Origin of the sequence: Amycolatopsis sp. NPDC058340 (assembly GCF_042723975.1) — a bacterium.
In the GTDB taxonomy this organism is placed as follows: Bacteria; Actinomycetota; Actinomycetes; order Mycobacteriales; family Pseudonocardiaceae; genus Amycolatopsis.
Genome location: NZ_JBHXIB010000001.1, coordinates 384,341 through 440,744, shown reverse-complemented (window position 1 = coordinate 440,744; position 56,404 = coordinate 384,341). Strand labels below are relative to the sequence as shown.

General features: G+C 68.3%; 53 protein-coding genes and 1 tRNA gene (2 of these 54 cut by a window edge). 21 read left to right on the top strand and 33 right to left on the bottom strand.

Annotation, left to right across the window (positions count from 1 at the left end):
• Nucleotides 1–1,251: the 5' portion of a UDP-glucose dehydrogenase family protein gene (locus ACFWIW_RS02130; protein ID WP_378366695.1), read on the bottom strand. The gene continues 60 nt to the left of window position 1, outside the view; the window shows 1,251 of its 1,311 coding nt (coding positions 1–1,251); its start codon is at nt 1,249–1,251; its stop codon lies off the left edge, out of view.
• Nucleotides 1,252–1,409: 158 nt separating this feature from the next.
• Here ACFWIW_RS02130 and ACFWIW_RS02125 point away from each other — a divergent pair, with 158 nt between their 5' ends.
• Nucleotides 1,410–2,168, top strand: a complete 759-nt coding sequence (locus ACFWIW_RS02125) for an SDR family NAD(P)-dependent oxidoreductase (RefSeq protein WP_037333780.1) — start codon at nt 1,410–1,412, stop codon at nt 2,166–2,168.
• A 54-nt stretch (nt 2,169–2,222) separates the two neighbouring features.
• Here ACFWIW_RS02125 and ACFWIW_RS02120 read toward each other — a convergent pair whose 3' ends face one another.
• The 3 genes from ACFWIW_RS02120 to ACFWIW_RS02110 form a co-directional block, all read right to left on the bottom strand.
• On the bottom strand, nt 2,223–2,897 hold the full coding sequence (locus ACFWIW_RS02120; protein WP_378366694.1) for a class I SAM-dependent methyltransferase: 675 nt from the start codon (nt 2,895–2,897) through the stop codon (nt 2,223–2,225).
• A 117-nt stretch (nt 2,898–3,014) separates the two neighbouring features.
• Entirely contained in the window at nt 3,015–3,623 is a 609-nt protein-coding gene (locus tag ACFWIW_RS02115) for a PadR family transcriptional regulator (RefSeq protein WP_378366693.1), read from the bottom strand.
• A 79-nt stretch (nt 3,624–3,702) separates the two neighbouring features.
• Entirely contained in the window at nt 3,703–5,349 is a 1,647-nt protein-coding gene (locus tag ACFWIW_RS02110) for a TM0106 family RecB-like putative nuclease (RefSeq protein ID WP_378366692.1), read from the bottom strand.
• Between the two features lie 90 nt (nt 5,350–5,439).
• Between ACFWIW_RS02110 and ACFWIW_RS02105 the strand changes: the two genes are divergently transcribed.
• Nucleotides 5,440–5,904, top strand: a complete 465-nt coding sequence (locus ACFWIW_RS02105) for a DUF6474 family protein (protein ID WP_378366691.1) — start codon at nt 5,440–5,442, stop codon at nt 5,902–5,904.
• Nucleotides 5,905–5,957: 53 nt separating this feature from the next.
• Here ACFWIW_RS02105 and ACFWIW_RS02100 read toward each other — a convergent pair whose 3' ends face one another.
• From ACFWIW_RS02100 to ACFWIW_RS02085, 4 genes are read right to left on the bottom strand one after another with little or no spacing between them, the layout of a single operon-like run.
• On the bottom strand, nt 5,958–6,917 hold the full coding sequence (locus ACFWIW_RS02100) for a glycine betaine ABC transporter substrate-binding protein (protein ID WP_378366690.1): 960 nt from the start codon (nt 6,915–6,917) through the stop codon (nt 5,958–5,960).
• A gap of 1 nt (nt 6,918) precedes the next feature.
• Nucleotides 6,919–7,698: an ABC transporter permease gene (locus tag ACFWIW_RS02095; protein WP_378366689.1), complete on the bottom strand. Its 780-nt coding sequence runs from the start codon at nt 7,696–7,698 to the stop codon at nt 6,919–6,921.
• Nucleotides 7,695–8,870, bottom strand: coding sequence for an ABC transporter ATP-binding protein (locus ACFWIW_RS02090; protein ID WP_378366688.1), 1,176 nt, complete (start codon nt 8,868–8,870; stop codon nt 7,695–7,697). The genes ACFWIW_RS02095 and ACFWIW_RS02090 overlap by 4 nt, the downstream gene beginning before the upstream one ends.
• Nucleotides 8,863–9,510 carry an ABC transporter permease gene (locus ACFWIW_RS02085; RefSeq protein ID WP_007030477.1) on the bottom strand — a complete coding sequence of 216 codons (648 nt, stop codon included), beginning with the start codon at nt 9,508–9,510 and terminating at the stop codon, nt 8,863–8,865. Before ACFWIW_RS02085 ends, ACFWIW_RS02090 begins: the two co-directional genes overlap by 8 nt.
• 291 nt (nt 9,511–9,801) lie before the next feature.
• On the opposite strand from ACFWIW_RS02085, the gene ACFWIW_RS02080 reads away from it, so the two are divergent.
• From ACFWIW_RS02080 to ACFWIW_RS02060, 5 genes are all read left to right on the top strand, one after another.
• Entirely contained in the window at nt 9,802–10,290 is a 489-nt protein-coding gene (locus tag ACFWIW_RS02080; RefSeq protein ID WP_378366687.1) for a hypothetical protein, read from the top strand.
• Nucleotides 10,291–10,359: 69 nt separating this feature from the next.
• Nucleotides 10,360–11,133: a YcnI family protein gene (locus ACFWIW_RS02075; RefSeq protein ID WP_378366686.1), complete on the top strand. Its 774-nt coding sequence runs from the start codon at nt 10,360–10,362 to the stop codon at nt 11,131–11,133.
• The gene (locus tag ACFWIW_RS02070) at nt 11,134–11,697 is read left to right on the top strand and encodes a copper resistance protein CopC (RefSeq protein WP_378366685.1); all 564 of its coding nucleotides are present in this window, start codon (nt 11,134–11,136) and stop codon (nt 11,695–11,697) included.
• Nucleotides 11,694–12,725: a copper resistance D family protein gene (locus tag ACFWIW_RS02065; protein WP_378366684.1), complete on the top strand. Its 1,032-nt coding sequence runs from the start codon at nt 11,694–11,696 to the stop codon at nt 12,723–12,725. The genes ACFWIW_RS02070 and ACFWIW_RS02065 overlap by 4 nt, the downstream gene beginning before the upstream one ends.
• A gap of 81 nt (nt 12,726–12,806) precedes the next feature.
• Entirely contained in the window at nt 12,807–13,385 is a 579-nt protein-coding gene (locus ACFWIW_RS02060) for a hypothetical protein (protein ID WP_378366683.1), read from the top strand.
• 229 nt (nt 13,386–13,614) lie between these two features.
• Here ACFWIW_RS02060 and ACFWIW_RS02055 read toward each other — a convergent pair whose 3' ends face one another.
• Nucleotides 13,615–14,325: a class I SAM-dependent methyltransferase gene (locus ACFWIW_RS02055; protein ID WP_378366682.1), complete on the bottom strand. Its 711-nt coding sequence runs from the start codon at nt 14,323–14,325 to the stop codon at nt 13,615–13,617.
• 263 nt (nt 14,326–14,588) lie between these two features.
• On the opposite strand from ACFWIW_RS02055, the gene ACFWIW_RS02050 reads away from it, so the two are divergent.
• Nucleotides 14,589–16,580, top strand: a complete 1,992-nt coding sequence (locus ACFWIW_RS02050; RefSeq protein ID WP_378366681.1) for a tetratricopeptide repeat protein — start codon at nt 14,589–14,591, stop codon at nt 16,578–16,580.
• Nucleotides 16,581–16,791: 211 nt separating this feature from the next.
• Here the strand turns inward: ACFWIW_RS02050 and ACFWIW_RS02045 are convergent, their stop codons facing one another.
• Both ACFWIW_RS02045 and ACFWIW_RS02040 read right to left on the bottom strand, forming a co-directional pair.
• Entirely contained in the window at nt 16,792–17,730 is a 939-nt protein-coding gene (locus ACFWIW_RS02045) for a phosphotransferase family protein (RefSeq protein WP_378366680.1), read from the bottom strand.
• A complete protein-coding gene (locus tag ACFWIW_RS02040) occupies nt 17,690–18,997 on the bottom strand; it encodes a tetratricopeptide repeat protein (protein WP_378366909.1) in 1,308 nt (435 codons plus the stop codon). Before ACFWIW_RS02040 ends, ACFWIW_RS02045 begins: the two co-directional genes overlap by 41 nt.
• A gap of 423 nt (nt 18,998–19,420) precedes the next feature.
• On the opposite strand from ACFWIW_RS02040, the gene ACFWIW_RS02035 reads away from it, so the two are divergent.
• The gene (locus tag ACFWIW_RS02035) at nt 19,421–19,795 is read left to right on the top strand and encodes a hypothetical protein (protein WP_378366679.1); all 375 of its coding nucleotides are present in this window, start codon (nt 19,421–19,423) and stop codon (nt 19,793–19,795) included.
• A gap of 13 nt (nt 19,796–19,808) precedes the next feature.
• Nucleotides 19,809–20,234 carry a hypothetical protein gene (locus ACFWIW_RS02030; protein WP_037333828.1) on the top strand — a complete coding sequence of 142 codons (426 nt, stop codon included), beginning with the start codon at nt 19,809–19,811 and terminating at the stop codon, nt 20,232–20,234.
• A gap of 309 nt (nt 20,235–20,543) precedes the next feature.
• Here ACFWIW_RS02030 and ACFWIW_RS02025 read toward each other — a convergent pair whose 3' ends face one another.
• Nucleotides 20,544–21,800 carry an MFS transporter gene (locus tag ACFWIW_RS02025; RefSeq protein ID WP_378366678.1) on the bottom strand — a complete coding sequence of 419 codons (1,257 nt, stop codon included), beginning with the start codon at nt 21,798–21,800 and terminating at the stop codon, nt 20,544–20,546.
• Nucleotides 21,793–23,115 carry a GH1 family beta-glucosidase gene (locus ACFWIW_RS02020; RefSeq protein WP_378366677.1) on the bottom strand — a complete coding sequence of 441 codons (1,323 nt, stop codon included), beginning with the start codon at nt 23,113–23,115 and terminating at the stop codon, nt 21,793–21,795. Before ACFWIW_RS02020 ends, ACFWIW_RS02025 begins: the two co-directional genes overlap by 8 nt.
• 126 nt (nt 23,116–23,241) lie before the next feature.
• Between ACFWIW_RS02020 and ACFWIW_RS02015 the strand changes: the two genes are divergently transcribed.
• On the top strand, nt 23,242–23,886 hold the full coding sequence (locus ACFWIW_RS02015) for a TetR/AcrR family transcriptional regulator (RefSeq protein WP_240596311.1): 645 nt from the start codon (nt 23,242–23,244) through the stop codon (nt 23,884–23,886).
• 508 nt (nt 23,887–24,394) lie between these two features.
• Here ACFWIW_RS02015 and ACFWIW_RS02010 read toward each other — a convergent pair.
• On the bottom strand, nt 24,395–25,579 hold the full coding sequence (locus ACFWIW_RS02010) for an amino acid deaminase/aldolase (protein ID WP_378366676.1): 1,185 nt from the start codon (nt 25,577–25,579) through the stop codon (nt 24,395–24,397).
• A 102-nt stretch (nt 25,580–25,681) separates the two neighbouring features.
• Here ACFWIW_RS02010 and ACFWIW_RS02005 point away from each other — a divergent pair, with 102 nt between their 5' ends.
• Entirely contained in the window at nt 25,682–26,986 is a 1,305-nt protein-coding gene (locus ACFWIW_RS02005) for a D-arabinono-1,4-lactone oxidase (protein WP_378366675.1), read from the top strand.
• Here ACFWIW_RS02005 and ACFWIW_RS02000 read toward each other — a convergent pair.
• The 5 genes from ACFWIW_RS02000 to ACFWIW_RS01980 all read right to left on the bottom strand — a co-directional run bounded on the left by ACFWIW_RS02000 (nt 26,983) and on the right by ACFWIW_RS01980 (nt 34,082).
• Nucleotides 26,983–27,930 carry a ribose-phosphate pyrophosphokinase gene (locus tag ACFWIW_RS02000; RefSeq protein ID WP_240596314.1) on the bottom strand — a complete coding sequence of 316 codons (948 nt, stop codon included), beginning with the start codon at nt 27,928–27,930 and terminating at the stop codon, nt 26,983–26,985. The two genes, ACFWIW_RS02005 and ACFWIW_RS02000, sit on opposite strands and share 4 nt — an antisense overlap.
• 50 nt (nt 27,931–27,980) lie before the next feature.
• Entirely contained in the window at nt 27,981–28,631 is a 651-nt protein-coding gene (locus ACFWIW_RS01995; protein ID WP_378366674.1) for an NAD(P)H-binding protein, read from the bottom strand.
• A gap of 19 nt (nt 28,632–28,650) precedes the next feature.
• Entirely contained in the window at nt 28,651–29,301 is a 651-nt protein-coding gene (locus ACFWIW_RS01990) for a hypothetical protein (RefSeq protein WP_240596315.1), read from the bottom strand.
• A 318-nt stretch (nt 29,302–29,619) separates the two neighbouring features.
• On the bottom strand, nt 29,620–31,887 hold the full coding sequence (locus tag ACFWIW_RS01985) for a serine/threonine-protein kinase (RefSeq protein WP_378366673.1): 2,268 nt from the start codon (nt 31,885–31,887) through the stop codon (nt 29,620–29,622).
• Nucleotides 31,878–34,082, bottom strand: coding sequence for a serine/threonine-protein kinase (locus tag ACFWIW_RS01980; protein ID WP_378366672.1), 2,205 nt, complete (start codon nt 34,080–34,082; stop codon nt 31,878–31,880). Before ACFWIW_RS01980 ends, ACFWIW_RS01985 begins: the two co-directional genes overlap by 10 nt.
• Nucleotides 34,083–34,200: 118 nt before the next feature.
• Between ACFWIW_RS01980 and ACFWIW_RS01975 the strand changes: the two genes are divergently transcribed.
• The 4 genes from ACFWIW_RS01975 to ACFWIW_RS01960 all read left to right on the top strand — a co-directional run bounded on the left by ACFWIW_RS01975 (nt 34,201) and on the right by ACFWIW_RS01960 (nt 38,119).
• Nucleotides 34,201–35,271, top strand: coding sequence for a CoA ester lyase (locus ACFWIW_RS01975; protein WP_037333861.1), 1,071 nt, complete (start codon nt 34,201–34,203; stop codon nt 35,269–35,271).
• A complete protein-coding gene (locus ACFWIW_RS01970; protein ID WP_378366671.1) occupies nt 35,268–36,122 on the top strand; it encodes an HpcH/HpaI aldolase/citrate lyase family protein in 855 nt (284 codons plus the stop codon). The genes ACFWIW_RS01975 and ACFWIW_RS01970 overlap by 4 nt, the downstream gene beginning before the upstream one ends.
• 204 nt (nt 36,123–36,326) lie before the next feature.
• On the top strand, nt 36,327–37,448 hold the full coding sequence (locus tag ACFWIW_RS01965; RefSeq protein ID WP_378366670.1) for an AAA family ATPase: 1,122 nt from the start codon (nt 36,327–36,329) through the stop codon (nt 37,446–37,448).
• Nucleotides 37,445–38,119, top strand: a complete 675-nt coding sequence (locus tag ACFWIW_RS01960) for a DUF4276 family protein (RefSeq protein ID WP_378366669.1) — start codon at nt 37,445–37,447, stop codon at nt 38,117–38,119. Before ACFWIW_RS01965 ends, ACFWIW_RS01960 begins: the two co-directional genes overlap by 4 nt.
• Here ACFWIW_RS01960 and ACFWIW_RS01955 read toward each other — a convergent pair.
• Genes ACFWIW_RS01955 through ACFWIW_RS01920 form a run of 8 tightly spaced genes read right to left on the bottom strand, consistent with a single transcriptional unit; the run spans nt 38,116 to nt 46,420 of the window.
• Complete coding sequence (locus ACFWIW_RS01955; RefSeq protein ID WP_378366668.1) at nt 38,116–39,495, bottom strand: amidase; 1,380 nt, start codon at nt 39,493–39,495, stop codon at nt 38,116–38,118. The two genes, ACFWIW_RS01960 and ACFWIW_RS01955, sit on opposite strands and share 4 nt — an antisense overlap.
• Before the next feature lie 11 nt (nt 39,496–39,506).
• Entirely contained in the window at nt 39,507–40,265 is a 759-nt protein-coding gene (locus ACFWIW_RS01950) for an SDR family NAD(P)-dependent oxidoreductase (RefSeq protein WP_378366667.1), read from the bottom strand.
• Nucleotides 40,262–41,683 carry an aldehyde dehydrogenase family protein gene (locus ACFWIW_RS01945; RefSeq protein ID WP_378366666.1) on the bottom strand — a complete coding sequence of 474 codons (1,422 nt, stop codon included), beginning with the start codon at nt 41,681–41,683 and terminating at the stop codon, nt 40,262–40,264. Before ACFWIW_RS01945 ends, ACFWIW_RS01950 begins: the two co-directional genes overlap by 4 nt.
• Nucleotides 41,676–42,446: an ABC transporter ATP-binding protein gene (locus ACFWIW_RS01940; protein ID WP_083649885.1), complete on the bottom strand. Its 771-nt coding sequence runs from the start codon at nt 42,444–42,446 to the stop codon at nt 41,676–41,678. The genes ACFWIW_RS01945 and ACFWIW_RS01940 overlap by 8 nt, the downstream gene beginning before the upstream one ends.
• The gene (locus ACFWIW_RS01935) at nt 42,443–43,180 is read right to left on the bottom strand and encodes an ATP-binding cassette domain-containing protein (RefSeq protein WP_378366665.1); all 738 of its coding nucleotides are present in this window, start codon (nt 43,178–43,180) and stop codon (nt 42,443–42,445) included. Before ACFWIW_RS01935 ends, ACFWIW_RS01940 begins: the two co-directional genes overlap by 4 nt.
• Nucleotides 43,177–43,989: an ABC transporter permease gene (locus ACFWIW_RS01930; protein WP_378366664.1), complete on the bottom strand. Its 813-nt coding sequence runs from the start codon at nt 43,987–43,989 to the stop codon at nt 43,177–43,179. Before ACFWIW_RS01930 ends, ACFWIW_RS01935 begins: the two co-directional genes overlap by 4 nt.
• Nucleotides 43,989–44,933: an ABC transporter permease gene (locus ACFWIW_RS01925; RefSeq protein ID WP_378366663.1), complete on the bottom strand. Its 945-nt coding sequence runs from the start codon at nt 44,931–44,933 to the stop codon at nt 43,989–43,991. Before ACFWIW_RS01925 ends, ACFWIW_RS01930 begins: the two co-directional genes overlap by 1 nt.
• Nucleotides 44,930–46,420, bottom strand: a complete 1,491-nt coding sequence (locus tag ACFWIW_RS01920; protein WP_378366662.1) for an ABC transporter substrate-binding protein — start codon at nt 46,418–46,420, stop codon at nt 44,930–44,932. The genes ACFWIW_RS01925 and ACFWIW_RS01920 overlap by 4 nt, the downstream gene beginning before the upstream one ends.
• A gap of 60 nt (nt 46,421–46,480) precedes the next feature.
• Between ACFWIW_RS01920 and ACFWIW_RS01915 the strand changes: the two genes are divergently transcribed.
• Entirely contained in the window at nt 46,481–47,224 is a 744-nt protein-coding gene (locus tag ACFWIW_RS01915; protein WP_378366661.1) for a FadR/GntR family transcriptional regulator, read from the top strand.
• A 21-nt stretch (nt 47,225–47,245) separates the two neighbouring features.
• Nucleotides 47,246–48,301 (top strand): patatin-like phospholipase family protein, encoded by a 1,056-nt coding sequence (locus tag ACFWIW_RS01910; RefSeq protein WP_378366660.1) that lies wholly within the window; start codon nt 47,246–47,248, stop codon nt 48,299–48,301.
• A 44-nt stretch (nt 48,302–48,345) separates the two neighbouring features.
• Here ACFWIW_RS01910 and ACFWIW_RS01905 read toward each other — a convergent pair whose 3' ends face one another.
• The 5 genes from ACFWIW_RS01905 to ACFWIW_RS01885 all read right to left on the bottom strand — a co-directional run bounded on the left by ACFWIW_RS01905 (nt 48,346) and on the right by ACFWIW_RS01885 (nt 54,554).
• Entirely contained in the window at nt 48,346–48,942 is a 597-nt protein-coding gene (locus ACFWIW_RS01905; RefSeq protein ID WP_378366659.1) for a class F sortase, read from the bottom strand.
• 4 nt (nt 48,943–48,946) lie between these two features.
• A complete protein-coding gene (locus tag ACFWIW_RS01900) occupies nt 48,947–49,618 on the bottom strand; it encodes a hypothetical protein (RefSeq protein WP_378366658.1) in 672 nt (223 codons plus the stop codon).
• Between the two features lie 291 nt (nt 49,619–49,909).
• Nucleotides 49,910–50,242, bottom strand: a complete 333-nt coding sequence (locus tag ACFWIW_RS01895; protein WP_378366657.1) for a hypothetical protein — start codon at nt 50,240–50,242, stop codon at nt 49,910–49,912.
• Between the two features lie 9 nt (nt 50,243–50,251).
• Complete coding sequence (locus ACFWIW_RS01890) at nt 50,252–51,292, bottom strand: trans-sulfuration enzyme family protein (RefSeq protein ID WP_378366656.1); 1,041 nt, start codon at nt 51,290–51,292, stop codon at nt 50,252–50,254.
• Between the two features lie 25 nt (nt 51,293–51,317).
• Entirely contained in the window at nt 51,318–54,554 is a 3,237-nt protein-coding gene (locus tag ACFWIW_RS01885) for a penicillin acylase family protein (protein ID WP_378366655.1), read from the bottom strand.
• A 141-nt stretch (nt 54,555–54,695) separates the two neighbouring features.
• On the opposite strand from ACFWIW_RS01885, the gene ACFWIW_RS01880 reads away from it, so the two are divergent.
• Complete coding sequence (locus ACFWIW_RS01880; RefSeq protein ID WP_378366654.1) at nt 54,696–55,070, top strand: FKBP-type peptidyl-prolyl cis-trans isomerase; 375 nt, start codon at nt 54,696–54,698, stop codon at nt 55,068–55,070.
• Nucleotides 55,071–55,132: 62 nt separating this feature from the next.
• Nucleotides 55,133–55,570 (top strand): SRPBCC family protein, encoded by a 438-nt coding sequence (locus ACFWIW_RS01875; protein ID WP_378366653.1) that lies wholly within the window; start codon nt 55,133–55,135, stop codon nt 55,568–55,570.
• Between the two features lie 165 nt (nt 55,571–55,735).
• On the opposite strand, the gene ACFWIW_RS01870 is transcribed toward ACFWIW_RS01875, so the two are convergent.
• Nucleotides 55,736–55,818, bottom strand: a tRNA-Leu gene (locus ACFWIW_RS01870).
• Between the two features lie 130 nt (nt 55,819–55,948).
• Here ACFWIW_RS01870 and ACFWIW_RS01865 point away from each other — a divergent pair.
• A protein-coding gene (locus ACFWIW_RS01865) for a DUF3662 and FHA domain-containing protein (protein WP_378366652.1) crosses the window boundary here: on the top strand, nt 55,949–56,404 show its 5' portion. 798 nt of this gene lie beyond the right edge of the window; 456 of the gene's 1,254 nt are visible here — the first part of the coding sequence; it begins with the start codon at nt 55,949–55,951; the stop codon falls past the right edge of the window.

The window sequence follows — 56,404 nt, the reverse complement described above, 5'->3', positions numbered from 1 at the left end:
CAGGCCGGCGTCCAGGATCTGGTGCGGGTCGAGGAGATTGCGCGTGTCGACGACCGCGTCGCCGTCCATCTGCTCGGCCATGTAGGTCCAGTCGAGCCTTTTGAACTCGTCCCATTCCGTCAGCACGACGACGGCGTCGGCTGCCTTCGCGACCTGGTACGGGTCGTCGACCACGGTCATGCCGTCGATATGCCCGCCGACGGCGGGGTCGTAGGCGGTCAGTTCCGCGCCGAGCGCGCACAGCACGGACGCGACCGCGAGGGCTGGCGAATCGCGCAGATCGTTCGTCCCGGCTTTGAACGCCAGCCCGAGGACGCCGATCCGCGAACCGGCCAGTGTGCCGCCGACGGCGCCGGCGATCTTCGCGACGACACGGTCCCGCTGCGCGATGTTCTCTTCGATCGCCGAGGTGAGCAGCGTGAAGTCGTACTGCACCGACTCGGCGACCTTCACCAGCGCGCTGGTGTCCTTCGGCAGGCACGAGCCGCCCCAGCCGGGCCCGGGTTTGAGGAACGAGCGGCCGATGCGCCGGTCGTAGCCCATGCCTTCGGTGACCAGGTCGATGTCGGCGCCGAGGCGTTCGCACAGTTCGGCGATCGAGTTCACATAGGACAGTTTCATCGCGAGGAAGCAGTTCGCCGCGTACTTCACCAGTTCCGCGCTGGCCGCGTCGGCGACGACGACCGGGGCGGCGAGGTCGGCGTAGAGATCGCCGACCCAGCGGGCGGCCGCGACGTCGTCCGAACCGACGACGATCCGGTCGGGGCCGAGGAAGTCCTCGACCGCGGTGCCCTCACGCAGGAATTCCGGATTCGACACCACCGGCACGTCCGTGCGGCCGAGCATCGCCTGGATGCGCTTCGACGTCCCCACCGGAACGGTCGATTTGGTGACGAGCGCGCAGCCCGGCGGGATGACGTCGCCGATCTCGGCGGTCACGGCTTCGACGGCCCGCAGGTCCGCCGAGCCGCCCGCGCCCATCGGCGTTGGCACACAAAGGAAAACGGCCTCCGCGTCGCGAACGGCGTCACGCGCGCCGACCACGAACTCGAGTCTTCCGCTGGTCAGCCCCCTCGACACCAGCTCGGACAATCCCGGCTCCAGGATGTCCACCCGTCCGGCGGAAAGCCTTGCGACCTTCGCCTGGTCGACATCGACGCAAGTGACTCGATGCCCCAGGCCGGCCAGGCAGGCCCCCGTGGTCAATCCGACGTAACCGGTCCCCACCACCACGATCCGAGCAGCGCTCATGCTGCTGAAGGTGACAGCCGGAGTTGACCTCCGAGCGAACGGAATGCTTCAGGCCCGAATACTCCTCACGACATGCTCCGCACCGGAGTGAGCCATCCCACCTGGGCCCGATGCGAACGAGCGTTAACCTATGAACGGTTGCCGACGAAAGGGAGAACATGCAGATCACCGATACCGCGGCGCTGGTCACGGGTGGCGCGTCCGGGCTCGGCGGCGCGACCGCGAAGGCGCTCGCCGCGAAGGGCGCGCGGGTCTTCGCGCTGGACCTCGCCGGTGCCATCGCCAACGCCGAGCAGATCGAGGGCATCACCTACGTCGAGGCGGACGTGACCGACCCGGAGCAGGTACGCGCCGCCGTCGCGACCGCGGCCGAGTCCGGGGTGCCGCTGCGGACCGTGGTGAACTGCGCCGGGATCGGGCCGTCCGCGCGGATCCTGTCGAAGAAGGGCCCGCACGACCTCGCCCTGTACGCGAAGGTCGTCCAGATCAACCTGATCGGCTCCTTCAACGTGCTGACGCTGGCCTCCGAGGCCATCGCCAAGACCGAGCCGCTGGCCGACAACGCGCGCGGCGTCATCATCAACACCGCGTCGGTCGCCGCCTTCGACGGCCAGATCGGGCAGGTCGCGTACTCGTCGTCCAAGGGCGGCATCGTCGGGATGACCCTGCCTGCCGCGCGCGACCTCGCGTCGCACGGGATCCGCGTGCTGACCATCGCGCCGGGCATCGTCGACACCCCGATGCTGGCGACGGTGAGCGAGGAGTTCCGCGCTTCGCTGGCCGAGGGCGTGCCGTTCCCGAAGCGGCTCGCGCGGCCGGACGAGTACGCGCAGCTCGCGCTGTCGCTGATCGACCACGACTACCTGAACGGCGAAGTCATCCGGATGGACGGCTCGCTGCGCATGGCCCCTCGCTGAGCCGAAGGGGACTTTCCTCGCATGAGACGCGGGGAAAGTCCCCTTCAGCTCATTTCAGCCGCGCTTCAGCCGGACGTCCAGGCTGATGCCCGAAGTCGAGATCTCACCCGTCCGGAACGCGGTTTCGGCGACCAGCCCGCCGAAGTCGACCGGCGTGTAAGCGCGCCGCCGCAGCCCGGTCAGCGCCTGCCGCACTCCGAGCGCCGCCAGCTTCCCGAGCTTCATGCTTTCGACCTCGCGCACGATGTCGCCATCGGTCGAGTCCCGGTTCATGTCCTGCACCACGGCCGTACCGCCCGGGCGCAGCACGCGGTACATCTCGTCGAGTGCCTTCACCGGCCACACGAAGTTCTTGAACGCCGCCTGGCAGACGACGAAGTCGAACGTCTCGTCGTCGAACGGCATGGCCGCGACATCGCCCTCGCGGAACGAAACCTCGACACCTTGCGCCCGCGCGTACTCGCTCGCGATCTCGACGAACGTCGGCGCGACGTCGAGACCGGTGACGGAGAACCCGAGCCGCGCGAGTTCGACGGCGAAGTACCCGGGGCCGAAGGCGACCTCGAGGATCTTCGCGCCTTCCGGCAGGTCCGCGGTGAGTTCGCGGGCCTGCTTCCGCCAGTGTTCGATCTGCGGTCCGGTGCCGCGCTGCCGGGCGTAGTTCCGCGCCAGCGCGCCGCCCATCTCCGGCAAGATCTTGAACCGTTTCCTGTCCTTGATGTTCGACATGTCTCTCCAGGTTGTTCGCCCGGAGCCCGGTTATCCTCGAAGTGCCGTCTCGTGGCCGGGTTCCGGTTGCGGGATCGTCGCCCCGGCGGGGTGCTGCAACACCTCGCCGGGGCTCTTTCAACTGCGGGTACTCCCCCTTTCCGCCACCAGGGCCCGCCACTGCGCGAGCCCCGGCATCGAGCCGGAAGTCAGTTCCCCGAGGATCGAGCGGATCCACTCGGCCTCGGCGGCCCGCATCGCCAGGTGGTACTCGGTTTCGAGCAGCACCAGCCGCGGGATCTCCTCGATCAGCCGGGCCAGCTCCGCTCGCGTCGAGGCGATGTCCTCCTCCAGCGCCGCCAGCCGGGTGCGGAACAGGGCGATCACCTCGTCCGGTCCGAGCCACCCCATCACCGACAGCCCGGCGACGAACTTCGGCTCCTCGGGCGCCAGTTCGGCCAGCAGTTCACGCAGCCAGTCGAGCATTTCGTCACGGCCGGCGTCGGTGATCCGGTACACCGTGCGCTCGGGGCGCGCGCCGTCGCGACCGCTCTCGGCCGCCTCGATGAGGCCGTGTTTCCGCAGGTTGCCGACGACCGTGTAGAAGGAACCCCATTTGATCCCCATGTCGCGGTCCTTGCCGCGGCTCTTCAGGACCGAGGCCATTTCGTACGGATGCATCGGGCGCTCGTTCAGCGTGGACAGGATCGCCAGCGCCAGCAGATTCCCGACCTTGCGCCGCTTCACCGCGCCTCCTCGTAGACGAGTACTCGTCAACGAGTATCCACAGGGGCGCGAATGATCGCAAGCTCGGCGAGCGCCGGGATCAGAGGTCGTTCATGTACGGCACGGACGTCTGCGCGTGGTCGGTCATCCAGTTCCGCAGCGCGTGCGTGGCCAGGACGTCGTCCTCGTTGTAGCGCAGCAGGCGCTCCCGCTGGACGTCGTCGGGGACACCGCCGTCCATGCCGACGGCGTCGCGGTACCACCTCATCGACGCCTCGCCGCCCGCTTCCGGATCGCGCCACGCGAATCCGGCGACCGGGGCGATGACCTTGAGTCCCTTGCCGTGCGAGCACAGGAACTGGTCGGTGACGCTGCGGAAGAGGTCGACCCATTCCTCGGAGTCCACAAAGGACGCGATCTCGGCCTTCTTGGGGACACCGGGGTATTCGCCGAACCGGCTCGCGGACCCGAAGAGCCAGCGGTTCTCCGCGAGCGCGTTGTAGCAATAGGCGCGGAAGGTCAGGCCCGCGGCGAGCGTGCGCTCGCGGACTTCGGTGAACCAGGCCCAGAACTCGGCGAACGACCGGGCCTCGTCCGCGGTCGGCAGCGGCTCCCAGGTCGCGAACGCCCGGTAGCCCCGCTCCATCCCGATGTCGGCGCCGGTCAGCAGTGAACCCCACAGGTACGCGCCGGAATCACCGAAGCTCTCCATGTCGACGTCGACCTCGACGTCGCCGCGCGGGACCTCGACGCGGTCGACCTTGCGCACCATCGTGAGATCGGCGAGCCAGGCGCGCGCCAGGATGATCGAGTCGGCGAAGGTGCCGCCGGTCCAGTTCATCGGCGGGGGCTCGTCGGCCGGATCGAGCGCGGCCAGCTTGTCCACTGTGGACACCCCGGCGCGGCGAAGCTCCATCGCGTCCTCGCCGCGGACGACCAGGCTGACGTCGCGGGTTTCGGTGAGCACCACCTCGCACGTCGGCCACCAAGGGCAGCGTCGGCATTCGAGGACGCGGGAGGGCTCCGCGAGCGGCTCGTCCCCATGGGCGGCGGCGTTCGCGATGGCGAGCCTGTCGGCGAAGCGACTCTGGTACTCCGTCAGCGCGCTTCGGCCGCCCGGCCAGGTGGCCGCGGACAGGTCGTGCCAGACGACGACGTCCGCGTCGAGCCCGATGACGCCGCCGACGGCGCGGTGTCCTTCGTGCTTCCCGAGCGCTTCGAGCATCCGATAGAGGTGCGCGAGCCGCATCTGGTCCCGCGGCTGCGAGCGGACCTTTCGTGCCGGGTCGGGCAGCCGGTTCGCCGGGTCGAGGTCGGTCATCACCGTGGTCGGCGCGCCCGCGCCGCGATCGGTGATGCGGTGCCGCACGACCAGCACCGGCACGTAGCCGTCGCCGGTGTGGACCAGGAGCTCGGCGCCGCCGCGCCGATGACCGGCGCGATCCACCGGGAGCAGCGCGCCCCAGATGTAGCGCGCTTCGGCGGCGAAGGCCTCTTCGGTGAGCTGCACGCGCTCGGCGGCCGGGAGGTCGCGAGGGATCTTGACCCAGGTCGCGCCGGGGCCGGTCGCCTCCATCAGCCGCCGCACGATCGCGTCGCGATGCGCCGACGCGTCGGCGATGCGCTGCTGCGCGGCGGGGTCGGGCGGGGCGAGCGGGACCTCGCGCATCGCCGGATCGTGTTCCAGGTGCACGCGACGCCGGCAGCGGCTCACCGCTCCCGCGTCCAGTAGCACCTCGTTACTCACGGACAACACTCTAGAAGGCCACCGGCAAGCCGACATGCCCGCCACATCGGCGACCAGTAAGTTCGACTGTGACACAGCGTGGGAGGTGCCATGGCGCGCAAGGCCAAAGCCGTCGACGGCGAAGGCAGGTTTACCCCGAAGAAGGCGAAGAACGCCGTCGCGGTGGCCAAAGTGGTCGGACCGGCCGTACTGCCGGTGATCGCGCCGTACGCCGTTCGGGCGGCGGGTGCCGCACGAGAGCTATACGACCGTTATCAAGCGAAGAAGCTCGGCGTCGCCGTCGACCAGCTCGGCGAGTTCAGCGGGCGGGGTGCCGCGTTGCACGCGCGGATCGCGGGGCTGACGCAGGGGCTCGCGGAGCTGAAGAAGTCCGCGAAGGCGACAGACGCCGACGTGGCCTTCGCGAAGGACACCCAGGGGACGCTGGAGCAGCTTTCGGCGACCGTTCGGGCTTCGGAGCGGATGCCCGCAGCGCGGCGGAAGGCGGCGCATCGGGCGGTGGCCGGGGAGCTGGACCAGCTGGAGGGGAAGCTGCTGCACCGGCTGGGGATCTGACCTGCTCGTGAGTGGCTAGGACGGTTCTAACCGTCCTAGCCACTCACGAGGCCTTACTTGATGAAACCCTTTTTCTTCATCCATTCGTAGGCGACCTCGCCCTGGTCACGCCCGTCGACGTCGACCTGCTTGCACAGCTCGATCATCTGCTCGTTGTCGAGGGCGGCGGCGACGGTTTCCAGCGGTCCCCGCAGTTCCGGGTGCTGGTTCAGGAATTCCGTCCGCAGCGTCGGCACCGCGTTGTACTGCGGGAACGCCTTCTTGTCGTCTTCGAGGACGCGAAGGTTCAGCCCGGCGATCCGGCCGTCGGTCGTGAAGATCTCGCCGATCGGGCAGGTCCCGCTCGCCACGGCCGAGTAGATCGTCCCGATGCCGAAGTTCTTGATCACCGGGTTCTGGAACCCGTACGCCCGCACGGCGGCGGGGAAACCGTCCTGGCGGCTGGTGAATTCGGTCTCCAGGCAGAACACGTTCTGGTCCGGCTTCCGCTTCAGGAACGCCGCCAGATCCGACGTCGTCTTCAGGTTGTTCGCCGCGCCGTAGGCCTCGGTGACCGCGAAGGCGTACTGGTCGTTGAGCGGCGAGTAATTCAGCCAGGTGACGCCGAACTTCGCTTCGTCCGCCGCCTTCGTGGCTTCGTACTGGGCCTGTTCCCCGCCGGGGACGGGGAGTTCGTTGCCCTGGTAGTTGATCCAGCCGGTGCCGGTGTACTCCCAGGTGACGTCGGTCTGGCCGGCGAGCAGCGCCTGCCGCGACGAGTTCGACCCCTTGATGTCGGTCAGGTCGACGACGTCCGCGCCCGCCGCGGAAAGCGCCATCTCGGCCATGTAGCCCAGGATGATGTTCTCGGTGAAGTCCTTCGACCCCACCGTCACCTTGACGCCTTTGAGCGACTCGATGGGCTTGATGGAACCGGGTTCGATCTTGTACGGCAGCGCGGTGTTGACCTCCAGCCCGCACGCGGAAAGCGTGCCGCACAACAGGATCGCGCCGAGGATCGCTTTGATTCGCATGTCAGCGCAGTCCCTTCGGTCCGAAGAACTGTTCCGCCACCGCGCCGAGCCAGTCCACCAGCAGCGCCAGCGCGACGGCGAGCACCGAGCCGGTGATCAGCACCTTCGTCAGGTTGAGCTTGTAGCCGGTGTCGATGAGCAGGCCGAAACCGCCGGCGTTGACGAACATGCCGAAAGTCGCCGTGCCGACGGCCAGCACCAGCGAGGTACGCAGACCGGCCAGGATCAGCGGGATGGCCAGCGGGAACTCGACCCGCCACAGCACGCCGGAGGCCGACATGCCGATCCCGCGGCCCGCGTCGATCAGCGACGGATCGACCTGCTGCAGGCCGACCATCGTGTTCCGCAGCACTGGAAGCAGCGAGTAGAACGCCAGCGGCAGCGCGGCGACCCACAGCCCGCCGGTGGCGCCGGTGACGATGAACCACAGCACCAGCACGCCCAGCGCGGGCGCGGCCTGTCCGATGTTCGCCACCGCCAGGAAGACCGGCGCCGCCCATTTCGCCCACGGCCGCGTCACGAGCACGCCGAGCGGCACCGCGACGGCGACCACGATCGCGGTGACCACGACGGTCATCGCCAGGTGGTCGCGCAGCGCGGCGAACAGCCCGGCGGCGTTGAGGGTCTCCTTCTCCGTCGCGGTGAGGTCGCTGCTGAACACCCAGATCAGCACCCCGGCGACGATCAGCAGCACCGCCGCGGGCTGGGCGAACAGCCGGACCCGTTCGGCGCCTCTCGACGAGGACTCGGTGGAGAAACCGGTATCGACGGCGGCCGTCATGCGGTCACACCTTCCGCCGGGCTGTCGTCGGAGTGCTCCTCGCGCAGCTGCTGGATCGTCGAGATGACGGTGTCGAGCTCGATCGTCCCGGCGTACTCGCCGCGCGCGCCGGTCACCGGGACGCTGCCGCCCTCGGCGAGCATGGCTTCGAGCGCGTCCTGCAGGGTCGACTGGAGGCTGACGTAGTCGCGCAGCGGTTTGCCCGCGGTGGCCAGCGACGTCGCCTTGGTCAGCTCGCGGACGTGCACCCACCGCATCGGACGGCGGCGCTGGTCGAGCACCAGCACGAAATGCTTGCGCTGCTGGGTGAGCTTCTCGCGCACCTCGGACGGCGACTCGCTCACCGTCGCGGTGAGCGCGTCCTGCTTCAGCTCGACGTCGCGGACCCGCAGCAGCGTCAGCTGCTTCAGCGAAGCACCGGCGCCGACGAAACCTGCGACCGTGTCGTCGGCCGGGTTCGCGAGGATCGCGTCCGGGGTGTCGTACTGGAGGATCTTCGACTGGTTGCCGAGCACCGCGATCTTGTCGCCGAGCTTCACGGCCTCGTCGAAGTCGTGGGTGACGAAGACGATCGTCTTCTTCAGCTCGGTCTGCAGCCGCAGCAGTTCGTCCTGCAGGTTGCCGCGGGTGATCGGGTCGACCGCGCCGAACGGCTCGTCCATCAGCAGCACCGGCGGATCCGCCGCGAGCGCCCGCGCGACGCCGACCCGCTGCTGCTGCCCACCGGACAGCTGACGCGGGAACCGGTCGCGGAAATCGGCCGGGTCGAGCCCGACCAGGTCCATCATCTCCTCGACCCGGTCGTTGACCTTCTTCTTGTCCCAGCCGAGCAGCCCCGGCACCACCGCGACGTTCTGCGCGACGGTGAAATGCGGGAAGAGCCCGGCCTGCTGGATGGCGTAGCCGATGCGACGGCGCAGCGTGTCGACATCGAGCTTCAGCGCGTCGTCACCGCCGATGGTGATGCGGCCCGATGTCGGCTCGATCAGCCGGTTGATCATGCGCATGGTCGTGGTCTTGCCGCAGCCGGACGGGCCGACGAAGACCACGATCTTGCCCGCGGGCACCACCATCGAGAAGTCGTCGACCGCCGGCTCCCGGGTGCCGGGGTAGCGCTTCGTGACGTTCTCCAGCTCGATCTCGACGCCGGATACGGTTTCGGACTCAGCCACGGACACCCCTAGAGACGGTCAAACGGTTGATCAGTACGTAAACGGCGTCGAGGACCAGCGCCAGGACGACCACGCCGAGCGTCCCGGTCAGCGCCTGGTTGAGGGAGTTCGTGCTCCCCGCGTTGGTGAGGCCGGAGAAGACCTCGGAGCCGAGGCCCGGGCCCTTCGCGTAGGCCGCGATGACCGCGATACCCATGAGCATCTGCGTCGCGACCCGCATCCCGGCGAGGATCGCGGGCCAGGCGAGCCGCAGCTCCACCCTGGTCAGCACGCCGAACCGGCTCATGCCGATACCGCGCGCCGCGTCGCTGACCGCCGGATCCACGCCGCTCAGCCCGACGATCGTGTTCCGCACGATCGGCAGCAGCGCGTAGAGCACGAGCGCGATGACGGTGGTGTTCGCGCCGAGGCCGAACACCGGGATGAGAAGCCCCAGTAGGGCGAAGGACGGAACAGTGAGGATCGTGCTCGCCAGCGCCGTGGCCACGGCCGACCCGATCGGGCTGCGGTAGACGGCGACGCCGATCACCACGCCGAGGACGGCGGCCAGGATCGTGCACTGCACGACCGCGCTGACATGGAGGAGCCCTTGGAGGGCGAGTCTGTCCCACCGATCCGAGATGTACTCGAAGAGATTCATCGCGTGCTGGTTCTCCCGCCGCCTCTGGGTGAGACTCCTCACCCATTCGGAGTAGCTGTATCGGGAGCCTGACTACCCAAAACGCTCGCGGTCAAACCCCTGTTTACCGCCTTTTATCCCGCCAACCTGCCCGATCCGGCCTGATCGGGCAAACGCAGGCGGTGTCTTTCACGCTGCTCAGCAGCCGGGAGGACATCGACCACCCCGCCGGGCGTCGAATACTCTTCACCCGTGAGTAAAGGCAGCCATCACCGAAGCGCGTTACGCGCTGTGCGTGGTGGATTGCTCGGCGTGAGTTCCGCAGCGCTGGCGGTGACCGCTCACCTGATCGGGGACGGCGATCTCCCCGATACGGCGATAACGTTGTTGCTCACCGTGCTGATCGGCTGGAACGCCGCCGCGCTCGCCGCGAAGGCCCGCGGACCGCTGGCGACGATCGTCGATCTCGGCGCCGGACAGGTCGTGATGCACCTCGTGCTCAGTTCGCTGAGCAGTCACCAGCCACACGCCGGACCCGCCCCGAGCTCGGGCGGCCTCGCGATGACCGTCGCGCACGTCGTCGCCACCCTGATCACCGCGTTGCTGCTGGCCAAGGCCGACGGACTGCTGCTCGGCGTCCTCTCCTGCCTGCGCGCGCTGGTCCCCTTCATCCTCAACGCGCTCCCGGTGCCCGCCGCGGTGGCGTCGCCGGTGCTCGCCCGTCCGGCGGGCCCCGGTCACCTCGTCCGCGTGGACCTCCGCCGCGTCCACGGCAGGCGCGGCCCGCCGCTGTTCTCCTGAACCCACGACATCCCCCGTAATCCGGCGAGGCCCCCGAGCCCGCCGTCTCAGTCACGTTCAGGAGTTTTCGTGTCCAAGCACGTCTTCAAGCGCGCCGGTTTCCTGGCCGCCACCGTCGGTATCGCCGGCCTGCTGTCCGCCGGGGTCGCCTCGGCCCACGTCACCGCCAACGTCTACGGCCCCCAGCCGTCGAAGGGCGGCTACGGATCGATCTTCTTCCGCGTCCCCAACGAGGAGAAGGACGCCGGCACGGTCAAGGTCGAGATCACCGTCAAACCCGAGTACGCGCTCACCTCCGTGCGCGCCAAGCCGCTTCCCGGCTGGAAGGCCGAGGTCGTCAAGGCCAAGCTGCCCGCCCCGGTGACCACCGACTCCGGCACGCAGATCACCGAGGCCGTCACCAAGGTCTCCTGGACCGCCGAGCCCGGTAACAAGATCGCCGCCGGGTCGACCGAGTTCCAGGAGTTCCAGATCAGCGCGGGCAAGTTCCCCACCAACGTCGACACGATCGAGTTCCCCGCCACCCAGACCTACGAGAACGGCAAGGTCGTCGAGTGGAACCAGCCGACCCCGGCCTCCGGTGAGGAGCCCGAGCACCCCGCGCCGACGGTGAAGCTCGCCGAGAAGAGCGCCGACGGGCACGGCGGCGGCCACGGCACCGACACCAAGGCCACGTCCGAGGAATCGCACGCCGCGTCTTCGTCGTCCGACAACACCGCCCGCTGGCTCGGCGGCGCCGGCCTGGTCGTCGGCGCGCTCGGCCTCGGCGTCGGCGCCGGTGCCACCCTGCGCGCCCGCCGCGCCACCGCCGTTTCCGGCAAGAGCGACACCGAAGGAAAGTGAATGCGTAAAGCGATCGTCGCGCTGGCGATCACCGGGGTGGCCTGGCTCGCCACCGCCACCCCGGCGCTGGCGCACAACGTCCTGATCTCCTCCGACCCGGCGAAGGGCGCGTCGCTCGCCGCCGGGCCCGCGAAGATCACGCTCACGTTCGACCAGTACGTCCAGAACGCGAACGTCAACCAGATCGCGGTCATCGGACCGGGCGGCGGCCAGTGGGCCGAAGGCCAGGTCGAGGTCCGCGACAGCGTCGTCTCCGTGCCGCTGCGGCCGCTCGGCCCGGCGGGCGAGTACAAGATCGGCTACCGGATCCTGTCCGCGGACGGGCACGCCGTGACCGGTGAGGTGCCGTTCACCCTCACCGCGGCCGGCACCGGGACCCCGGCGAGCGCCGACGCCGCGCGCAGCAACGCGGGCCAGGCCGAGACCACTCCGGCGACCGGCGGCGAAAGTTCGTCCGGCGTGCCGATCTGGGTGTGGATCGCGGGCGCCGTCGTACTGCTGGCCGTCGGACTGACCGTCGCGCTGCGCACCGGCGCCGGTGACAAGGAGAAGAGCGGCTCATGACCCAGGCCGAGACCACCTCGCGCGCCCGCGTCGCCGTCCTGTTCTGCGTGGTGACGGCGGGGATCGTCGGCGCCCTGATCGGGGTCGCGCTGACGGCGACCGCCCCGGTGCCCGGGGTCGCGCAGGTCAGCGAGGTGGTCTCGGTCTCGATCCCGATCGTGCGGGTACTGCTGGACATCTCGGCGGTCGCGACGATCGGGCTGGCGCTGCTTTCGGTACTGGTCGGCTACGACCGGCCGAAACTCTCCGAGCCGATCATGCGGATCGCGCGGCCCGCGAGCGTCGCGGCCGCGCTGATCTGGGCGACCACCGCGCTCGTCGCGCTGATCCTGCAGACCGCCGAATACCGGCCCGGCTCCAGCACGCTGTCGATGTCGGACGTCGGGAGCTACATCGCCGACGTCGGCGCCGGGAAGGCGCTGCTGATCGTCGCGGTCTTGGCGCTGCTGCACGCCGGGCTCGGGATCCTCGCGCTGAAACACGGCGAGAAGGTGCCCGCCGAGGTCCGCGTCGGGCTGGGGCTGTTCGCGCTGCTCCCGCTGCCGGTCACCGGGCACGCGTCGAACTGGAACTACCACGACTACACGATGATCTCGATGGAACTGCACGTCATGAGCGCCGTCGCGTGGACCGGCGGCCTCGGCGCGATGGCGGTGCTGCTCGTCGGGAACCGGACCCTGCTGGCGCACGCACTGCCGCGATTCTCCAAACTGGCGACGCTGTGCCTGATCCTCGGCGCGGCGACCGGACTGTTCAACGGGCTGATCGAGATCTCGCTCAACCCGTCGCTCGGCTTCTGGGAAGGCGTCTTCACCACGCCGTACGGGCAACTGGTGCTGTTGAAGCTGTTGTGCACCGGCGTGATCGCGGGGCTCGGCGCGTACACGCGCTGGAAGCTGATGCCGCAGATCGTCCGGCACAACCGCACCGCGCTGGCCGCGTGGGCGACGCTGGAGCTGACGGTGATGGGGCTCGCGTTCGGCTTCGCGGTCGTCCTCACGCGAGCCCCGGTCGTCCCGACGACTTAGTCCGGCACATTTCGCTTCGGGTCGATGACACGTCCGGTATCGCTGAAAAGTGGTGCCGGAGGAGCCGAATACGCTTGATGGATGTCTCCGCCGCAGGCGTTCGCCGACGAGTCGTTCCATGAGGCCGCTTCAGGAGGCTTCTACGTACTCGCGGCGGCTGTGCTGCCGTCTGCCCGGCACGCCGAACTTCGCGAGGTGATGCTGGACGTTCGCGGCGACCGCCGCAGCAGCAAGCTGCACTGGTACCCGATGGATCACCAGGAGAAGCTCGACGTCGTCAAACGAGTCGCCGACTTCGACGAACTGCATGTGGTCACCGTCGGCACACCAGTGAGGCCGAAGCGGCAGGAACGTAGTCGCGCGCTGTGCCTACAGCGACTGGTCGTTGAACTGTACGGCCTCGGTGTCGACACACTCGTCGCCGAGGCCAGGCAAGCCGACCTGAACAATCGGGACATCGACAGCATCCGGCACGCGCGGCTACACCTGCCCAGGGGAACGGAATTTCGTATAGAACACCGCTTCGGCAAAGACGAGCCGTTGCTGTGGATCTCCGACGTCGTCGCTGGGGCGGTCCGGGCCCGGCTCACTGGCAACGACTCTTTCTTTCAGCCGCTGAGCGGTTGCGTCCACGAAGTCCGGGTGGACACGCCGACTTGACCCGCTGGGGACATGCGTAAGGCCAGGCTCCCGGTCATGCCCCAGGTCACCTGGCCTTGCGACTCGCGCGACGTCCACGACGGCACGCTCTTCGGCGAATGGTACCAACTTTGGCTGTCACACGCGCTGAGTGCCGACACCACACCACAGCTCGTCCTGAGCTGACGGTGATGGGACTCGCGTTCGGCTTCGCCGTCGTCCTCACGCGAGCCCCGGTCGTCCCGACGACTTAGGCCTTCTTGTCCAGCGAGACGATCATCAACGTCTCGGTGGACTCGGGTTCGAAGCGCACCTCGGCGATCCCGGACAGCTCTTCGTTGACGCTCACCCGGCCGTCGTGATTCCAGACGACGAGGTCGTCGCCTTCACGGCAGAAGTTCCACTGGTGCAGCCCGAAGTAGTTCTCGCGCTCGCCCTCGTTCACGTTGAGCATCAGCACGACGGCGTGGCCGGGTTTGACGACCTCGAGCATCTGACGGGTGCCGAGCACCGGGTCGTAGACGTGGTCCAGCGCGTTCTGGCAGTACACCAGGTCGAAGTGGTTCACCGGGAACACCTCGGAGAGCTTCTCCACCTCGGCGTCCTGGGTGGCCACCAAGGGAGTCAGCTCCAGCTCGGCGAGGAGGGCGTTGTACCGGTCGGCGAGCGGGTCCACCGGGGTGATCTCCACCGTGCGGCCGGGCCACACCTTGCCGACACAGGTCAGCGGGCCGGCGCCGACGTCGAGGATGCGCACCGTCGATCTCTCCGGGGCGAACGATTCGAGGTTGCGCGTCAGATGCGGCTGGTTCCGCAGGTCCGAGTCCGGGCTGGTCCGCCATTCGTAGTCGTTGAACCCTCCACCGGCGAACGCCTCGGGACCACCGGACAGCCAGATCCTCCAGTGGTCCAGCTCGTTCGACAGTCCTTCTTGCCAGCGGGTCTTACCTGCTGTGCTCATCGTTCCTTCTTTCACTCATTAGAAGCCTTGCGCCCCATGTCGGCCACAATCTACCGACCATCGAGCTGTGACAGTGTTTGCTCCATCCGGCCGCATTTGGGCGGTTTCGCTGTCCTCCCCCGAGCTCCACCGGGATGCTCTACGCGTTCGCTGGGGTTAACCCGAAGAGGGGATGGTTGATGGGCGGCCCGTTGCCGGGTGAAAGTGAAGTCAGCACGCCACAGGTACCGCGGCAGCGATCGGCGGTCAGGCTCACCCGGCAGGTGAGTTCGGGCCCGCGCCAGCTCCCGCCCGCCCCGGCGCATTTCACCAACCGCACAGCCGAACTCGCGCTGCTCGAGAAGCTGCTGACCCAGCACGACACCGACGGGCCTGCCGTGCAGCTGATCAGCGGCCAGGGCGGGATCGGGAAGACCGCGCTGGCCACCGCGTGGGCCCGGCAGCTCGGCGACCGGTTCCCGGACGGGCATCTGTGGGCGGATCTCGGCGGGTTCAGCACCAACGGCCCGCTCTCGGCGAACGAAGCACTCGGCCGGTTCCTCCGCGCACTGGGCGTTCCGCCGGAGGGGCTGCCCTCGGACGTCGAGGAGCTCACCGCCCTGTACCGCACGACGACCGCCGGACGGCCATTGCTCGTGCTGCTCGACAACGCGGGATCGACCGAACAGGTGCTTCCGCTGCTGCCCGCCGGCGAGGGAAGCCTCGTGATCGTGACCTCGCGGCGCCGAATGGGCAGGCTCCAGACCGAGCATCGCGCGCGGCTGGTCGAGCTGGCCCCGTTCGGTTCCGCGCACAGCGCCGAGCTGCTCGGCCGCGCGGTCGGTGCGGAGCGGGTCGGTGCCGAAGCCGCGCGGGCGCGGGACATCGCCGAGCTGTGCGGCGGCCTGCCGATCGCCCTCACCACGGTCAGCGCGAAGCTGGCCGGACGGCCGAAGATGTCCCTGGAGAAGATCGCCACCGAACTGGGGAAGGAATATCGTCGACTGGCCACGCTGTCGACGAAAGAGGCGCAATCGGTGGAAGCCAGCTTCAACCTCTCCTATGACGAGCTTCCCTCCGACGCCGCCGCGTTGTACGCGGCGCTCGGGCTCCACCCGGGTCCCGATTTCGGGGTCGGCGTGGCGGCCGCGTCGATCGCCGTCCGGGAGGAGGTCGCCGAAGACCTGCTGGACCAGCTCGTCGACGTCGGACTGCTGATCGACCGCGGCGACGACCGGTACACCTTCCACGACCTCGCGCGGCTGCACGCCAAGGAGAAGACGGCGGGCAACGAGTACGACCGTGACATCGCGGTGCGCCGCATGCTCGAGTGGTACCTCTTCACCGCCTCGAAGACCACCGCCATGACGGTCCCCGACCAGGACCCGATCCCGTACCGCTACGAGTACCGGCCACCGTCGCCGATGTCGTTCGCGTCCCCCGACGAGGAACTCGCCTGGCTCGAACTCGAACGCGAGAACCTCATCGCCGCCGTCAAGACCGCCGAAACCTGGCAGCTGCCGGAACTCGGCTGGCAGCTCGCCGCCGCGATGTGGCCGCTCTTCCTGCTGCGCAAGCACTATCCGGATTTCCTGGAGGTGAGCCAGGCCGGTGTGCGCTGCGCGCGGGCTTGGGGCAACGCTTCCGCGGAGGCCCTGATGCACAACCGCGCCGGCGCCGCCTGCCGCGGCACCGGCCGGTTCGACGAGGCCGTCTCGCATTACGAGGCGGGACGCGAAACGGCGCGGAAGGCAGGCAACGAGGTCGTCGAGATCCGGTCGGTGGAAGGCCTCGGCCTGGTCGCGCTGGCGCAGGGCAGGCTGGACGACGCGGTGCGGTGGTTCACCGAAGATCATCGCCTGAGCGAAGGCCAGAACCGCACGCACGACGTCGGGCTCGCGCTGATCAACCTCGGCTCGACCCAGCTCAAGGCCGGACGGGCCGAACCGGCGATCGAGCACCTCACCCGCGCTCGCGAGGTGCTGGCCGCCGACCCCTACAACGTGGCCCGCGCCCGGACCGATCTCGGCCGCGCCCTCACCGCGACCGGGGATCTCGCGGCCGCGCGGACCGAACTCGAAGCGTCGCTGAGCACCATGGAGGCCAGCGGGTCGAGGTTCGAGGTCGCCAGGGCCCTGGCCGCGTTCGGCGAGGTCGCCGAGGCGGAAGGGAACATCGACGAGGCGAGGCGGTTCTACGACCGGGCGTTGCCCATCCTCGTCGGCCTCGGCCGCCCGGAGGCTGACGCTCTGCGCACACGGCTGGAACAGCTGTGACCCCACACACCGATCGGTACTCAGCGACCGGGTGAACGCGCCGAACCGAATGACTCAGCGTAGCTGCAAGTTGCACATTCGGGGGAGCATTGGGCCGAGAGAAGTGATTAGCCCGGGCGAATTCGTCACCGTTTGATCGACGAATTCGGACAAGCGACGAACGGTCATTCGCCGTCGGCGAATGCACGTGCAGATGCCTTTCCCGGGTGAGTCAGCGATACCGGTTCCAGCGCGCACCGGTCCGTCCGTTCCGGAGATCGTTCAATCGTTTTCGCAGCTCATCCCGCACGCTGGGATGACTCCGGAGAATGGGGAGAACACTCGTCGTGAGCTTCAGTTCACGGATCGCGCGCAGTACCGAGAACCCGGACCACGTGGTCACGTCGAATCCGTACCGCTGCGCGAACACGCGATAGCGGGCCGGTGGATCACCGAACCGTTCATGGCCGACGGCGAGCGGCGTCAGATCCCATTCCGGCGGCCCGACACAGGAGGAATCGAAATCGCACAGCACCGGCCCGTCCGGTCCGGGGATCAGGTTCCCGGTGTGCGCGTCGCCGTGGACGAGGCCCCTGGGCAGGGGGAAGTCGAGGTCCGCGAGCGCGGCTTCGACCTCGGCGCAGCGTTCGAGCAGGAACCGCCGGTCGCCCTCGGCCAGCTCCTCCGCGTCCGAAACCCGGGCGCGGATCGCGGCGAACGGCGCCCATTCGGCGAGCCCTTCGGGCGGCGGAAGCGCGTGGACCTGGCGCAGCAGCGCGGCGAGATCGGCCGACTTCGCCTTCCGGCCGGTCTGGGGCACCTTCCACCAGACCGTGACGAGATGTTCGCCGACCGGCAACGGCTGGTCGAAACCGGGAACGAGGCGGATGGCAGGCACCGAGTGCCGTTCGAAATGCCGCGCGACCCGCACGACCGTGCCGACGCGATGCCGCAGGCGGGTGGAGCCGACGATCCGGACGACGAACGGCGCGCTCGCCAGCTCGTAGACGGCGTTGTTGGTGAACCTCAGCAGGCGGGCGCCTTCGGCGTCCACGCCCAGCAGATCGCACGTCCGCCCGAGGGCGTCGCGCAGGATGGCGGGCGTGAACCGGCCGCCCGGACCGGTCGGCTCAGGCGGCGTAGAAGGAGTTGAGGCGATCGGCGAGGTCACGGGCGTCGGCGTTGTTCCGGCGGCGTTCCGCCTCGACCTGAAGTGGCCGCATCCGGTCCTTCACCCGCTCCGACTTGATGCCCTCGGCACAGTCGACGGCCTTCGAGCCCACCTTGGCGCCGTGGTCGAGATCGCCTTCGAGCAGGTGGTTCGTGGCCAGTGCGCTGAGCATGAACGTCTTGCTGCGGGCCATGTCGTCGGTGTAGGACTCGACGGCCTTCGTCAGCGCCGGGATCGCGTACTTGGTGTGCTCGGTGTTCTTCGCGGCGAGCACGGTGTGCACGGTGCCGATCATGGCGTAGACGTCGGTCTCGGTGAAGAATTTGACCCAGGATTCGGCCTCGGCCAGGTTGGCGCGGGCGAACTCGTCCTTGCTCCGGCCGAGCAGCTTCACGGCCTGTTCCTCGTTGCCCATCATCGCGTAGGCCCAGGCCTCGTTGGCGCAGAGCACGGCGACCGCCAGCTCGGAGCCCGATTCCTGGGCGGCGATCTGGCCGAGCTGGAACAGTTTCAACGCGTCGTTGGGCGCGTCCTGGTGCAGGTAGACGCGGCCCATCCGGTAGAGGACGTTGGCGACCAGCGGGTGGTTGTCGCCCTGTTTGGCCAGGTCGAGCGCGTTCGCGAAATGCCCGCGCGCGGAATCCATGAGGCCGGTGTCGAAGGAGGTCCAGCCCGCGAGGCTGTGCAGGTCGGCGAGGGCGACGTACAGGCGGCTCTTGACCATCTCGGTGCCGTTGGACTCGAGCATCTGCTGCCCCCAGGACAGCTGCGCGACCACGGCGTCGCGGCAGAAACCGCCGCCGTACTGGTAGTCGAGGGACCGGAGCGCTCTGGTCGCGGCTTCCACCTGGCGGACGTCGGTCATGCCGATTCGCCCGGGGGCGGGCGTCTTCGCGGGCCCCGCCGACCACGTACCCGATTCCGGACCGAACACCGCCGCACCCATCGTGACCTGGGCGGCGTGCGCGAGGAACCTCCGTCGCTTCACGGACTCGTCCTCCTCCGCCTGCTGGCCGTCGGCAGCACCGACGACCTTTATCGCTGTCGCCTCGTCATAGGCGAGACCCATGTATCCCCTGGGGACACCAAGGCCGTCAGCGATGCGGGTGAGCACGTCGTACGCCATCACCTGGCGACCTTTGAGGATCTCGGACACCTCGGACTGCGACTGGCCGGTCATCGCGGCGATCTGACGCTGCGAAACACCGTGCTTGCGCAACAGCCGGTACACCGACGAGATCTCCCGTGTGGCCAGTGCGGCTCGCATCTCCGGCTGCTCCCAGGCATCCGGTGGCACGGGGTGACTCTGGCGCCCCGAACCGCTTGCAGCGTCCGAGCCGGCGACAGCGCCGCCACCGATACTGGCGTCCATTGCGCCCCCTCACAGTTCCGTTGGGGTCGAGAAACAGCGTAGGCACACCTATTCAACCGTGCGAAACACCGGATCGCCCGTCGTGATCGGCCCGGCAGAAGTCGTTTGACCGCTTACCGTGAAACCTCGTCCGGTCACCGCTATGACGGCGGTTCGACCTTCTATCGCACTCGGTTTCACATCACTGTAGTTGTCAGATCTCCGTGACCGACCGGCCACCGGCCGCGATCACAGAGAGCTACCAAGTCTCCGAACCCCCTAAAGGTGCGGACACGCGGATACGAAGACGACGTGGAACGAGAGAGCGGAGAAGAGCCAGTGGAGTTCGTGGACTCGATCGCAACAGGCTCCATCACCGCGGGACGGCCCGGTATGGCCACGCGCCACCTGCGTGCGGCCGGCCCCGGCGGTCAGCCGACGGTCGCGGTCGCCCCCGGCGCGAACCGTCCGGTCTCCCCTTCCGCCCCGGTCGACCCCCGTACCGCGAGTGTGCGCCGTTACGAAGGCGGACAACTGGTCTGGCGGGTGCAGTGCGGCGATCTCATCAGCCGTGAACGGGCCGTCACCGTGTTCGTCGAAGACAACCAGGTGGTTCTCGTCTCGCCGCCAGGAGAGACCGCGCGCCTGACGTCCGGCCAGCTCGGACAGCTCAGGGCAGCGCTCAACGAAGCCGCCAAAATGGCGGAAAGGTAACGGTGAGTTCTCCGTGGATCAGGTCCTAGGGCAAGTTCTCCGCAACGCGGTTTGGGAACGCCTCGACATGCTCTCCGATCTCGCGAACCGGGCCGACGCGCAGTCGCTCGTATCGGTCGCCCGCTCGGAGCTCCCCCGGCTCGCCGAAGGCTGGCGCGCGATGCTCCAGGCGCACGAGCCCGACGAGCGAGGGGACTGCCCCACCTGCTCGACCCGTTGGCACAAGTGCAAGGCCCCCTGCTCGGTATGGCAGGTCGCGCACGAGCACCTGGTCGCCGGCGGCCTCGCCCCCCAGCAGATCGCGGCCACCCAGGACCACCGGCGCGAAAGCCGCCGCCGCGTCCCGGGGCAGAGCCGCGGCGTGAGCCCGGCCGAAACCACCGGCAGGCACGCGCTGGTCAACCCGCGTCGTGCCGCCATCGGCGGCGTGCACGCTTGAAGCCAGGCGAGTGACCGGCGGTCCGAGCAGCCCCCTCGGCAACCACGCCACGATCTCGCCTTTGCCGGCGGCGGTTCACGCGTACCCCCGAACGCGATGAACCGCTCTCGGTAATCACCCCGGTCCCCACCGCGATTAATCGAAAATTATCGGCAGAACACCTAGCGAAGGCAGTAATCGGTCGCTAGGTTGATGATCACAAACGCAGCGCGATACCTGCCCCGGAACGCGCTGCCATCCCCGAACCCCGCGGGCCGGTGCCGTTGCACTCCCCTCCCCCGACCGGCACCGGTCCGCGGTCTCCAACTTTCAGCTGACGCCCTTCACCCGCGTGACCAGTACCGCGGCGATGACGGTGGACAGCGCCGAAGCCGCGAAGAGGCTCGGATATCCGCCCAGGTAGGCCAAAATCGGCGCGGTCAGCATCGGCGCCACCACCTGCGGCAGCGAGTTCGCGATGTTGATGACCCCGAGGTCCTTCGCCCGGTCCTGCGCGGCGGGCAGCACCTGTGTGAGCATCGCCAGCGCGACCGCCATGTACGCGCCGAAACCGATTCCCAGCAGCGGTGACGCCGCGAGCGCGGCCGTCCAGTTCTGCCAGACGACCAGCAGCAGGGCCGCGACGGCCATCACCGCCGACGCCGCGAGGACGTACGGCTTCCGGCGGCCGGTCTTGTCGGAGAAATGCCCGGCGATGAGCGCGCCGACGATGAGCGCCGCGCCGTAGAGACCCATCATGATCAGCAGCCCGGTGTCCGGATCTTCGTAATGCACCGCGTCCTTGAGGAAGAACAACAGGTACAGCGTCCCGAAGGCGTTGCCGAGGTTGATCATGAAATGGCAGCCCCACGCCCAGGCGAAATCCGGATGCCTGCGCGGGGAGATCCACAGATTGGCGAGCACGTCACGGACGCGGGCGGACGGCCGGAACGCGACCGGCAGCCGCGCGTCCGGTGTGCGCAGGACGAACGCCGCCGCGCCGGCCAGTACGACGGCCGCGCACACCGCGTATCCCAGCGGAAGCCCGGCGAGGTCGAGCATCACCACGACCACCACCGCGCCGAGCACGGTCCCGAGCATCTGGGCGATGCCGACCAGGCCGCCGACCTGAGCGCGCTGGGGTACGGGCACGCGGTCGGCGATGGCCGACACCAGCATCGCGAGCATCCCGTTCAGCCCCGCCTGGACCAGGCACCAGCCGAGCACCATGACCGCGACGTTCGGGGCGAACGCGAGGACGAGCAGTCCGGCGGCGGCGACCGCGGCACCGGCCGCCGTCCACGGATGACGACGGCCGTGAGCCGAACAGGTCCGGTCGGACAGCAGGCCGACGGCCGGGTTGGCGATCAGCGCGACGACCGCGCCGATGCCGGTGACCAGACTGAACACGGCTTCCTTGTTCGCGGCGTCCAGCAGTTCGGCCTGTTTGGGCAGGAGGACCTGGATGGGCGCGTAAACCCCCAGCCAGAGCGCGATGTTCGCGAAGAACAGCAGGCTCATCCACCCCGCGCGGACCCTGGCGACCGGCTCGGCGAGCGCCTCGGGCAGTTCCCGGACCTCACTCATGGCGGATCAGTTTCCGGTACCAGCCGAAGGAGTCCTTCGGTGTGCGCTTCAGGGTTTCGTAGTCGATGTGCACCAGGCCGAAGCGGGGCTGGTAGCCCTTCGACCATTCGAAGTTGTCCATCAGCGACCAGACGAAGTACCCCCGGATGTCGACGCCGGCGTCCATCGCTTCGCGCACCGCGACGAGGTGACTGTCGAGGAAGTCGATGCGTTCCTGGTCGTGGACGTGGCCGTCTTCGGCGACGACGTCGTCGAAGCTGCAGCCGTTTTCGGTGATGTAGACGGGCGGGAGGTGCTCGCGGTAGCGCTCGTGGAAGCCGACCAGCAGTTCGCGCAGCCCGTGCGGGACGATCGGCGAATCGTTGGTGGTCATGGGATATCCCTCGATCGCGCGAAGCTCGAAGGGAAGTGGATTGCCTTCGCCGGGCGCGGCGACGCCCTGCGGCTCGTAGTAATTCACCCCGTAGAAGTCGAGGGGCTGCGCGATGGTCGGCAGATCGTCGGCGAAACCCGCCGGGAGATGCGGGACGACTTGTTCGGGATAACGGCCGAGCAGCACCGGATCCGCGTAGGTGCGATTGATGAGGGCGTCGATCCATTCGCCCGCGGCCTTGTCTTCCGGCGAATCGGTGGCAGGCCAGATCGGCGAATGATTGTTGGCCGTGCCGACGCTGCGGGCCCCGGCCGCGCGGAGCGCTTGGACCGCGAGACCGTGCGCGAGATTCTGATAGTGCGCGGTGGGGAGGGCGTCGAGCAGAAGTGTCTTGCCGGGCGCGTACTCGCCGATCGCGTAGCCGAAGATCGACATGACCATGGGCTCGTTGAGCGGGATCCACATTTTCACCCGATCGGAGAACCGCTCGCCCACGATGGCGGCGTACTCGGCGAAGCGTTCGGCGGTATCACGGGAAAGCCAGCCGCCCTTGTCTTCGAGCGCCTGCGGGAGGTCCCAATGGAAGAGCGTCCCGGTCGGCGCGATACCGGCGGCGCAGACCGCGTCGAGCAATTCGTCATAGAAGGCAAGGCCTTCGGCGTTGGGCTTGCCTTCGCCGTCGGGCTGGATCCTGGGCCAGGCGAAGGACATGCGGTAGGCGCCGACGCCGAGTTCGGCCATCAGCGCGATGTCCTCGGAGTAGCGGTGGAAGTGATCGGCCGCTACCTTGGCGTGCTCAGCCCGCGCGATCTTTCCCTCCGTTTCGGTGAACGTGTCCCAAATGGACTGTCCTCGGCCGCCTTCCCCGGTCGCCCCCTCGATCTGGAAGGCGGAGGTCGATACACCCCACAGGAATTCGGACGGGAAGGTCGGATTCTCCACCGGCGACGCACCTTTCCTCTTCAGACTCGGCCGAACATGAAAAGTTCTCAGATACTATGCCTTCACTCGACCGGGGGGAACCCTGTCGGCACGATAAAGTCGCAGATCAGCGAAGGAGGAGCCCGAGTGTCCGACATCCAGGCCGCGAAACCGCAAGCGGAGACGACTCCGCTCCGGCGGCAGCCCGTTCAGCAGCGCAGCGCCAAGCGGGTGGAGCAGATGCTCGACGCCAGCGCCCAGCTGATCGACGAACTCGGCTACGACGCGTTGACGACCACGCTGATCGCCAAACGCGCCGGGGTGGCCGTCGGTTCGCTGTACCAGTTCTTCCCCGACAAGCGGGCCGTGGTGCAGGCGCTGACGCAGCGGAACCTCGAACGGTTCGTCGCCTCGGTGTCGGAAACCCTGAACGAACTCGCGCCCGAGCACTGGTGGGACGTCGTGGACTCGATCCTCGACATCTACCTCGACATGCACCGCGAGGTCCCCGGCTTCTCGAAGGTCCACTTCGGTGACGTCGTGGACCGGCAGCTCCTCGACGAGACGCGCGACAACAACGCGGTCATCGTCGACGCGCTCACCGACGTGCTCGCCGCGCGGATCCAGTCGCCGCCGGACGACATCCGGTTCGCGCTGACGATCGCGAACGAGACCGCCGACGCGCTGCTGAAGCTGGCTTTCCGCCGTGACCCGCGCGGGGACGAGCGGATCGTGGCGGAGGCGAAGTCGGTCGTTAAGGGCTACTTGGCGAGCAAGTTCGGCGAGGCCTGAGGTTCTTCCGGCTGGGGTTCTGCTTGGGGGTTCCCAATGTCGCATTCGAGTCGCTGAGCGTCCCAATGCGACATTGGGAACCCTCAGGCGGGCCCGCCTTGGTGCCGAAGGACGCTTTCCCCGCGTCCGATGCGATGAAGGACGCCTTCGGCCCACGTTAGTCCACTGTGGACCCCCCGGCGCGTTGTCCGGACGTCCTGAAGGGCACCTTTGAGACGCTCAACGTCCCAAAGGAGGCCTTCGCGTCACCGGTGGATCCCCTTGCTCCATTCGTGTCCACCAGCGCCCGACACCACCGCCTCACCAGTCACACGACTCCCAGGAACCCCGCCCACACTGGCCCTGACCTGGCCTTACCTGGTTGTCCACATAAGTTGTCCACACCCACCCACAGTTGTGGACAACCTCGCCCCTCACCCCTCCGAACCCCGTTCCCCGTCGCCCCCTCCCGATACGCTGGTGCGGGGCGCGCCCCCCAGGGATGGGTGGGGGGTGGGGTCGCGCGGAATCAGCCGAAGTTTTGGGATTCGCCTCGGTAGGTGGGGACGGTCCGGTCGACGCGGTCGCCGACGACGACGTGGTAGTGCGTGAAGCGTTCGGCGAGTTCGCCGGCCTTCGCGTGGCGCAGCCAGACGCGGTCGCCGAGCCGCAGGTGGCGGGCCGCTTCGCCGGAGACGGGGGTTTGGACTTCGCCGGCGCCCTCGAATCCGAGCAGCGAGAGGCCTTCGGGCAGGTAGGGCGTCGGGAGCCGCGAAGACTCGGCGGGGCCCGAAGCGATGTAGCCGCCGGAGAAGAGCGTCGCGACCTTCGGCGCGGGGCGCCGGACGACGGGCAGCGCGAACATGGCGGCCGGGCGCGGCGAGAAGTGCGCGTAACCGTCGAAGAGCGTCGGCCCGATCAGGCCGGAGCCCGCCGCGATCTCGGTGACGGCCGCTTCGGCGCCGGTCGATTCGACGCTGCCGCTGCCGCCGCCGTTGACGAACTCCAGATCCGCCAGTGCCCGGACGGCGCGAACCGCGGCCGCGCGGCGTTTCGCGATTTCCACAATGGACTTCCGCTGCATCCAGCCGATGACGGAGTTCTTGGCCCCACTGCCGGCCGCGTCGCCCAACCCGGCGATCTGACCTTCGTACGCCATCATCCCGACGAGCCGGAAACCCTTGCGGGACAAGATGGTCCGCGCCAGATCCGCGGCCTGCCGCGGGCTGAACACCGGCGAGCGCCGGGTGCCGACATGCACTCCGGGCAGCGGTCGCCACGAAGCGTCGAGTTCCAGGCAGACCCGGATTTCCGGATGCCCCTGCCCCAGCGCGGCATCGACCAGGTCGAGATGTTCGGGCGAGTCGACCATGATCGAGATCGCCGCCCGCGCCCGGTCGTTCGCCGCCAGCCGCCGCAGCGCGCCGTGATCGACGGTCGGGTACGCCACCACGATGTCGTCGCACGTCCCCTGCTCGACATGCCAGACGGCCTCGGCGAGCGAGTAACACATGAGGCCTTCGAAACCCGGCCTCGCGAGAACACGTTCGAGCAGATACCGGCAGCGCACGGATTTGCTGACCACGCGGATCGGTTTGCCGCTCGCCCGCCGCAGCAGGTCGGCGCCGTTCGCGTCGAACGCATCCAAGTCGACAATCGCGAACGGAGGATCCAGGTCCTTCGTCGCCAAGTCGTACACCGTCGCACTGGTCACCCGAACTAAGGTACGACAGAAGGGCTTGAAACGCGAATACTATTCACTTACTGTTTCGGCACTCGGGCCTCTCAGAAGCGGACTTCACGAAACGGTGGGCGCATGACTCGGTGGACCAACTGGGCGGGAACCGCGGCGGCTTCACCCCTGCGCGTGCACCGGCCGCGCGGCACGGAGGAGATCGCCGATGCGATCGGCCGGTCCGCCGCGGACGGGCGGCGCCTGCGCCCGCTGGGCAGCGGTCACTCGTTCACCGCGATCGCCGCCGCGAACTCGGACGCCATGGACCTGACCGGCTGGACCGGGATCGCGTCGGCCGACGTCGCGAAAGGCCTGGTCACGGTCCGTTCGGGGACCACGCTCAAACAGCTCAACGCCGAACTCGACGCGCTGGGCCTCGCCATGACCAACCTCGGCGACATCGACGCGCAGACCGTCGCGGGCGCGATCTCCACCGGCACCCACGGCACCGGCGCCCGGCTCGGCGGGATCGCCACCCAGATCGCCGCGCTCGAACTCGTGCTCGCCGACGGCACCGTGGTCACCTGTTCGGCGGACGAACGCCCCGACCTCTTCGCCGCCGCGCGAGTCGGGCTCGGCGCGCTCGGCGTCATCAGCACGGTCACCCTTCAGTGTGAACCGTCGTTTCTGCTCTCCGCCCAGGAGCGGCCGGAACCGCTCGAACAGGTCCTCGAAGGCTTCGACCGGTTCGCCGACGAGAACGACCACTTCGAGTTCTACTGGTTCCCCTACGGCAAGAACGCACTGGTCAAGCGCAACAACCGGCTTCCGGCGGGCAGCGAGCACCGGCCGCTGAGCAAGCTGAAGGAGTTCGTCGACTACGAGGTCACGGAGAACCTCGCGTTCGGCGGGCTGTGCCGTCTCGGCCGCGCGGTGCCGAAACTCGTGCAGCCGCTCGGCCGGTTCGCCTCGAACATCCTCTCCGCCCGCGAGTACAGCGACACGTCGCATCGCGTCTTCGTGACCCATCGCGGCGTGCGTTTCGTCGAGTCGGAGTTCGCGATCCCGCGCGAAGCGCTGCACGACGTCTTCTCCGAACTCCGCGCGTTCGTCCCGAAGCTGGAGAACCCGGTCGCGTTCCCGGTCGAGGTACGCGTCGCCGCCGCGGACGACATCTGGCTGTCGACCGCGAACGGCCGCGACTCGGCCTACATCGCGATCCACCAGTTCGTCGGCATGCCCTACCGCGAGTACTTCGCCGGATTCGCGTCGATCGTCGGCGAGGTCGGCGGCCGCCCGCACTGGGGCAAGATGCACGACCTCGACGCCGCGACGCTGCGCTCGCGGTACCCGCGTTTCGACGAATTCCTGCGGGTCCGCAAGGAGGTGGACCCGGCCGGGCTCTTCGCGAACACCTACCTCGACCGGGTCCTCGGCACTGCCTAAGCGGTTTCGAACAAGGCGCTGACCGACTCGCCGTTGTGGATCCGGCGCATCGCCTCCGCCAGCGCGGGCGCGATCGAAAGGACCCGCAGCTTCGGGCTCTGCTCCTCCGGCGGGATGGGCACCGTGTTCGTGCAGACGACCTCCAGCACGTCGGGCTGGCTGCCGATCCGCTCGAGCGCTCCGCTGGAGAAGAGGCCGTGCGTGCAGGCGACGCGGATCGAGCGCGGCTTCAGTTCCCGGAGCTTGCCGAGCAGTTCGATCACCGTGCTGCCCTTGGCGATCTCGTCGTCGAGGACGATCACGTCGCGGCCGGTGATCTCGCCGATCACCGAGCTGATCTCGACCCTGTCGTCGGCGAAGCGCTGCTTCGCGCCCGCCGCGACCTGAACACCGAGCAGCCGGGCGAAATGCGCGGCCTCCTTGGCGTTGCCGAGATCCGGCGAGACGACGGTGGTCGCGGACAGGTCGTACTGGCGGAAATGCTTCGCCAGTTCCTGCAACGCGTGCAGGTGATCGACCGGGACGCTGAAGAACCCGTGCACCTGCGGCGAATGCAGGGTCATCGCGAGGACGCGATCGGCGCCCGCGGTCGCCATCAGGTCGGCGACGAGACGGCCGCCGATCGAGATCCGCGGCGCGTCCTTCTTGTCCGAGCGGGCGTACGAATAATGCGGCATGACGACGGTGATCCGCTTCGCCGAAGCGCCCCGCGCGGCGTCCAGCATCAGCAGCAGTTCGACGAGATGTTCCTGTACCGGCCGCACCAGCGGCTGGATCAGGAAGACGTCGCGCTCGCGGCAGTTCGCTTCGAGCTGGACTTCGAGACAGTCGTTGGCGAACCGCTGCACCTTCACCGGATGCAGGGGAACACCGAGATGGGCGCAGATCTCTTCGGCGAGCTCGGGATGGGCGCTGCCACTGAAGACCGCGATGTCCTCGCGCAAGGACCTTCTCCGTTCATTCAAAAGACGGATTACGTCCACACACTAAGGTTTCACAGAGCGGAAAAGGCCTGAGAGATAGCAGTATCACCCGAGATGGCTTCGAGGACGCGTCCCGCGGTCGACGGGGTGTCGAGCAGCGCGACGAGGATCGCGGCGACGTCCTGCCGCGGAATGGGCCCGCGGCCGGTGGACTCGGCGATCAGGATCTTGCCGGTGCCCTCGTCGTTGGTGAGCTGTCCCGGCCGCAGGATCGTCCATTCGAGATCGCGGGCACGCAGATCGTCTTCGGCCGCCTTCTTGGCCTTGAGGTAGATCCGGAAATCGTCCGGGACGTCCGCGGTCTCCCATTTGTCCGCCCCCATGGAGCCGACCTGGACATGCCGGCGCACACCCGCCTGTTCGGCTGCGGCCGCGAAGAGTTCCGCGGCCGCTCTGTCCACAGTGTCCTTGCGGGCCGTCCCGCTGCCCGGCCCGGCGCCCGCCGCGAAGATGGCGGCATCGGCGCCGTCGAGCGCCTTGGCGACGGCGTCCACATCGGACTTTTCCAGATCCAGGACGACCGCTTCGGCACCGGCCGCTTCGAGATCGGCGACGTGATCGGGGTTGCGCACGATCCCCACCGCCTGATCACCGCGTGCGGAGAGCAGTTTCTCCAGCTTCAGCGCGATTTGTCCGTGTCCACCCGCAATGACGACTCGCATGGACCCGACGGTAGCGCGTTCAGTCGACTTCGGCAGGAAGCTCGGTCTCGCGCAGAAGCTGGTCGTAGACGATCTCGTTGACCAGGCGCGAGACCGGGTCCTCGTCGAGGATCATGCGCTCGCCGTGGCCCTCGAGGTCGAGGTCGGTCACCGCGTTGGGGTCGGCGGTGACGATGCCGAGCCCGTAGGCGCGGGCACGCGGCAGGCAGTTGCCGACGTAGTCCTCCGTCAGTACGGCAGGCGATGGGAGAACCATCGCGGCCTCGCCGTAACGTGCGAACGGAACCGCGGAGGCCATCGCGGTGCGCCAGTGCCGGGCGACCGCGAGGACGCCGATGATCTCGGCGGCCGGCGCGGGTGCGGTCGCGGCCAGCTCTGGCCATGTCCAGGTGTCGACGGTGGCGCGATCGACGACGGGACCCATGCCCATCGCGATGCGCTCCGCGTGCACGTCGGTACGGAGCCGGGCGACCACGCAGATCTTGCGGCCGAGCACGGTGGTCTCCGGCAAGACGATGCCGTTCCAGCCGAGCAGGGCCGCCGCCTTGCGCGAAAGCTCCCCGACGCTCGCGGGCAGTTCGATCGGCGGCACCACCCGGCTCGGCAGTGACCGGCTGCGCTTCGCGCCACCGGCGACCGTCGAGCTCTCCATGTTCGGTGTAGCCGCCACGTTCCGCCTCCTTCGAACCTGGTTTCCCTAGGGCTCGTCATCCCGTGCCACCTCGGTGGAAGCGGCACATGACCTGTCTAACAGGGCGGGGAGGCGGCGGCGCCGGACAACGGGAGTGGCTGCGATCGGCGGCGCCTTGTCATCGGTGACCGGTCGGTAGGCGGTCATTCGACTTCAGTCCGACCGTGCCGCCAACCGAGTGAGAGGGAGGTAAGTGGTGTTACCCGGCGTCTCCGAACGGTCACGGGCCTCAACGGTGGACGTTAGGCCATTCGGCCCAATGCATACTCATTCCACTTTGGACTTTCGCAGGTCAGGTCACGAAATCGTCGCGGTACGAAGGAGTTCCTCGACGCCCGGCGTCCGCCACTCGTCCAGCGCCACGATTTGCCTGTCCGCAAGGAACCAGATCCGCTGAGTCACCTGCGCCTCGCCGCTTCCGCCCGTCTGTCCACGAGGAACACACTGGATCGTCCACTCCTCGTAGGTCGCCGTCGCGCCGCCGACCGGTGCGGTGGCGGAAACCGTCCGCACCGCGTCACCCTCTTGGCGGAGGTCCTTCCGTCCGGCGGCGTTGCAGGCCCGGCCGCCCGCGCTGCGCCGATAGAACTCACCGGGCCGGTACGGCGGCTGTTCGGCGGACTGCTGGGTGTTGTCCGTCAGCAGGACGTATTTGCAGTTGAAGTACTTCTTGGGATCCGGGCAGCCCGGCGCGACGAGCACCTTCTCCAGCCCCTGCGAGACCACGGACCAGTCCTGTGGCAGATGCAGCGTGAGCGCGCCGGCTGAAACCTCGGTGCCTCCCTGCGCGGGCGGGGCGGACGACGTCCCCTTCAGCGGTTTTCCGCCGGTCACGCCCTCGACGAGCTGGGGGTTCAGGAGACCGGTCAGCTTGTCGTACGGCAGCGTGTAGTCCTGGACTCCGCAGGCGGTGGCGAAGCCGAGGAGGTTGAGGTCGACGGTGACCTCGACGGCCGCCGGGGTGAACGCGAGCCACACTTTCGGCTCTTCGGTGAGGTCGGCCGTCTTGAGCGGCTGGTACGGGAAGGTGCTGCTGAGCGCACCGCACTGCTGCTTGTCGGGCCAGAGCAGTTCGGCGAGGGTCCGCAGCCCGTCGTCGGTGAACTTCCCAGGGGCGAACAGTTCGGCGGGAGTGAGCGCCTTGCCCTCTTTCAGGTCGATGGTCACCGCGGCACGACCGTTTCCCCAGGTCGAATGCGGTTTGTTCTCGAGATCGTGCGTGTAGCGCACGGAGAGGTACCGCTCGTTCTGCGAACGGATGTCGGCCTTCGTGAGGAGCTTGTACGGGCCGCGTTCCGGCTCCAGCTTGGCGGCGCCCGGACCGGTTTTGCGGTTCCAGGCGTCGATCGGCGCCATCAGCGCGTCGTTGACCCGCTTGAGCCAGGCTTGATCGGGCGAACCGGTCACCTCCGGCCGGTCCCCGGTGTAGGCGAGGGTCGTGCCGGGCACCGTCCCGGACTCGGTCTTCATGGCGACTTTGAGCGCGACGGCCTGTTGCGTGGTCGGCGGTGACGGCGGCGGAGTGCTCGCGTCGGAGAAGACGACCACCGAACCGACCACGGCGGCCGTCGCCGCGACGAGCCCGGCGGTGATCTTCAGCCCGGCCGCGATCCCGCCCGCGGAGGCGGCCGTCGCGCCCGTTCCGGCGGCGGCGACCCCCGGTGCCGCCGCGGTACCGGCGCTGAGCAGGACCAACGGCGTCGCCGCGACGAGCACACCCGCCGCCTTCGCCAGCCGTGCCCAGCCCTTGCGTTCCCATTCGTCGCCGTACCCCGCGCGGGCGACGCGTTCCAGTTCGCTGACGAACACGAGCGCGTCGACCGGTCGTTTCGACGGGTCCTTCGCCATCCCCAGCGCGACGATCTCGTGCACCGGCTGGGGGACTTCGCCGAACGGGATGGGCGCGTGTTCGTGCAGCGTGCGCAGCACTTCGGTCTGCTCGGCCTCGTACGGCCGGTGCCCGGCGACGCACTGGAAGAACACGCAGGTCGCGGCGTAGACGTCGGTCGCGGGAGTGGCCTGCCCGCCGGACCACTGCTCGGGCGCCATGTACGCGGGTGTGCCGACGGACGGGCCGCGTTCACCCGCGAGGACGGCCGTGCCGAAGTCGACCAGCTTGCTCTCACCGGTGTCGGCGACGAGGACGTTGGCCGGTTTGTAGTCGCGGTGGACGACGTTGGCCGAATGCGCCGCGGCCAGCCCGAGCAGCGATCCCTTCAGGACCGCGAGGGCGGCTTCGGGTTCGAGGGCACCTTCGGCCTGGAGCACGGAACGCAGGGAGACACCGTTGATCGCCTCCATGACGATCGCCGCGCCCTGCGGCGTCTCGAAGAACTCGTACAGCTTCACGACGTGCGGGCTCGACACCCGGTGCAGCGCCAGGGCCTCCTGACGGAAGGCTTCGAGGTAGGCGGGCTCGGCGGCGAAGCGGGAGAAGAGGTACTTGATCGCGACGACGTGGCCGGTGTTGTCCTGGCGCGCGAGCACCACTCGGCCGAACGTGCCCGTGCCCAGCTGCTCAAACTCCGTGAAGCCGGGGAGTCTCCACTCGTCGCTTAGTTCCACTTCGCCTCTTCCAAAATCTTGTCGAGGCCTGGAGTGTTCCACTCGTCCACGATCACGAGCTGCGTTTTCGGCAGGAACCAGACCCGCTGGGTGACGCTACCGCCGCCAGAACACGTGAGGCGCCACTCTTCGTAGGCCGCCTTCTTCGGCCCGATCGAACGAAGCTCCTTCAGCTGGAGGACAGGCGTCCCCTGGGTCTCCCCTGGTGCTCCGAGGGAGTGACATGGGCGCGGACCGGTGGACCGGTTGTAGGGCTTGCCCGGTTCATACGCCGGCGTGGCCGGATCGACCCGGGAGTTGTCGCTGAAGACGACGCCCGCGCAGTAGAACGGCCGCGTGCACTGGTCGGCGGTCGCCAGGTAGCGCTCGATGGGTTCACCGGCGAGCAGCCGCCAGTTTTCCGGCGTCGTGATGGTGAAGGCGCCGACGTTGTCCTCTTTGACGCGTTTGCCCTGCGTGCCGCCGAGCAGGTGCGCGACCGCGGGGCTCAGCAGTCCGCGCAGCCGTTCGTAGGGCACGGTGACGGTCGTCGGATTACAGGCCATCGGGTATCCGAGCGCGAAGGCGGCGACGTGGAACTCCATCCCGTTCGCCGCGGGCGCCGCCTGCACGATCGCCCCGTCCTGGGTGTACCGGTCCGACATCGCCCCGGCGGGAAGGTGCTCCGGTTCCGACGGCGGCGTGGCGAGGCACTCGCCCGGTTTCGCCGAGGCGTACATCCGGTCCTCCACCATCCGCATCCGCTCGGCGTTGCCGTCGACGTTGTCGAACAGGCCCGCGGTCGGGATGACGTCGCCGTCGGACAGGTCGATCACGAGGGTCCGGACGGCGTAGGCGCCGCGGTTCCCGAGCTGGACCGTTTCGACCGACCGTTCGTAGACGACCGAGATCAGCTTGTCGTCCTGGCGCAGGACCTCGGCGGTGGTGGACATATGCGGGATGTCGCCGTCGGGTTCTTTCTCCGGCGGGTTGCCGGGCGGCCAGACGCTCGTGAGCCAGCCGTCGATCGGCGCCATCAGCGCCTTGTTGACCCGCTCCTCCACCGCTTTGTCCTTCAGCCCGCTGATCCGGACGTACTTCCCGTTGAAGTCGAAGCCGTCGAGTTTCTCGGTGCGGGTGAGGACGTCGACCTTCATCGCGGCGACGGTGGCCGTCCGTGGCGGCGCTTCGTCGTCGCTGTTCGTGTCGACCACCACGACCGTCCCGACGGCGACCGCGGTGGCGGCGGCGACCGCGGCGGTGATCTTGAGGCCGAGCGCGATCCCGCCGCCGGCGGTGGCCGCTCCGCCCGCGACGACCGGTGCGGCGGCGGTCCCGGCGCCGAGCAGGGCCAGCGGGGACAGGGCGACCAGGACACCGGCGCCTTTGGCGAGCCAATGCCAGCCGTTGCGCTCCCAGTCCTCGCCGTACGCCTTCCTGGCGGACGCCTCCAGCTCCGCGACGAACTCGGCCGCTCCCGACGGCCGGTGGGCGACGTCCTTCGCCATCCCGCGCGCGATGAGGTCGCGGACGGGTTCGGGGACCTCGCCGAACGGGATCGGAGCGTATTCGTGCAGCGTGCGCAGCACTTCGGTCTGCTCCGCCTCGTACGGCCGGTGTCCGGCGACGCACTGGAAGAACACGCAGGTCGCGGCGTAGACGTCGGTCGCGGGGGTGGCGACGCCGCCCGCCCACTGCTCGGGCGCCATGTACGCGGGCGTGCCCGCGGCGACCCCGGTCTGCCCCGCGAGCACGGCGATGCCGAAGTCGACGAGTTTGCTCTGCCCCTCGCGGGTGACCAGGACGTTGGCCGGTTTGTAGTCGCGGTGGACGGTGCCCGCGGCGTGTGCGCCGGCGAGCCCGAGCAGCGAGCCCTTGAGGATGGCCAGCGCGGCTTCGGGTTCGAGCTTCTCCTGGCGGCCGAGGATCTCTTTCAGGGAGATTCCGTGAACGGCTTCCATGATGATCGCGGCCCCTTGCGGGGTCTCGACGAACTGGTGCAGACGGGCGATATGCGGCCCCGAAACGCGGCTGAGGATCTGCGCCTCGTGGCGGAATTCGGCCAGCCGCCGGGGGTCTGCCGCGAACCTCGCGTACAGGTATTTGATGGCCACGACCTGGGCGGATTCGTCATGACGGGCGAGCACGACCCGCCCGAATCCACCTTCGCCGAGCGACCCGAGCTCGGTGAAACCCGGCAAGGCCCAGTCGTCCACAGATTCCTCCGCGATCGCCGATCGTGTCCCCTTGGAGGTGAGCTGCGCCGCAGCGGTTCCCCGCCTTCCGGGTTTAGGGTTACCCGTCGGTCACTTGGCCCGTAGCGATGGAGGAACGATGCGTTCGCCGAAGGATTTCTTCGCCCCGCTCGCGGTGGGGGCGCCGGAACCGCTCCGCCAGATCCCCGTGCCTCCTTCGCGGATGATCCACTTCTTCGACCCCAGCAACGAGAAGATGGCCGCCAAGGTCCCGGACATCGCCAAGAAGGTCGACGTCCTGCTCGGGAACCTCGAAGACGCCGTGCGCGCCGACCGCAAGGAGGCCGCGCGGAACGGGCTCGTCTCCATCGCGAAGTCGACCGACTTCGGCAAGACGCAGCTGTGGACACGCGTCAACAGCCTCGACTCGCCGTGGGTGCTCGACGACCTGATCACGCTGGTCACCGAGATCGGCGACAAACTCGACGTGATCATGGTGCCGAAGGTCGAAGGCGCGCAGGACATCCACTACGTCGACAGGCTGCTCGCGCAGCTCGAAGCGCGAGCCGGGCTGACGAAGCCGCTGCTGGTGCACGCGATCCTGGAGACCGCCAGCGGCGTCGCGAACGTCGAGGAGATCGCCGGCGCCAGCCCGCGGATGCAAGGCATCTCGCTCGGCCCGGCCGACCTCGCCGCGAGCCGCCGGATGAAGACCACCCGGGTGGGTGGCGGGCACCCCGGTTACCTCGTGCGCACGGACCCGACCGGCGAGGACCTGAACGAGGGACGCACGACCTATCAGCAGGATCTGTGGCACTACACCGTCGCGCGGATGGTCGACGCCTGCGCGGCGAACGGGATCCTGCCGTACTACGGGCCGTTCGGCGACATCCGCGACGTCGTGGCCTGCGAGGACCAGTTCCGCAACGCGTTCCTGCTCGGCTGCGTCGGCGCTTGGAGCCTGCACCCGGTGCAGATCGACATCGCCAAGAAGGTGTTCTCGCCCTCGCCTGAGGACGTCGCCTGGGCACGGCGTGTCATCGCCGAGATGGGTGATGGCACCGGTGCGGTGATGATCGACGGGAAGATGCAGGACGACGCCTCGGTGAAGCAGTGCCGGGTGGTCGCCGAACTCGCGGACGCCCTCGCCGCCGACGATCCTGAACTCGCCGCCGCCTACGACGCGGCCACGAAGGAGGCTTCCGCATGAACCCCAGGCGTTCCGTCCTCTACATGCCCGGCGCGAACGAAAGAGCGCTGGAGAAGGCCAAGACGCTGGACGCGGACGGCCTCATCCTCGACCTCGAAGACGCCGTCGCGCCCGACGCGAAGGAAGCCGCACGTGAACGCGTTTGCGCCGCCGCTTCGTCGAAGGAGTACGGCTCGCGCGAGGTGACCATCCGCGTCAACGGCCTCGACACGGAATGGCACGACGCCGACCTCCGCGCCGCCGCGCAGGCGGGCCCGGCCGCGATCGTGGTGCCGAAGGTGAACTCCGCCGCCGAAGTGCACAACATAGAGCGCGCGCTGGAGCTCGGTGGCGCGCCGGACCACACGAAGATCTGGGCGATGGTGGAGACGCCGGTCGCGATGCTGCACGCCGAGGAGATCGCGTCGGCGTCCGAACGGCTGACCGTGCTGGTCATGGGCACGAACGACCTGGCGAAGGAACTGCACGCCGAGTTCGTCCCCGGCCGCGCGCCGCTGCTGGGCGGGCTTTCGCTCGCGCTGCTGGCCGCGCGCGCGACGGGCAAGGCGATCCTCGACGGCGTCTACAACGACGTGAAGGACCTCGAAGGCTTCGAGGCGGAATGCGTGCAGGGACGTCAGTTCGGCTTCGACGGCAAGACGCTGATCCACCCGGCGCAGCTGGAGCCGTGCAACCGGATCTTCGCGCCGTCCGAGGAGGAGATCACGCGGTCGCGCAAGATCATCGCGGCGTTCGAGGAGGCACAGGCGGCCGGGCAGGGTGTCGTGACGGTGGACGGGCGGATGATCGAAAACCTGCACGTGGACAACGCGCGGCGGATCCTGGCGCTGGCCGAGGCGATCGGCGGCTGAAGGGCGCCATACCCGCATGAGATGCGGTGAAGGGCCCTTTAGCCGCGTCGTATGTGGGGAAAGCGTCCTTCAGCTCACGCTGAGCTGGTCGACGAGAGCCCCGATGGCCCTGACCTGCTGGTCATGTCACCGGGGCTTTGATCTTTCTGCCGCCGGTAGGCGGCGAATCGTCATCATTTCCAGACGATTGCCTAAGCTAGGTGCATGACCCAACAGCGGCTGACGTCGATCCAGATCGAAGGTTTCACCTCGATCCGTTCGGCGCGCGTCGAACTGGGCGCGATGAACGTGCTCATCGGCGCGAACGGCGCGGGCAAGAGCAACTTCGTCCACGCGCTCGAGCTTCTCGGCCGCATCGTCGAAAGTGAGCTGGGGCTGTACGTCGGGCTCAACGGCGGGGCTTCAGCGCTGCTCAACGTCGGCGGATCTCCGTCCCGGATACACCTCGAGTTGCATGCCGAGTCCGGCTCCTACGAAGCCACTCTGGTCCCGGCCGCCCGTGATGAACTGGTCTTCGCAACCGAGACCATGCGTGCCGACCCACCGGCGAATATCCGGCCTTCCGTACAGCCGCTTGGGAAGGGACATCGCGAAACACGGCTACCTGACGAGGTCAGCCGAAACCCGGAGGGGCTCGCATCACGCTTCGTCGGCCTTCTCCAAGGCTGCAAGGTCTATCACTTCCATGACACCAGTGCCGACGCGCCGGTCAAACGCCTCGTCACCACCGCAGATGACGTCAGCCTCCGCAACGACGCCGGAAACCTTGCCGCCTACCTCTACCGCCTGCAGAGAAGCAACGACCCCGCCGAGCTTTCCGCCTATCGCCGGATAGTCGGTGCGGTTCAACTCGTGGCACCGTTCTTCCGGGATTTCTTCTTCAAGCCGGACACGAACGATCTGATCCTCTTACGTTGGCGACAGAAAGACTCGGATGCGGTCTTCTCCGCCAACCAGATGTCGGATGGAACCCTGCGATTCGTCTGCCTGGCGACGCTTCTGCTGCAGCCAGAGCTGCCGGGTCTCGTGGTGCTGGACGAACCCGAGCTCGGACTCCATCCCTTCGCGATCGTTCAGCTCGCTGATCTGCTACGTCAAGCGTCACGGCGAAGCCAGGTGCTCATTGCCACCCAGTCCGTGACGCTCATGAATCAGTTCGAAGTCGGTGACCTGATAGTGGTCGACCGCAAGGCGGGTACCTCCGACTTCACTCGTCCGGATATCTCCACATTGGAAGGCTGGCTCGCCGACTACTCCCTTGGCGACCTATGGGAGAAGAACCTGCTCGGCGGACGCCCTGTCCGCGAGGAGAACAATCGCGGATGACGACCAAGTATCGGCGTCTGCACCTGCTGGTCGAAGGACAGACCGAGGAAACAGTGGTCAACAACGTCCTGGAACCGTATCTGCAGGACCGAGGTTGGACGATCACGAAGTCGATCGTGACGACCAAGAGGCCCGCCACTGGACCTGCCTGTCAGGGAGGTGTGAGCAGCTGGGCCAAGCTGGAACGTGAGATCAGGCTGCTGTTGCGCAACAGTGACATCCACACCCTCACGATCTTGTTCGACTACTACGGCTTTCCATCCGATAGTCCCGGCATGGGGAACAGGCCTTCATCCTCCGCGTACGAGCGGGTCGAGCATGTCGAGAAGTCGCTGGTTTCGGCGATTTCGGATACGCGTTTCGTTCCCCATCTGGTCCTCCACGAGCTGGAGACCTGGGTCTTCGCCGCCGCCGAGCAGCTTGGCTGGCTGTTCTCAGGCACTGGCCTCACTGAACGGCTTCAGAAGGACGTGCAAGGCGCGGGCGGTCCCGAACTGGTGAACGACGGCCTCGATACCGCCCCGTCGAAACGCCTCGCTCGTTACTGCGCGGGCTACTCGAAGACGAACGACGGGCCACTTGCCATAGCTGACTTGGGCATGGACGAACTTCGCTCGCGTTGCCCCCATTTGGACTCCTGGCTCACTTATCTCGATACTCGCCTGAATTAGGGCCAGGGGCGCGGAGTGGGGCGAAGGGTTTCGTAGGCAGCAGCGGCGCGAAGGACGTCGAGGTCGGCGAAGCGGCGGCCGCTGATCTGGAGGCCGATGGGCTGGTCGTCGCTCGTGTAGCCGCAGTTGATCGAGACCGCGGGCTGGCCGGACATGTTGTACGGCACGGTGAACGCGATGTGCTCGAACGGGCGGCGCGGGTCGTTGGTCGGCGATGGCCAGTCGGCGGGCGGGGCCGAGACCGGGCAGGTCGGGGACAGGACGACGTCGAAACGTTCGGTCGCGCGCAGGGTCGCGACGGCGATGGCGTCGATCTGCGCGAAGCCGCGATAGGCGTCGACACCGCTGACATCGGCACCGCCGGCGGCCCAGTCGGCGATGTACGGCAGCACCTTCGCGCGGCGATCTTCGGGCAGGGCCGACATGTCCGACCAGGCACGGACGCGCCAGAAGGTGTCGAGTCCGTCGAGCATTTCCCGGCGCAGGAACGGCGAAACCGGCTCGACGACGGCACCCGCGGCCTCGAAGACACGTGCGGCTTCGGTGACGGCGGCGATCGTTTCCGGCAGCACGGGAAGCCCGACGCCGGGGTCGAGGTGCAGCCCGATCCGCAGGCCCTTGACCTCGGCCGAAAGCGACGTCCAGTCGAGAGACGAAGGCGGCAGCGAGAGATGATCGCGACCGTCCACACCGGACAGAACGCTCATCAGCAGCGCGGTGTCGGCCACGGTCCGCGTCATCGGTCCGGCGACGCGGCCCAGGAACGGCGGATCCACCGGCACCCGGCCGAAGCTCGGCTTCAGCCCGACGAGACCGCACCAGCCGGCGGGCAGCCGGATCGAGCCGCCGATGTCGGTGCCGACGTGCAGCGGGCCGTAGCCGGCGGCCGCCGCCGAACCCGCACCGGCGCTGGAGCCGCCGGGAGTGCGCGTGGTGTCCCACGGATTCCTTGACGCGGTGTGGAAACTCGACAGCCCGGACGTCAGCATCCCGTAGTCCGGCATGGTCGTCTTGCCCAGCAGGACCCCGCCGGACTCGCGCACGCGAGCGCCCGCCGGGGCGTCCTCGGGCGCGGGCGTCAGCGACGTGGCGGCCGTGCCGAGCGGAACGGGGGTGCCGCGCGTCGCGATGTTCTCCTTGAGCGTCAACGGAACACCGTCGATCGGGCCCAGCGGCTCCCCGGCGTGCCATCGGCTTTCGGACGCCTTCGCGTCTTCGCGCGCACCGCTCGGGTCGTACGCGTAGAGCGCGTGCAGCTCGGGCTCGCGTGCCTCGATACGTGCGAGGACCGCTTCGGTGACCTCGACCGGCGACAAAGTCCCAGCGCGGTACTGGTCGATCAGTTCGACGGCGGTCAGATCGGGCAACTCCGGCACGGCAGTGCTCCTTACGTCGCGGGCGGTTCGAAGCGGCCGTCGACCGCGGTCCAGCCGCCGTCCACCGCCAGCACGGAGCCGGTGACGAACGACGACGCGTCCGACGCCAGGTACACGACGGCGCCCGCGAGTTCGTCCGGACGCGCCCAGCGGCCGAGCGCGCCCTTGGTCGCGTACGCGTCGTACCAGGCCGGATTCGCCTTGATCTGCGCAGTCAGCGGTGTTTCGACGACGCCGGGCGCGATCGCGTTGACCCGCACCCCCGCCGGGCCGAATTCCGCCGCGGCCGTGCGGAACAGCTGCACCAGACCGGCTTTCGTCGCCGCGTACGGCCCTTGGCCGGGCTCGACGGTGGTGCCGCGGATCGACGAGAACCCGACGATGCTCCCCCGCCCGCGTTCGACCATCCCGGCGCCGAACGCGCGCACGACCTCGAAGGTCGCGCCGAGGTTCAGCGCGATCACCCGGTCGAATTCCTCGCGCGTGTACTCCAGCAGCCGTTTGCGCACGTTGGTCGCGGCGGTCAGCACGACGACGTCGATCTCGCCGAGTTCCTCCGCCGCCCGCGCGGCCGCGCCTTCCGAGAGCAGGTCGATCTCGTACGCCTCGCCCACGCCGGTTTCCTTGGCGGCGGCGACATCGCGGTCCGCGACGATCACCTCGGCGCCGTGCGCGGCCAGTGCCCTGGCGGATTCGCGGCCGATTCCGCTGCCACCGCCGAGGACGACGGCTCGCTTCCCGTCGAGCCGGAACAGGTTTTCGTACGTCACGGGCGCAGCACCGCCATCCTCGTCACGGTCAGTTCTTCGACCGCGAACCGCGGCCCTTCCCGCCCGATCCCGGAGTCCTTCACCCCGCCGTACGGCATGGTGTCGGACCGGAAACCGGGCACCTCGTTGACCACCACGCCACCGACTTCGAGCTCGTCGAGCGCGCGGAACGCCGTCTTCAAGGACGTACTGAACACCGAGGCGTGCAGCCCGTAGCGCGACGCGTTGACCGCGTCGAACGCATCGTCCACAGAGGACACGGTGCGGATACAGACCACGGGGCCGAAGATCTCCTCGTCCCAGCATTCGACGCCGTCGGGCACGTCGAGCAGCACGGTCGGCCGGATCACCGTGCCGTCGACGCCGCCTCCGACAAGCCGCGCACCGGCCGAGGTCGCTTTGTCGACCCATTCCTGAACACGCCGCGTGGACCCCGGATCGATCAGCGCCGACACCCGCGTCTTCTCGTCGCGGGGGTCACCGGTTACGACCTCGCCGAGCCGCGCCAACACCCGTTCGGTGAATTCCTCGGCGACGGCGTCGACGACCAGCACCCGCTGCACCGAAATGCACGCCTGCCCGGACGCGTAGAACCCGCCGCGCAGCACGGCGTCCGCGGCCGCGTCGAGATCCGCGTCCTCCGCGACCACCAGTGCCGCGTTGGATCCGAGCTCCAGCAGCGTCTTCGTGGGCGCGGCGTCACGGGCGATCCGGTGCCCGACCAGCGCGGATCCGGTGAACGACACCGCGCCGACCCGCCGGTCCGTGACCAGCGCCGAGCCGACGGCCGCGTCACCGGTGACCAGCTGGACCATCGCGGGCAGATCGGTCAGCGAGCGCACCAGATGCACGAGCCACAACGTCGCCAGCGGCGTCTGCGGCGCGGGTTTCACCACCACCGGGCAGCCCGCGGCGATGGCGGGCGCGATCTTGTGCGACGCCAGGAGCAGCGGATAGTTGAACCCGGCGATACCGACCACCACACCGATCGGCTTGCGTTTCCAGAACCCGACCAGCCCGTCGCCGGACGGCAGCAGATCGAGCGGGACGGTCTCGCCGTGCAGCCGCGAGACCTCTTCGGCGGCGGCCTGCCAGGTGACGATCGTCCGCGCGACTTCGACGCGGCAGTCGACCAGCGGTTTGCCGGTTTCCAGCACGAGAAGCTGCTCGAATTCGGAACGCCGGGCCTCCAGCGCCGCAGCGACGTCGTTCAGGAGCGATCGCCGGGTCCGCGACGGCAAGGCCGCGACCTGCTTGAACACCGCGACGGCCTCGTCGATCGCCCGCGTGGCCAGCTCCGGCGTCCCGACCGGTGCCCGGCCGATTTCGCTCCCGTCGTACGGGAAGTACACCGGCGATGTGTCCACAGTGGACACCCAGCCGTCGCCGATCGGCAGTCCTTCCGGATACTCAGCCATCGTCCCCTCCCCGCAACCGCGCCAGCTCGGCCCGCAGATTCGGCGCGGCCGCCAGCAGTTCCCTGGTGTACTCGTGTTCCGGCGCGTCGTAGACCTGGTCGACGTCGCCGATCTCGACGATCTCGCCGCGCCGCATCACCGCGACCCGGTCGCAGACGTGCCGCACCACGCCGAGGTCGTGCGAGACGAAGATCAACGTCAGCGAGTAGAGCTCGACCAGCGACGCGAGCAGGTCGAGGATCTGCTTCCGCACCGAGACGTCAAGCGCGCTCACCGGTTCGTCCGCGATGAGGACGCTCGGGTTCGGCGCGAGCGCCCTGGCGATCGAGATTCGCTGCCGTTGCCCGCCGGAGAACTGGTGCGGATACCGTCCCGCGGCATCCGAAGGCAGGCCGACGGCCTTCAACAGCTCCGAGACCCGCGCGGGATCCCGGCGGCCCAGCGGTTCGGAGATGATGTCGCGCACCCGCATCCGTGGGTCGAGCGAACCCATCGGATCCTGGAAGACGATCTGCAGTTCCGACCGCAGGAAGCCGAGTTTGCGCTCCGGCAAGGTGTCGACGCGCTTGCCCTGGAACGAGACGCTGCCCGCCGTCGGCTTGTCCAGCGCGGCCAGCAATCTGACCAAAGTGGACTTCCCCGAACCCGATTCGCCGACGATTCCGAACCGCTGACCTGCTTCGACGTCGAACGACACTCCGCGCAAGGCGTGCACATCGCGACGCGTGTAGCGGCGCTCCAGATCCCGCACCGAGATCATCATCGGCTCGCCTCCAGATCCGAAGCGGCCAACAGCTTCTTCGTGTACTCGTGCTGTGGAGCGGTGAGCACGTCACGGGTGGTGCCCGCTTCGACGATCTCGCCGTCCAGCATCACCAGCACCCGCTCGCATACCGACGCCACGACGGCGAGATCGTGGGTGATGAACAGCAGCGCGCTCTCCCGCTGCCGCACGCCGTCGAGGATCAGTTCCAGGATCTGCGCCTGCACGGTGACGTCGAGCGCCGTCGTCGGCTCGTCGCAGATCAGCAGCTTCGGGTCGTTGGCCAGCGCGATCGCGAGGACGACGCGTTGCCGCTGCCCGCCGGACAGTTGATGCGGATACGCGCGAGCGACGCCGGGCAGCCCGACGGAAGCCAGCAAAGCCTCGGGATCTTTCCCGCCGTTGCGGTGGATCCGCATCGGCTCGGCCACCTGCGCGCCGACCCGCATCGCCGGGTTCAGCGCGGTCATCGGCTCCTGGAACACCATCGACATCTCGTTGCCGCGCAGCCGCGACAGCTCCTTCTCCGGCGCGCCCAGCAGCTCGCGGCCGTCGAGTTTCACCGATCCGGAAGCGGCGAGCTCTTCGGGCAGCAGCCCCATGATCGACAACGCCGTCAACGACTTCCCGGAACCCGACTCGCCGATCAGCCCGACGCGCTCACCGCGTGTGATGCCGAACGAGACGTCGCGGACCAGCCCGGAGATGCCGAGACCGTGGACTTCAAGCGTCATAGCCGCGCCGCCAATCGGGGGTCGAGACGATCGCGGAGGCCGTCACCGAGCAGGTTGAAGCCGAGGACGGCGATGGCGATCGCGACGCCCGGCACGAGCGCGAGCCGTGGGTGCAGGGTCAGGAACATCTGGGATTCCTGGAGCATCCGGCCCCACGACGGCGTCGGCGGCCGCGTGCCGAACCCGAGGAACGACAGCGCCGCTTCCGCGAGCACGGCGATCGCGAACGACACCGACGCCTGCACGATCAGCAGCCCCGAGATGTTCGGCAGCACGTGCCGCGCCGCGATGTTCAGCCGCGACCGGCCTGCCGACCGCGCGGCCAGCACGAACTCGCTGCTCATCACCTGCAGCGTGCCCGACCGCGCGATCCGCGCGAAGGAAGGGATGGTCGCGATGCCGATCGCCACCATGGCGGTCAGCGTGTCCGCCCCGAACACCGCGCCGAACATGATCGCCAGCAGCAACGCGGGGAACGCGAGCACGAGATCGTTGACCCGCATGACGAACTCGCCGAGCCAGCGCGACGACATCCCGGCGAGGATGCCGAGCGGCGTCCCGATCACCGCGGCGATACCGACCGCGACCACGCCGACGTACAGCGTCGTCCGCGCGCCGACCATGAGCTGGCTCAGCACGTCGCGGCCGAAACTGTCCGTGCCCAGCGGATTGGCGCCGCTGAAGTCGTGCAGCCGGTTGGCCGCGTCGACCTTCACCGGGTCGAAGGGCGTCCAGACGAACGAAAGCAGCGCGGCGACGACGATCAACGCGACCAGGACGCCACCGATGACGAGAGTGCGGTTACGCATCAGGAACCCCGCAATCTCGGGTCGAGCACCGTGTAGAGGACGTCGACCACGAAGTTCACCAGCAGCACGCCGACCACCAGGACCAGCACGATCCCCTGCACGGACAACAGATCCCGCGACGCCACCGAGTCGAGCAGCATGCTGCCGAGGCCCGGCAGGACGAACACGCGCTCGACGACGACCGCGCCGATCAGCAGCGTCGACAGTTGCAGCCCGAGCACCGTCACCACCGGCACGGCGGCGTTGCGCAGACCATGGCGGAACAACGCTTGGAACGGCCGCAGCCCCTTGGACCGCGCCGTGCGCAGATAGTCCTGACCGAGCGTGTCGAGCACGGCGGACCGGACATAACGCGTGAGCACCGCGCCCTGCACAAGCCCCAGCGACAGTGCGGGCAGAACGAGCCCGCGGAGGAACTCGCCGGGATCCTGCACCGGCGGTGTCCAGCCACCGGAAGGCAGCCAGCGCAGCTGCACCGCGAAGATCTGCACCAGGATGATGCCCGCCAGGAACGCGGGGATCGCGACGCCGATCTGCGACAGCCCGGAAAGCGCGGTGCCGTCGGCCTTCCGGTGCCGCACCGCGGCGAACGTCCCGGCCGGGATCGCGATCAGCAACGCCACCAGCATCCCGGCCCCGACCAGCCACAACGTCACGCCGAGCCGGTCGGTCAGCGCGGGCCCGATCTCCTCGCGCGTGACGTACGAGCGGCCGAAGTCACCTTGGAGGACGCCGCCGATCCAGTCGAAGTACTGCGTCACCAGCGGCCTGTCGATACCGAATTCGGCGCGGGTCTTCGCGACCAGCTCCGGTGTCGCGTTGACGCCGAGCGCGACCTGCGCCGGATCGCCCGGCAGCACGGCCATGAACAGGAACACCACGACGGACGCGACCAGCACGCTGGCCACCAGGATCGCCACACGGCGCACGATCTTGACCGTCATCGCGGCGCCAATCCCGTGAGATCGAAGGACTCGCTGACCTGGTTGCGGACGAACCCGGTCACCTTGTTCTTCGCCACGATCACGTTGGGGAACAGGAAAAGCCAATCCGCGGCGGCGTCTTCGGACAGCCGCCGGGCGACCTGGCGCATCGCATCGACCTGCTCTTGAGGCGTGCCCGCATCGGCCTTCGCCAGATTCTGCTGGACGGGCTTGCTGTCGTAACCCCAGTAGTACTTCGGCCTGCCGAACGTGACGATGTCGCGCGCCTCGACGTGCTGGATGATCGACAGGTCGTAGTCGCGGTCGGTGAAGACCTGCTTGAGCCACACCGCCGGGAAGTCCAGCGGCTCGATCGTCACCGTGACCCCGACGTCCGCCAGCTGCGAGGACACCACCTGCGCGGCCGACACCGCGTACGGCAGGTTGGGGATCCGCAGCCGCAGCGTGGGATGGGGCTGTCCCGCTTCGGCGAGCAGCGCTTTCGCCTTCGTGGGATCGAACGGATACGCGTTCGACAGATCTTCGTACCAGGGGTCCGTCGGCGGGACCATGCTGCCGATGAGGGTGCCGCGGCCGGCCCAAGCCGTGTCCAGCAACGCCTTCCGGTCGATCGCGTACGACAGCGCTTTTCTCACCCGGACGTCGTTCAGCGGCGGGCGCGCGTTGTTGAACGCGAGCGTGACCTCGCTGTTCGTCGTGCCTTCGACGACGGAGAACCGGTCGTCGCTCTGGAACTGCGGGATCGAGTCCGGCACGGTGATCGCGGAGATGACGTCGATCCCGTTGCTGAGCAAGGCGTTGTTGAGCGCCGTCGGATCCTTGATGTACTTGAGGACCACGGTCGAATAGGCCGGTTTCGTGCCCCAGTACGCGGGATTCTGCTTGAGCACGATGGAGTCGCCACGACGTCGCGAGGACACCGTGTACGGTCCCGTGCCGACCGGCTTGTTCGCCAGATCCGCGACCCCGGTCGGGCTGAACATCGCGCCGAGGCGGCTGGTGAGGCTGAACAGCCAGCCGTTGCTGGGTTTCGTGAGAACGACGCGCGCGTGGTCCGGCGCCACCACGTCGACCCGGTCGACGACGTCCATTGTGGACTTGATCGACACGGTCCAGTCGGTTTTCACGCGCATCAGCGAGAACTTGACGTCCTCGGCGGTGAACGGCGCCCCGTTGCTGAACTTCGCGTTCTTCCGGAGCTTGAAGTCGTAGATCTTGCGGTCTTCCGACACCGTCCACGATTCGGCCAGCAGCGGCACGATCTTCGCGTTCGCGTCGAGTTTCACCAGGCCCTCGTAGACGTTGTAGAGCAAGGCCTGCGGGATGGCCGCGCCGTCCGTGCGGGTGAAGTCGAAGTTCGCGGGTTCGGCGGTGTACCCGATGGCGAGCGTGCCGGGATCCTTGGCGACCGTGGCGCTCGAACCGGCGGAGCAGCCGGACGCCACCAGCAGGAACGCTGCCACCGCCGCGTGAATCCGGGCTTTCATCCTGCCCCCTGACCGGTAGACTGGTCTGACCAGTAAACCAGACGAGACGGCAGGGTCAAGATGGAATTCGAGCCGGTCGCCCCTGTCCGCGCGTACCAGCGTGTCGTCGAACAGATCGAGGAAGCCGTGTTCAGCGGCCGGATCAAACCGGGCGACCGGCTGCCGAGCGAACGCGAACTGATGGTCCAGTTCGACGTCGGCCGCTCGACCGTGCGCGAAGCGCTGCGTGTGCTGCAAGCGGCGGAGATGATCCGCTCGCGGCCCGGAGATCCGCGCGGACCCGAGGTGCTGGCCGCCTCCCCCGCCGCGTTGCACCGGTCGATGCACCGGCTGGCGCGGGCCGACCATCTCGGCTTGTCCGAACTCCTGCAGTTCCGCATGGTGCTCGACGGTTCCGCACATCTGCTCGCCGCGCAGCTCAGGACGGAAGACCATCTCGCCGAACTGGACGCCGCGCTGGAGGCGATGCGCGCCGGCGTCTCGAAGGGATTCGCGGAGTTCTCCCACGCGGACGTCGCGTTCCACGAAGCGATCGCCCGTGCGACGGGGAATCCGTTGCTGGTGATCAGCGGCGAGGTCGTGCGCGGCGTCGTGCTGGAACTCATCGAGGACAAACTGGAGCACGCCGACGACCGGACGGCGTTGATGCGCAACTGGCTGACACATCACGAAGAGGTGCTCGGCGCGATCCGGGCCTCCGACGGTGAACGTGCTTCGCGGCTGGCGAAGCAGGCGCTGTATGACAACTACGCCGAGTACGTCCCCGAAGAGCAACGACGTCTCTTGCGGCCACTGCTCGCTTGACCCGCCTCTACACTCACTCAGGTGGGGGATATCAACAAACCTTCGACCACCCGGCAAGGCGTCGGTCTCGCGCTGTCCGGCGGCGGCTACCGCGCGATGTTGTTCCACACCGGGGCACTGTGGCGGCTCAACGAACTCGGCTGGCTGTCGAAGATCTCGACGTTCTCGAGCGTTTCGGGCGGCTCGATCGCGGCCGGCGTGCTCGCGCACGCTTGGGCGGACCTGAAGTTCGCGAACGGTGTCGCGGGCAACTTCGCCGACAAGGTCGTCGCGCCGATCCGGAACCTGGCACGTAAACGGCTCGACATCCCGGTCACCTTGCTCGCCATGGCCGTTCCGTGGCGAAGCGCCGGCGAGGAGCTCGCGCGGGTGTACGCGAAACACCTCTTCGGCGACTGTTGCCTCAAGGACATCGACCCGACCGGCCCGCAGTTCGTCTTCACCGCGACGAACCTCCAGGACGGCGCGCTGTGGTGGTTCTTCCGGCAGGACGGCCCGCACGGGAACATCCCGCTCGCGACCGCGGTGGCCGCGTCTTCCGCGTTCCCGCCGATGCTTTCGCCGGTGGTGATCCAGGATCCGCATTCCGACGAGCGGAAACGCAAGATCGTGCTGAGCGACGCCGGCGTCTACGACAACCTCGGCCTGGACCCGGTCGAAGGGCACGCGACGGTGCTGGTGAGCGACGCGGGCAAGCGGATGAAGGTCACGCCGAAGGTCAGCCGCGACTGGGGACGTCAGCTGCTGCGCGTGCTCGACGTGATCGACAACCAGGTGCGCGAACTGCGGCGCGGCGCGCTGCTGAAGTCCTATGTGGAGAAGGATTTCACAGGCGCCTACTGGGGGTCCTACGTCGATCTCGCGAATTTCCAGCTCGAAGATTCGCTGCCCGCGCCCGCCGAGCTCACCCACGTGCTGGCGGAAACCCCGACGCGCCTGACGAAACTGCCGGAAGTGCTGCAGGAGCGGTTGATCAACTGGGGTTACGCGGCGTGTGACGCGGGGATGCGGAAATGGGTCGACACCGAGGCGGCGGCTCCGGCCGGATTCCCGTTCCCGGCCGCCGGAGTGGGCTGAAAGCGTCCTTCACCGCGTCGGATGCGGTGAAGGACGCTTTCAGCTCACCCGGCCAGATTCGCGTAGACGATGATGTTGTCCTTGTAGCTGTGCTCTTCATGGTCGAAGACACCGCCACAGGTGATCAACCGAAGCTGCGGTTTGTCCGTGTTGCCGTAGACCGCTTCCTCGGGGAACTGGTCCTTGGGCACCTGGTCCTTCTTCTCGACCACGAACTTCAGGCTCTTGCCGTCGCTGCGCTCGACGAGCACCTCGTCACCCGGGTCGACGTCCTTGAGCTTGTAGAAGATGCCCGGCTGCTTGTTGCCGTCGACGTGGCCGAGCAGGATCGACGGGCCGACGTCGCCCGGCACCGGCGAAAGCCGGTACCACGCGGCCTGCATCGGGTTCTTCGCCGACGGGACGGACATCTTGCCGTCCTTGCCGACCGCGACGGTGACCAGACTCGATTCCGCGCCGATCTTGGGGATCTTCACGTTCGTCGGACGGGTCCCGTTGTAGGGCTTGACGACCGGCGGAGCCGATTCCGACGGCGCCGCCGCGGCGGGCGGGGCGGGTTCGTCGGTGCCGCATCCCGTCAGCGCGAGGGAAAGCACAAGGGCGGCCGCGACCACGCGGCCGCCCTGCGTCAGGAGCTTCATCGGATCAGGCCGCGGTGGCGCCGAAACCGGTCTCGATGCCGCCCTTCGGCTTCAGCTTGACCTGCTTCGCCGGCTTGGTGCCCGGCGCGGTCGCACCGCCGCCGACAGCGCCCTCGATCTCGATGTCACCCTTGCCCGGCTTGCCGTCGCAGGTCCAGGTGAAGGTGCTCGAGGTGCCCTTGAAACCGGGCTTGGCGTTGACGACGTAGATCCACAGGTAGGCGTCGCCGCCGTCCTGGAACGAGTCGACGACGGTGAAGTCCGGCGAGGTGACGTCGGTGGGCTCCGAACCGCACAGGATGGCCAGCGCGCCCTCGTCGCCCTCGACGTACCCGGCGCCGACGTTCAGCTCCGGCTTCGGCGGGGTCGTGGTGGTCGGCTTCTCCGAGGTGGAGGTCGACGGCTTGGCCGAGGTCGGCTTGCCGCTGGTCGAGGTCGGGGTGCTGCTCTCGGACGACGGCGGAACCGACGTCACCTTGCCGCCCGACCACGAGGGCGGGTTGCTGACCTGGCCGCCGGACCACGAAGGCGAGGGCGCCGTGGTGGGCGCCTCGCTCGTCGGCGCGGGAGGCGTGGTCGTCGTTTCGGTCTGCGCCATCGCGACCGGCGTCACGGCCAGCGAGAGGACGGCGCCGGCCAGCACCGCGCCCGCGAGGCGGCCCAACGTCTTCTTCAAAGTGATCTCCCAGTGAAAAGCATCGCAACGCACGGTGACAGCCACCCTGCGACCACCCGGGGAAGATTCCCACGTATGGGTGACAGCGCGATCCTGCCGGAAAAACGCGGCCGGACGTAGCGAATAGGCGGTGACAAAAGCCACCGTGAAAACGGGTAACGCGGGATTGGCCTCGGCCGATACGAAGGGCCGGAAAGTCGCTCAACAGAGGGAAAAACTCGCGGCGACGAGGGAATGTTAACACCCGGACGGCCCGAATGGTTGCCACGCGGAAGTATTTTCCGCCTGTCGTCAGAACACCAGGAACAGAGCGATGGCGAACGACAGCACACCGAAGAGGCCCCCGGCGAACACCCAGGGCTTCGGCGACGTCCGGTTCCGCACCGCCCGGCCGCCGCCCACCCCCGCGATCAGGAGGCCGAGGCCGAACCCGATCCCGGGGATGAAGGTGGCGAGTGTCCGGTTCTCCGCGTCGCAGGCCCAGACCCCGTCACTCGGACAGGGCGCCGCCGCGAGTTCGGCCAGCAGGCCCGCCGCGACGATCGCGACGAAGCCCAGCACCAGGAGCCAGAACAGGCCCCACAGCCATTGCCCGAGCCGCCGAGGCGGTTTCGTCTCGTCCACGTGCCCAAGCTAGCCGAGCGCGGAGGCCAGATCCGTCCAGAGATCTTCCGGATCTTCGAGCCCGACGCTGAACCGGACGAGCCCGGCGGGCACGTGGGCGTCGCCCGCCATCCAGGCCCGCCGCTCGACCAGGCTCTCCACCCCGCCGAGGCTGGTGGCGGCGCGGATCAGCCGCAGCGATCCGATGACCTTGTCCGCGGACTCGGCGTCCGGGAGTTCGAACGCGATCATCGTGCCGGAGCCGGGATAACGCACCCGGGTGATCGCGGGGTGGTCGAGCAGCCGCGCCGCAAGCAGCTTCGCCGTGCGGGTCTGCTCGGCGAGCCGGACCGGCAGGGTCCTCAGCCCGCGCAGGGCCAGCCACGCTTCGAGCGCGCCCGGCGTCGCCCCCAGCCTGGTGCGCGCGTCGCGCAGGCCGTTCGCGACGCCTTCGTCGGCCGCGATGGTGAGGCCGAGCAGAAGGTCGCTGTGGCCGCCGATGAGTTTCGTCGCGCTGTGCACGACGATGTCGGCGCCGAGGTCCAGTGGCCGCTGCCCGAGCGGGGTTGCGAACGTGTTGTCCACCGCGACCAGGCCGTTCGCCGCGGCGGCGATCGTCTCGATGTCGATGACGTCGAGCGTCGGATTGGTCGGCGATTCGAGCCAGAGCAGGTCCGCGTCCGCGGCGGCGACCCAGGCGGCCGTGTCCTCCGGCTCGATCTCGGTCACCACCAGGCGGCCGGTGCCGTGCGCGTGCGCGAGCAGCCCGCGCGATCCCGCGTACGAAAACGTCGGGACACACACCTTCGCTCCGACCGGCAGGGTGTCGACGACCGCGCTGAGCGTCGCGATCCCCGACGCGAACGCGGTGGCGTGCCCGCCTTCGAGCGCGCCGATCGCGGTTTCGAGGGCCTCCCAGGTCGGGGTGCCGTCCTGGCGCGAGTACGCGCGGTCGGCACCGGCGTCGAAGGTGCTCGCCGCGACGATCGGCACGTTCAGCGGCTCGCCGGGGCCCTCCGGGCGTCCGGCGGCGATGGCGAGGGTGCGGGGTGACCAGTCGTTCGTGTCCACCCCGCCACCGTAAACCGTGCCCGCGTCAGTGGGCGTACACCTCGAACTCGTAGAGGGAGTAGCCGTACTTCGTCCCTCGCTGGACACCGGCCATCCGGACATAGCGGGCATCCGCCGCCTCGAAGGCGACATTGTCCGTGCCGCCGTCTCCGTCCACTATGGACGCCGCGTCCCGCCAGTTCGTCCCGTCGGACGAGACCTGCACCTTGTACGCCTTCCCGTACGCGGATTCCCACTGCAGCACCACCCTGGACACGCGCTGCACCGAGCCGAGGTCCACGGTGATCGACTGGTTGTCACTCCAGCCGCTGGCCCAGCGCGTCGAGAGGTTGACGTCGATCGCGTTGGACGGCGGCGAGTTGTACCAGCCGGTCTCGTGGCTGCTCGCGCTGACCGACCGGCCGGTGGCGAGGTTGGCGATGGTGTCGCCGCGTTTCGCCGGGAACTCCACGACCTGTTGGAAGGTCGGCCGGTTCTGGGTGCTGATCTTGTCCTGCGTGATGCCGCCGAGGGCGCGGTGGATGATCGTGTCGGCGCACCACTGGTCGCCCGCGGCGCAGTCGCCGTCACCGGGATACACGGTGTTCGCGGGCTGCGCGGCCGCCTGGGTCAGCGAGTCGAGCAGCACCTGACGGCACGCGGTGACGTCGCCGCCGCCGCAGTACTTCACGGCGAGCGGACCGGCCACGTTCTGCCCGAGGACCGAACGGATGTCCTTGTGCACGTAGCCCCACCAGCCGGACTGGTACGACGAACCGGCGTGCCCCTGGCCGACGTGTTTGCCGGGGACCTCGTTCTGCCAGCCGGAAGGCGACTCGTTGATCTTCAGCACCCCGACCATGGCGCCGTAGGCGGCGTCACCCATTCCGGGTTTGAACTGCGCGTTGACCAGCAGCGGCCACCAGGCGTCCATGATGCGGATCGCGTCGGCGTTGGCGTAGGCCTTGCTGCCCGGCGAGGTCTCCGAGCGCAGACCGCCCGCGGCGAGCCAGGTCTTGAGCTTCGCCACCGCGTCCGCGGCCGGTCCGGTCACCGGCGCCTTGTCGATCACCTTGAACAGTTCCGGCAGCACCTTCTCGGCGCGGAGGTCGGCCAGCGCCGCCTCCTCCATGGCCTGCGTGAGGTTCACCCGCGTCACCTTGGTGCCGCTGGAGACCATCTTCTTGACCCGCGCGTCGATCAGATCGCCGCGGTGCACGGAACTCTTGTCCGCGCCGCTGGCCGCGTAACCCTTGGCCTGCGCGTTGTTCCAGCTGATGTAGTAGTCCTGGTTGATCGACTGCGGATGCTGCGAAGACGGCGTGTAGTTCGCGAGGTTGCCGTCGGGATTCCAGCCCTGCCAGTCGAATCCGGCGTCGGCCTTCACCGGCATGGCCGGGTCGACGTTCGGATTGCGGACCGGGTTCGAGCCGGAGTTGAAGTACGCGACGTCACGCGAGTCGGCGTAAAACCAGTTGTAGGTCTGGTTGACGTCGGCCGCCGCGGCCTGGAAGTCCTGCGCGGATTTGATCGCGTCCGGGTCGTTGAACTTCTGGAAGCCGATGATCGTGTCGATCTCGTGCTGGAACGTCGACCGCAGCGACGCGTACGCCACCGGTTTGCCGCCGACCAGCGCCCGGCTCGTCACCGGCCCGTACTTGGTGCGGAAGCTGCGCAGCGTGTACGACCCTTCGGCCGTCCCATCGGCGACCGTGGGCTTCCACGCGTTCTTGCGTTCGACGATCTCGAACGGCAGGCACTGGCCGCGGAACCGGTAGAAGTTGGAGTTCTTCGTCGGCGCGGAGCCGTTCTGCTCGCACAGTTCGACGGCGTAGGTGTCGATGATGTCCTGCGACGCCGAGGTCGCGCTCCACGAGTAGTCCTTGCCGCGGCCGAGCAGCACGTACATGCTGATGCCCGCGAACGAGGCGCCGCGCGCGCTGATGCCAGGGCCCTGAAGTTCTTGCAGCATCAGCAATTGCGGTGCGAAGTAGCCGGCCTGCGGGCCGAAGACGGCGACGGGGTGGCCGCTCGCGGTCTTGGCGCCGGACACGACCAGCGCGTTGGACATGCCGTGCTTCTCCGACAGCAGGTTCCCCGGCAGGACACCGTCGTCGAAGATGCCGCGGACGGCCTTCTGGTCCTCGGGCGCGGGAACGTCCACCTTGGCGGGTGTCGCCGTCCCGGCGGAACCGGTCGGGTCGAAGACCAGCTGCTGCCCGGTGACCGAACCCTTGTCCGGCATCGCCGCGCCCTGCGGGTTCGACGGCGCCTTGCCGTAGTCGAAAGTCTGTCCATTGTGGAGGGTCTTGACGGTCTCGGGATCGTCCTCGGACCGCAGGCTCTTCCAGACCTTGTCGCCTTGTTCGAGGCCGTACTTCTCCTGCAGCGCCATCTTCGCGATGGCGTTCTGCACCTCGCCGCCACCACCGGCGCCGAACTGCGCTCCGACGACGGCCGCGAGGACGACGAGGTCGGTGAGCTTGAACGGCTCGATGGTCCCGGCGTTCGTGATCGCGTCGACGTGCCCGGTGAGCACGTACTCGCCGGGGAAGTAGCGGCCGCTGTGCGCGTCGGAGATGTACTTGTTGACACCCTGGACGTAGGCCTCGGCGTCGGCCTTGCCCTGCGCGCCACGCGGGCCACTGGCCGCGGCGTTGTCGATCTGCTTCTGGAGTTCCTGCTCGGTGTACGGCGCCGAGGCGAAGAAGCTCTGCTCGAGTTCACGGTTGCCCTGCGCGCCGCCGGCGTACGAGGTCAGCTGGCCGCGGCCGACGCGGCGCATGATGTCCATCAGCCACAGCCGGTCCTGCGCGGCGGCGTAGCCGGCGCCGTACATCGTGCCCGGCCGCGTCGTGCCGACGATCCGGGGCACACCGGTCGCCTTGTCGCGGGCGATCGTCACGTCCGAACGCGGTTTGATCGTGCTCTCGACCTGCCCGGACGGAACGCCGAACGAGGCGTCGTTGAAGAACTGGTTGATCTTGTCCGTGGTCAGTGTCTTGTAGCCGTCTGCGAGCGAGGCGTACTTGCCGAGCTGATCGGCCGAATGCGCGGGCCGGGTGCCGAACGCCTTGTGCGCCAGGATCTCGGCGAGCGTGGCGTTCCCCTTGGTGCCGGGCGGGAGGATGTCACCGCACTGGCCGCCACAGTAATCGTCGAGCGCGGCCGCCACCACCGAGCTCTGTGGCGCCTCCGCGGCGTTCGCCTGCAAAGCCGGAACGGTGCCCGCCACCAGCGTCAGCCCCGCCAGCGTCGTCAAGACCCGTATGCCTCGTCGCATGAAAGACCTCCGTCGTCGGAGAGTGACGAGGCGCACACTACCCACGGGTATCCAAATTTGTGAAGACTATTCGCGTTCTTGCCACCGTTCGGCGGAACACTCGCCCTGCGGACCCGGGACCTGCGCAGGTAGCTTATGGACATGTCTTTGGAGAAGCCCCAGATCGACCGCCCGGAGGGCCCCGCGCCGTCCGACCTGGAGAAGTCCGACATCACCGTCGGCGATGGCCAGGAGGCGAAGGCCGGCGACACCGTCTCGGTGCACTACGTCGGTGTCTCGCACTCGACCGGCGACCAGTTCGACGCCTCGTGGGACCGCGGCGAGCCGCTGCGCTTCGGCCTCGGCGCCGGCCAGGTCATCCCCGGCTGGGATCAGGGCGTGGCCGGGATGAAGGTCGGTGGCCGCCGCAAGCTGGTCATCCCGCCGCATCTGGCCTACGGCGAACGCGGCGCCGGCGGCGTCATCAAGCCGAACGAGACCTTGATCTTCGTCGTCGACCTCATCGGCGTGAACTGATCTGATTCACCCGGCCCGGCGGAGATTCTCCGCCGGGCCTTTTTCGGGTCTACGGTGCTGTGATGAGCGTCGACGTGCGCACCGAGATCGTCATCGACGCGCCTCGTGACGAAGTCGCGGCCTACGCGGCCGATCCGTCGAAGGCGCCGAGCTGGTACGCGAACATCAAGTCGGTGGAGTGGGAAACGCCACCACCGCTCGCCGTGCGCTCGAAGATCGCCTTCGTGGCCGAGTTCCTCGGCCGCCGCCTCGCCTACACCTACGAAATCGTCGAGTACGTCCCGGGCGAGCGGCTGGTGATGCGCACGGCCGAAGGCCCGTTCCCCATGGAAACGATCTACACCTGGACCACCGAGGGCGCCGGAACCCGCATGACCCTCCGCAACCGAGGCACCCCCACCGGCTTCACGAAACTCGCCGCCCCGCTCCTGGCCGCCAAAATGCGCAAGGCCAACACCACCGACCTCCGCACCCTAAAAACCCTCCTGGACCAGCACTAACCACCCCAGGCCCGAGGCCAAGCCCCGTCCCAAACCAACCACCCTGCCAACCGCCACCGACCGCACCGTGGGGGGTCCGGGGGGCTCGGCCCCCCGGGTACTGACGAGCGACGACCTCACGAAAGAAGGCCCCGTCGCGTTAGCGAAGGGGCCTTCAACCAAGGGTGGGCGAGGAGGGAGTTGAACCCTCACGTCCTTTCGGACACACGGACCTGAACCGTGCGCGTCTGCCATTCCGCCACTCGCCCGAGTGCTTCGTTCTCTGACAGCTCGCAAAGCGTAGCAGGCGGATTTCACGGGTTTCACCGGGGGCCGTGTCCGACTGGCCGTACCCGGATAGGATCGACGGGGAAGCACACGTGTGAGGAGGGTTGCCCGGTGGGCCGCGTCGAACGGTTTGACAGACGGCTCGAGAACCTCGTGGGCAATACCTTCGCGCGCATGTTCGGTGGCAACGTCGTCACGCAGGAAGTGGCGGTGGCGCTCGAGCGCGAGAGCGAGGAGAACGTTCGTGAGCTGGCCGGTGGTCGACAGCTCGCTCCCAATCACTACATCGTGTCGTTGGGGCAGGCTGATCACGAACGTATGGCCGGAGACGAGCGTCGGGTCACCTCGGTGCTGGCGGAGGCGGTCAAGGAACACCTCGCCGAGCACGGATGGGACACCTATGGTGACGTCGTAGTTTCGCTCGAGCGCAACGAGGCGCTGCATACTGGACAGTTCAAGACCCGTTCGTCCGTCGATCCCGACGTCAAGCCCCACGGCGCCGAAGGTTCGTCACGGTCGGCACGACCCAGCAACGCAGGAGACCCAGCAATGAGCCAGCCCCCCGGC

Excerpts from the sequence above, each read along its gene's own strand:
- ACFWIW_RS02125 (WP_037333780.1), top strand. The coding sequence starts at position 1,410 with ATGCAGATCACCGATACCGCGGCGCTGGTCACGGGTGGCGCGTCCGGG.
- ACFWIW_RS02120 (WP_378366694.1), bottom strand. The coding sequence starts at position 2,897 with ATGTCGAACATCAAGGACAGGAAACGGTTCAAGATCTTGCCGGAGATG.
- ACFWIW_RS02105 (WP_378366691.1), top strand. The coding sequence starts at position 5,440 with ATGGCGCGCAAGGCCAAAGCCGTCGACGGCGAAGGCAGGTTTACCCCG.
- ACFWIW_RS02100 (WP_378366690.1), bottom strand. The coding sequence starts at position 6,917 with ATGCGAATCAAAGCGATCCTCGGCGCGATCCTGTTGTGCGGCACGCTT.
- ACFWIW_RS02095 (WP_378366689.1), bottom strand. The coding sequence starts at position 7,698 with ATGACGGCCGCCGTCGATACCGGTTTCTCCACCGAGTCCTCGTCGAGA.
- ACFWIW_RS02085 (WP_007030477.1), bottom strand. The coding sequence starts at position 9,510 with ATGAATCTCTTCGAGTACATCTCGGATCGGTGGGACAGACTCGCCCTC.
- ACFWIW_RS02070 (WP_378366685.1), top strand. The coding sequence starts at position 11,134 with ATGCGTAAAGCGATCGTCGCGCTGGCGATCACCGGGGTGGCCTGGCTC.
- ACFWIW_RS02065 (WP_378366684.1), top strand. The coding sequence starts at position 11,694 with ATGACCCAGGCCGAGACCACCTCGCGCGCCCGCGTCGCCGTCCTGTTC.
- ACFWIW_RS02060 (WP_378366683.1), top strand. The coding sequence starts at position 12,807 with ATGTCTCCGCCGCAGGCGTTCGCCGACGAGTCGTTCCATGAGGCCGCT.
- ACFWIW_RS02055 (WP_378366682.1), bottom strand. The coding sequence starts at position 14,325 with ATGAGCACAGCAGGTAAGACCCGCTGGCAAGAAGGACTGTCGAACGAG.
- ACFWIW_RS02040 (WP_378366909.1), bottom strand. The coding sequence starts at position 18,997 with ATGCGAGCCGCACTGGCCACACGGGAGATCTCGTCGGTGTACCGGCTG.
- ACFWIW_RS02025 (WP_378366678.1), bottom strand. The coding sequence starts at position 21,800 with ATGAGTGAGGTCCGGGAACTGCCCGAGGCGCTCGCCGAGCCGGTCGCC.
- ACFWIW_RS02005 (WP_378366675.1), top strand. The coding sequence starts at position 25,682 with ATGACTCGGTGGACCAACTGGGCGGGAACCGCGGCGGCTTCACCCCTG.
- ACFWIW_RS01995 (WP_378366674.1), bottom strand. The coding sequence starts at position 28,631 with ATGCGAGTCGTCATTGCGGGTGGACACGGACAAATCGCGCTGAAGCTG.
- ACFWIW_RS01975 (WP_037333861.1), top strand. The coding sequence starts at position 34,201 with ATGCGTTCGCCGAAGGATTTCTTCGCCCCGCTCGCGGTGGGGGCGCCG.
- ACFWIW_RS01970 (WP_378366671.1), top strand. The coding sequence starts at position 35,268 with ATGAACCCCAGGCGTTCCGTCCTCTACATGCCCGGCGCGAACGAAAGA.
- ACFWIW_RS01965 (WP_378366670.1), top strand. The coding sequence starts at position 36,327 with ATGACCCAACAGCGGCTGACGTCGATCCAGATCGAAGGTTTCACCTCG.
- ACFWIW_RS01960 (WP_378366669.1), top strand. The coding sequence starts at position 37,445 with ATGACGACCAAGTATCGGCGTCTGCACCTGCTGGTCGAAGGACAGACC.
- ACFWIW_RS01945 (WP_378366666.1), bottom strand. The coding sequence starts at position 41,683 with ATGGCTGAGTATCCGGAAGGACTGCCGATCGGCGACGGCTGGGTGTCC.
- ACFWIW_RS01940 (WP_083649885.1), bottom strand. The coding sequence starts at position 42,446 with ATGATGATCTCGGTGCGGGATCTGGAGCGCCGCTACACGCGTCGCGAT.
- ACFWIW_RS01935 (WP_378366665.1), bottom strand. The coding sequence starts at position 43,180 with ATGACGCTTGAAGTCCACGGTCTCGGCATCTCCGGGCTGGTCCGCGAC.
- ACFWIW_RS01930 (WP_378366664.1), bottom strand. The coding sequence starts at position 43,989 with ATGCGTAACCGCACTCTCGTCATCGGTGGCGTCCTGGTCGCGTTGATC.
- ACFWIW_RS01925 (WP_378366663.1), bottom strand. The coding sequence starts at position 44,933 with ATGACGGTCAAGATCGTGCGCCGTGTGGCGATCCTGGTGGCCAGCGTG.
- ACFWIW_RS01920 (WP_378366662.1), bottom strand. The coding sequence starts at position 46,420 with ATGAAAGCCCGGATTCACGCGGCGGTGGCAGCGTTCCTGCTGGTGGCG.
- ACFWIW_RS01915 (WP_378366661.1), top strand. The coding sequence starts at position 46,481 with ATGGAATTCGAGCCGGTCGCCCCTGTCCGCGCGTACCAGCGTGTCGTC.
- ACFWIW_RS01905 (WP_378366659.1), bottom strand. The coding sequence starts at position 48,942 with ATGAAGCTCCTGACGCAGGGCGGCCGCGTGGTCGCGGCCGCCCTTGTG.
- ACFWIW_RS01885 (WP_378366655.1), bottom strand. The coding sequence starts at position 54,554 with ATGCGACGAGGCATACGGGTCTTGACGACGCTGGCGGGGCTGACGCTG.
- ACFWIW_RS01880 (WP_378366654.1), top strand. The coding sequence starts at position 54,696 with ATGTCTTTGGAGAAGCCCCAGATCGACCGCCCGGAGGGCCCCGCGCCG.
- ACFWIW_RS01875 (WP_378366653.1), top strand. The coding sequence starts at position 55,133 with ATGAGCGTCGACGTGCGCACCGAGATCGTCATCGACGCGCCTCGTGAC.